Source organism: Actinoplanes sandaracinus (genome assembly GCF_030009775.1).
Lineage (GTDB): Bacteria > Actinomycetota > Actinomycetes > Mycobacteriales > Micromonosporaceae > Actinoplanes > Actinoplanes sandaracinus.
The window spans coordinates 1-57,671 of sequence record NZ_JASCTH010000003.1; the positions used below are offsets into that span (position 1 = coordinate 1).

A 57,671-nucleotide genomic window follows, 5' to 3' on the forward strand; every position below is an offset into this window, starting at 1 on the left:
CCGCCCGCCCGCCGGCCGGCGGGCGGGCGGGCGGGCGGCAGCCGGGCCGGCCGAGTCGGGCCGGCCGGGACCTAGACGGGACGGGACACGCCGGAGGCCGGGCCGGAGGTCTAGGCGGCCGGGTCGAGCCTGCACACAGACCAGGAAGGCGAGCCTGGCAGACGGACCGGGCAGGGCGGCAGACATGCCGGACCGGCAGACATGCCGACATTGTTGAGGTCGCCTTTGGTCCAGCTGCTCAGGGTTGCCTTTGGTCCAGCCGCTCAGGAATGCCTCGACGGAGTCCGCGGCGCAGTCGGCAAACCTGCCCGTGGCGGACTTGCCTCGGTAACCGGGCGGCGCACGCCGAGCAAACAGACGGGCTGCGCTGCCCCGTTCAGGTAGACGGGCTTGAGGGCGGGCGGGACACCCTGGGTAGGCAGGCGAACAGCGCAGGTCGAGCCACGCCACGCCACGCCACGCAGCGCGGTGCGGTGCGGTGCGGGCCGCGCGGCCGACGGCGTCCGGCCGGCATTGGAAACGGCAACGCCCGTGGGGCGCGATCCGAACCGGATCGCGGCCCCACGGGCGTCACTGCTATTCCTTACTTACTGCGGCACTTACCGCTGACTGCGACACCCACCGCGATGCTCACCGCGACCGCCGCGCATCCCACCCCGGGAGCCGGCCGCGACCCGCCTGCGGTCAGGCGACCAGGCGACGCACCACGTAGTTGTTGTTCCAGATCTTGTGCTTGCCGACGCGCTTGCCAGTGCGCGGCGAGTCGTAGACATAGCCGTCGCCGGCGTAGATCCCGACGTGCGAGCCATACGACCCGCTCCGGAAGACGATCAGGTCACCGACCTGCTTCTTGCTCTTCGCGACGGCCTTGCCGTGCCGCTGCTGCAGGTTCGCCTTGTGGGGCAGGCTCTTGCCGGTCGTCTTCTTGTAGACGTACTTGGTGAAGCCCGAGCAGTCGAAACGCTTGGGCCCGGAGGCGCCGTACTTGTACAGCGCGCCCTTGTGCCTCTTCGCCTCGGCGAGGACCTTCGAGCCGCTGGCCTTGACCTTGACCTTGACCTTGGTGGAGACCTTCTCGCTGTAGCCCGCGCCGGTGAAGGCGGTCCGGACCCAGGAGGTGGAGGTGGGCTTCGCGGTGAGCGTGACCGCGCTGCCGTTGACCGTCTTGGTGTCGAGGGTGCGCCAGGCGCCCTTGTCCCAGGCCTGCAGACGGACCGTGCCCTTGGCGACCTGACCGGTGGACGGGTCGATCACTTTCGCGGTGACCTTGAGGGTGGAGCCCCAGGGAAGGTTTCGCGTGCTGGTCGACGCGCCCAGCTGTGGCGTGATCGTCGGGGCCGCGACGGCGGCCGTGGTCGCTGCTGCCACCGGGGTGGCGTTGATGGGCGCTGCGGCCGCTGCGGGGGAAGCTGCGACCAGCTGCCCGGCACAGAGGCAGAGGCCCAGGGACAGTGCGACGGTTCCGGTGCCGACAGAGTTACGGCGGCGACGGCTCGAACTGTTTTCGTGCACGGTGAAGGGATCCCTCCGGCACGCCTGCGAGGTTAGCTGTCGGGTTCGGGCGGGAAGGTATGCCCGGCCGCGGGTGGGCGGCTTCACCCCAAGGTCCTCCCGGGTCTGTCACGTGGGCCGAAGCCCGGTGACGCGGGAGAGACCGGTTCTGGGTCCCCCGTCCCTGCCCCCGAATGCCTGGTCGTGGTCTGGCTCAACTGCGGTGTCGCACCATCAGGCCCGGGGCAGGGCTCGGCGTGAACCGATCCGGTGCGGCCGGCGAGCGGTTGCCGCCGACGGGTTCCTTGGTACCCGAATCGCCCCATGATCGTCAGCGTGGGCGCAATCACTCTCCGTGATTGGCACACGTACTTGTGTCCAGTTTGCTAGCTCCAAGGGACAAATGCCAGTACCGAAAGTGATCAGATGACCACGCGCCGTAGAAGGTTACGGGTGAACCAGAACACACAAAAAGTAGTGTGATCAGCTCGTCGCTTGACCGAAAAGCCCGGACCGGGGAAAACGCCGGATGCACCGTGATCTTGACGGTCTGGCAACTCGACGTAACGTTCGCTTCCGGTACCCTCGCTGGCGTGACGGACGGGAAGATGCCACTCATCGCCAAGGTCGCGACCTCGGTTTCGAAGACCGCCGCGGCGCTCTCCAGGGCCGCGGGACGCGGCGACGGCTCGGTGATCGGCGGCTGGATCGGTCTCAAGATCGACCCCGATCTGCTGGCCCACCTCGCGTCCGGCCGCGCGGTCGCTCTGGTCTCCGGCACCAACGGGAAGACCACCACCACCCGGCTGACCGCGGCCGCGGTCGGGGTCCTCGGCCGGGTCGCCACCAACTCGTTCGGCGCCAACATGCCGACCGGGCACACCTCGGCCCTGGCGAAGGAGGGGCACACCCCGTTCGCCGTCCTCGAGGTCGACGAGCACTATCTGGCCCAGGTCATCGACGCCACCCGGCCCCGCGTGGTCGCGCTGCTCAACCTCTCCCGCGACCAGCTCGACCGGGCTAAGGAGGTGGCGATGATGGCGCAGTTGTGGAAGACCGCGCTCGCCGGCCACCCCGAGATCAAGGTGGTCGCCAACGCCGACGACCCGATGGTGGTGTGGGCGGCCGGCAACAGCCCGCAGACCACCTGGTTCAGTGCCGGCCAGCGCTGGCACGACGACTCTTTCGTGTGCCCGGAGAGCGGCCACCCGATCGAGCGCGCCGACGGCGACTGGTGGTGCACCGGCTGCCCGCTGCGCCGGCCCCGCCCGCACTGGGCCGTCGAGGACGAGGGTGTGATCGATCCCCGCGGCGACTGGCACCTGGTGAAACTCCAGCTTCCCGGCAAGGTCAACATCGGCAACGCGGCCACCGCGCTGGCCGTCGCCGGCGAGTTCGGGGTCCGCCCGATCGAGGCGCTGCCCCGGCTCGCCCGGGTCGCGTCGATCGCCGGCCGGTACGCCCAGGTCGACCGGGACGGCCGCAACATCCGGCTGCTGCTCGCGAAGAACCCGGCCAGCTGGCTGGAGGCCTTCGACATGGCCGACCAGGCGCCCACGCTGCTGTCGATCAACGCCCGCGACCCCGACGGCCTGGACACGTCGTGGCTCTACGACGTCGACTTCTCGCCGCTGCGCGACCGGCCGGTGCTGATCACCGGCGACCGGGCGTACGACCTGGCCGTCCGTCTTCAGGTGAACCAGGTGCCGTTCCGGCACGTAAAGACTTTCGACGAGGCATTGCGGTCCGTCCCACCCGGCCGCCTCGAAGTGATCGCCAACTACACGGCGTTCCAGGACATCCGAGCGGAGTTGGACCGTGTCAACTGAGGCCCTGCGGATCGTGTGGATCTACCCGGATCTGCTCTCGACCTACGGCGACCGCGGCAACATGCTGATCCTGGCCCGCCGGGCGGCCGACCGCGGTATCCCGGTGGAGACCTATGAGGTCCGCTCCGACCAGCCGATGCCGCACACCGCCGACATCTATCTGATCGGCGGCGGCGAGGACGGCCCACAGGCTCTCGCCGCGCAGCGCCTGATCACCGACGGCGGCCTGCACCAGGCCGTCGCACAGGGCGCCGCGGTCCTCGCCATCTGCGCCGGTTACCAGCTCTTCGGTCACTCGTTCTATGCCAAGGGAGCGAAGTGTGCCGGGCTGGGACTGCTGGACATCACCTCGGACCGAGGTGAGACCCGGGCGGTCGGCGAGTTGCGCGGCGACATCGACCCCCGGCTCGGCCTGCCCCCGCTGACCGGGTTCGAGAACCACGGCGGACGTACCCATCTGGGTGCGAGCGCCGCGCCGCTGGCCCGGGTGACCGCCGGGATCGGCAACGACGGCCAGACCGAGGGCGCTTGGGCGGGGAAGATCCTGGGCACCTACTCACACGGCCCGGCGCTCGCCCGCAACCCAGCGCTCGCCGATCTGCTACTGCGTTGGGCCACCGGCGCGGATAGGCTTGCCCCGCTCGACGACACCTGGGCCGACCGGCTCAGAGGCGAACGACTCGCCGCACCGACCCCGGCGTAACCAGCACGACCTTGTCCTTGACCGACGACAGTTGGGGCGGTAGGCCTGCATGACCGACATCCTGATCGCCCCGCGGGGCGCCAATCCCGCGGACCCTCAGGCAGTTGAGCACGCCGACCCCGCAGCTCCCGGCTGGAAGCGCCGTCTCGTCCGGTTCGGCCTGCTCGGCGCCGGTGTCGCCGCGCTCGGCGGGGTCGCGGCGATGCTCCCGCTCCGTGACATCGCCGACACCCTCTCCACCATGGGCCCCAGCGCCGCCCTCGCGGTCGCCGTCCTCGGCGGCATGCTGCTCTCGGTGCTGGTCCCCCGCACCCTGATCACCATGACCTGCGGCGCGCTGCTCGGCGTCGTCAACGGTTCCGCCGCCGCGCTGGCCGCCGCGGTGATGGCCGCGGTCGCCACCTACTACGCGGGCCGCTGGGCCGGCCGCGGCGCTCTCCAGGCCCGCGCCGGCAGTCGCCTGGCCCGCCTCGACGGCTGGCTCAACCGCCGGGGCCTGGCCGCGGTGCTGCTGGTCCGCTTCCTCCCGCTGGCCCCGTTCGGCCTGATCGGCTACGCCTACGGCACCACCAGCGTCTGCCGCAAGCGCTACCTGCTCGGCACCACGATCGCCGCCATCCCGTCGACGATCACCTACGCCGTGATCGGCGCGGCGGTCGTCGCCCCCGGCGAGATGAACCTCCTCACCCTGATCCCCGCGGTGATCAGCTTCGTCCTCTCCACCGCGATCGTCCTGCGCTGGCGTCATACCTCCCGCCGCGCCGCCGCCGCGAACGCCACAACCGCCCCCGCCCCCGCCTGACCCACAAGGCCGCGCCGCGCCCCATCTGACACCCCGACGGCCTCTGACCCACAAGGCCGTGCCGCACCCCCAAACGGCCTCCGCCCCACCTGACCCACAAGGCCACGTCGCGCCCCAGGACGGCCCCGCCCCACCTCACCCAGAAGGCCACGTCGCGCCCCAGACGGCGCCGCCCCGCCGGATCCCACATGGCCATATCCCGCCACCGCGTGACCCCCACGGCCGCGGGCTCGCCCCGTCGGCGCCACCGCGCCACCGCGTATGGGCCGCCCCGGCTGGCTCACAGAGCTCACGCCGTCACGGCGCCAGCGAGACACCACGTCGCCCGCCATTTTCGGTCCCGTGTGATCGGCTCCGCATCTCCGGAACGATCCGCACAGATCGCTGAGGCGATGACGAGCGATGCGGTGATCGACAACCATTCGATTTCGTACGGCCAGGCACTCCCCCAATCGCAACCACGGGTGACGGGCCTCCGACGCGGCCGCCCCCGGCGCGCGGCCGCAGCGCGACCGCCGGGATGAGTCCGCGGTCACCGGCAATCCCGCGACCTTGATGCGCCAACCACCCGAAACGGTGGGCAACGCTCCGAGATCACAGGAGCAGCGATCACACGAAACAGCGGCGCATAGCACGTCACACGTAGCCCAGCCCTGCCGACACTAGAGCGCTCAGCCAGCCCCTACCCGGCACATCAGGACGCTCGGCCAGCCCCTGCCCCGGCCATCAGGACGCTCGGCCGGTGCTGACGGGACGGCGATCAGAACCACCGTTCGCAGTCAACGTGACCTGAAGGCGGACATCGCCCCGAGAACCCCCGCACAGCGCCAAGCCCGGTGATCGGGGAACGGGAGACGTGCGGCCAACCGTCGCACAGCCACGTTACGAGCCAGCAGTGACACGCCTCAGCGACGGCTGACCGCGCCGGGCCGCGCCGCGCCTGGCACGATCGATAGCTGCTGGCACACCCCCGCCGGCGACTGCTGACAGTGGCGTCGACTCGGATGTCCGGCGGCTGATGCTCCTGGTTGCGGCCCGGTGGAGGGGATGTCACGTCGCGTTCGGTGGCCGTATGACATGGGTTGAAATAAGGGTGAGTTGATCGCTGCCGCGCCCACAGCGGAGCGGGTGAGTTGATCGCCCACCGCACCCATAGCGGAGCGGGTGTGCAGCGGCCGTGGCCGCGCGGACGCCCGGCGAGTCAGGTGAGGGTGGCGAGGTCGGTGAAGTAGGCGGGGTAGGTCTTCGCGACGCACCCGGGGTCAGCGATCTCGATGCCCGGCGCGCGCAGCCCGATCAGCGACAGGCTCATCGCCATCCGGTGGTCGTCGTAGGTGGCGAACCTGGTGGGCCGCGGCGCACCCGGGTGGATGGTGAACCCGTCGGCGTCCTCGACCGCGTCGATGCCGGCCCGGCGCAGTTCGGTGACGACGGCGGCGAGCCGGTCGGTCTCCTTCTTGCGGATGAAGCCGATGCCGGTGACGCGGGTGGGCGAGTCGGCGAAGACCGCGACCGCGGCGAGCGTCTGCGCGGTGTCCGAGATGTCGGCCATGTCGACGTCGATGCCCTGCAGGCGGCCGCCGCCTCGGACGGTCAGTGAGTCGGCGGTTCGGGTCACCGACGCGCCCATCCGTTCGAGCAGGTCCGCGAACCGCACATCGCCCTGCAGGCTGCCGGCGCCGAGGCCGGAGACCGTGACCCGCCCGCCGGTGATCGCCGCCGCGCCGAGGAAGTACGAGGCCGCGCTGGCGTCCGGCTCGATCGCGTAGTCCGCGGGCCGGTAGCCGCCCGGTTCGACGGTGAGTCCGTTCACGACCGCGCCGAAGGACGCCATCACCGACTGGGTCATCTCGACGTAGGGCACCGACACCAGCGGCGATGTCAGCGAGACGGCGAGGCCGCGGTCCATCAGCGGCCCGGCCATCAGTAGACCGGACAGGAACTGGCTGGAGATGTGCCCGCTGACCTCGACGAAGCCGCCGTGCGCCGGACCATGCACGGCCGCCGGCAGGCAGCCGGGCCGGCCGAGTTCCTCGATGTCGGCCCCGACCTGCCGGAGCGCGTCGAGGACCGGGCCGAACGGGCGGGCCCGCAGCTGTTCGGCGCCGTCGACGACGGTGCGCCCGGCGAACAGCGCGGCCGCGGGCAGGAGGAAGCGGGAGGTGGTCCCGGACTGGCGCGCGTCGACCGAGCCGGGCGCGCCGGCCACCCGGGGGTCGACGCCGGTCACCACGACCGTGCTCCGCTGCTCGTCGGGCTCGACGGTCGCGCCGAGGGCGGCGACCGCGCTCATCATGGCGCGGGTGTCGTCGGCGAAGAGCGCCCCGGTGAGCGTGGACGTGCCGGGCGCGAGGGCGGCGCAGAGCAGGGCCCGGTTGGTGATGCTCTTGGAGCCGGGCGGCCGGACGGTGGCGTCGACGGGCGTGGTCAACGGTTCGACTGCGAGCACGTCAGGCATGGCCTCATCCAAACAGGCGGACGGCCCGCCCCGGCAAGCGGAGGCGGGCCGTTCCGAACACTGGTCAGACGACGACGCTGACCAGGCGTCCCTTCACCACGATGACCTTCTTGGGCTCCTTGCCGCCCAGCGCCTCGGCCACCTCGGCCAGGGCGGCGGCGCGCACCTCGGCCTCACCGGTCTCCGGGGAGACCTCGACCCGGCCACGCACCTTGCCGTTGACCTGCACGGGGTAGGTGATGGCGTCGGCGACCAGCTGGGCGGGGTCGGCGATCGGGAAGTCCGTGTACGCCAGGGAGCCCGCGTGCCCCAGCTTGCCCCACAGTTCCTCGGCCAGGTGCGGCGCGAACGGCGACATCATCAGCACCAGCGGCTCGACCGCCTCACGCGACACCGTGGGCAGCGGGGTCAGCGTGTTCGTCAGCTCGATCAGCTTGGCGATCGCGGTGTTGAACCGCAGCTCCTCCAGGTCCTCGCGAACCCCGGCGATGATCCGGTGCAGGGCCTTGCGGGTCTTCGGGTCCAGCGGCTCGTCGGTGACCCGGGGCAGGCCGGTCTCCTCGTCGACGACCAGGCGCCAGGCGCGCTGCAGGAAGCGCTGCGAGCCGACGACGGCGCGGGTCTCCCAGGGGCGGGAGACGTCCAGCGGGCCCATCGCCATCTCGTACACCCGGAACGTGTCGGCGCCGTACTGCTCGCACATCTCGTCGGGGGTGACGACGTTCTTCAGCGACTTGCCCATCTTGCCGTACTCCCGCGTCACGGGAGCGTCGCCGTGGAACCACTTGCCGTCGCGCTCGACGACCTCCTCGGCGGGCACGATGACGCCGCGGTCGTCGCGGAACGCGTACGCCTGGATCATGCCCTGGTTGAACAGCTTCTTGAACGGCTCGAACGACGAGACGTGGCCCAGGTCGAACAGCACCTTGTGCCAGAAGCGGGCGTACAGCAGGTGCAGCACGGCGTGCTCGACACCGCCGACGTACAGGTCGACGCCACCGGGGTCGCCGTCGGACCGCGGGCCCATCCAGTACGCCTCGTTGGCCGGGTCGACCAGGGCCTTGTCGTTCTTCGGGTCCAGGTAGCGCAGCTCGTACCAGCAGGAACCGGCCCACTGGGGCATGGTGTTGGTCTCGCGGGTGTAGGTCTTCAGCCCGTCGCCCAGGTCCAGTTCGACCTGCACCCAGTCCTTCTTGCGCGACAGCGGGGTCTCCGGCTCGGAGTTCGCGTCGTCGGCGTCGAAGGTGCGCGGCGAGAAGTCGTCCGTCTCGGGCAGCACGACCGGCAGCATCGACTCGGGCAGCGCGACCGGCAGGCCGGTCTCGTCGTAGACGATCGGGAACGGCTCGCCCCAGTACCGCTGGCGGCTGAACAGCCAGTCCCGCAGGCGGTAGGTGGTCGCGCCGGTGCCCTTGCCGTTCTCCTCCAGCCACGTGATCATCGCGGCCTTGGCCTCGGCGACCTCCTTGCCGTCCAGCCAGTCGCTGTTGATCGCCGGGCCGTCGCCCGTGAAAGCGCCTTCACAACCTTCGGGCGCCTTCACCGTACGGATGATCGGCAGTTCGAAGACCTCGGCGAACGCCCAGTCGCGCTCGTCCTGCCCGGGCACCGCCATGATCGCGCCGGTGCCGTAGCCGGCCAGCACGTAGTCGGCGATGAAGACCGGGACGCGTGCCCCGTTGACCGGGTTGGTCGCGTAGGCGCCGGTGAAGACACCCGTCTTGACCTTGCCGTCGGACGTCCGCTCCTCCTCGGTCTTCGCGGCGGCGGCTTTGCGGTACGCGGCGATCGCCTGAGCCGGGCTGTCGTGGCCGCCGGTCCACACCTGCTTCGTGCCGGCCGGCCACTCCGCCGCGGCGATCTTGTCGACCAGCTCGTGCTCGGGGGCCAGCACCATGTAGGTGGCGCCGAACAGCGTGTCGGGGCGGGTGGTGAAGACGCGGATGTTCTCCTCGCCGACGGGGAAGTCGACGTGTGCGCCGCGGGACCGGCCGATCCAGTTGCGCTGCATCAGCTTGACCGGCTCCGGCCAGTCCAGCGCGTCCAGGTCCTCGACCAGGCGGTCGCCGTACGCGGTGATCCGCATCATCCACTGCTTCAGGCTGCGCTGGAAGACCGGGAAGTTGCCGCGCTCGGAGCGGCCGTCCGGGGTGACCTCCTCGTTGGCCAGCACGGTGCCCAGCCCGGGGCACCAGTTGACCGGGGCCTCGCTCACGTAGGCCAGGCGGTGGCCGTCGATCAGCTTGCGCTTCTCGACGGCGGACAGGCCGGCCCACTCGGGGCCCCGCTCGCCCGCCTCGTAGGAGGCGATCAGCTCACTGATCGGGCGAGCCTTGTTCACCGCCGGGTCGAACCACGAGTTGAAGACCTGCAGGAAGATCCACTGGGTCCAGCGGTAGTACTCCGGGTCGGTGGTCGAGAACGAACGCCGGTCGTCGTACGCCAGGCCCAGCCGGCGCAGCTGCAGCCGGTACCGCTCGACGTTCGCCGCGGTGGTGACCGCCGGGTGGGTGCCGGTCTGTACCGCGTACTGCTCGGCGGGCAGGCCGAACGCGTCGAAGCCCATCGGGTGCAGCACGTTGAAGCCGGCCTGCCGCTTGTAGCGGGTGTAGCAGTCGGTGCCGATGTAGCCCAGCGGGTGCCCGACGTGCAGGCCGGCGCCGGACGGGTACGGGAACATGTCCTGGACGTGCAGCTTGGGCGCACCGGCGCGGGGGTGCGCGGGGTCGGACAGCTCGCCGGCCGGGTTTGGCGCGTAGAACGTCCCGTTCGCGTCCCAGAAGTCCTGCCAGCGCTGCTCGATCTCGCCGGCCAGCGCGGCGGTGTAACGGAAGGGCGGGGTCTCGGTGTCGCTCATCTTCACCATCTCGTCTACGTCTTCGGCGTCTTTAAAGGGAGGACCTGCAAAGGGCATAAAAAAGCCCCTCGCACAGGAGGGGTTGCCGTGCCTGGTCCGCGCGGGTCAGCGGATCAGCACGGCCGGCTAAGGAGCAGAACAGACCGAGCCATGCGTTGGATGATACTCCTCCGTCCTTACGGACGGCGACCGGTATGGCGTGCGCGTGACATACTCCCGGCTGTCCACAGGCGACCGGCCTGGGATGGCGGATGGCCCGCGTTCGTCCCGAATACCTCCCGATCAGGCCTTTCGGCGTTGCGCGCCTCCGGGGCTAACCTGTGGGGACGGGCGGCGAGCGCCGGAGGCCCACGGCCGCTGGACGCCCGCTACCTTGCGGTGCCCCTTGACGGTGGGTGATCTCCGTCCTTGCGGGTAGACACGTTATGGAGGAGGCCCGTGACAACGCCGACCTGGGGCGATCCGGCAGGCCCGCTGACCAGCGCGGAGTTCCGCGCCGCGACACAAGCCATCATGGCCAACATCGAGCAGGTCATCGAGGGCAAGAGCGCGACGGTGCGACTGGCGGTCGCGGTCATGCTCGCCGAGGGCCACCTTCTCATCGAGGATGTGCCGGGCGTCGGTAAGACGAAACTGGCCAAAGCGCTCGCCCGATCGATCGACTGCTCGGTGCGACGCATCCAGTTCACCCCCGACCTGCTGCCCAGCGATGTGACCGGGGTCAGCGTCTACAACCAGGAGACGCGCGACTTCGAGTTCAAGCCGGGCGCCGTCTTCGCCAACCTGGTGGTCGGCGACGAGATCAACCGGGCCTCGCCCAAGACGCAGTCCGCTCTCCTGGAGTGCATGGAGGAGCGGCAGGTCACGGTCGACGGCACCACCTACGAGCTGCAGGCGCCGTTCATGGTGGTCGCGACGCAGAACCCGATCGAGATGGAGGGCACCTACCCGCTGCCCGAGGCTCAGCGGGACAGGTTCACCGCCCGGATCGCGATGGGCTACCCCGACCCGCGGGCCGAGCTCGCCATGCTCGCCGGGCAGAACGACCACGACCCGCTGAACGACCTGCGTGCGGTGACCGACGCGGCGACGGTCCGCCGGCTGATCGAGACGGCCCGCGCGGTGCACGCCGCCGACGCCGTCCAGCAGTATGCGATCGCGCTGGTCACCGCGACCCGCGAGGCTCCGGAGATCCGGCTCGGCGCGTCGCCCCGGTGCACGCTGCAGCTGATGCGCACCGCCAAGGCGGTGGCCGCGCTCGAGGGCCGTGACTACGTGCTTCCCGACGACCTGCAGGCGCTCGCCGTGCCGGTGCTCGCGCACCGCATCATCCCGACCGCGGACGCGCAGCTCAACCGGCGGACCACCGACGCGATCGTCGCCGAGATCGTGCACCGGCTGCCGCTGCCGCAGGCACGCACCAATCCCTATGACACCCGGGACGGCCGCGCCCCGTACGAGTCACGGGGGCGATGAGCATGCGGGAGGCGCTGCGGGGACTCACCACGCGCGGCCGCTCGTTCCTGGCCGCGGGGATCGCCGCCGCGATCTCGGCGCTCATCCTCGGCGAGCGTGACCTGCTGCGGGTGGCGGTGCTGCTGGGCGTCCTGCCGCTGCTGGCCGCCTGGTATGTGGGCCGCAGCCGGTACAAGCTGGCCTGCACCCGGTCACTGGAGCCGGGCCGGGCGCCGGTCGGGTCCAGCGCGCGGGTCATCCTGCGCCTGCAGAACCTGTCCCGGCTGCCCACCGGCACCATGCTGCTGGAGGACCGCCTGCCCTACGCCCTGGGCAGCCGTCCCCGGGTCGTGCTGGAGCGGCTCGGGGCGCATCAGGCCAGCTCGGTGGCGTACACGGTGCGGGCCGACGTCCGTGGCCGCTACCCGATCGGCCCGCTGATGGTCCGGCTCACCGACCCGTTCGGGTTGTGCGAGCTGACCCGGTCGTTCCCGAGCGTGGACAAGCTCATCGTGATCCCGCAGGTGGTCCCGCTGCCCCGGGTCCGGCTGGCCGGGGAGTACGCGGGCACCGGGGAGAGCCGGGCCCGCTCGGTGGCGGTGCACGGTGAGGACGACGCGGCCACCCGCGAGTACCGCCGCGGCGACGACCTGCGCCGGGTGCACTGGCGCTCGACCGCGCGGACCGGCGAACTGATGGTCCGCCGCGAGGAGCAGCCCTGGGAGAGCCGGGCCACGGTCGTGCTCGACACCCGGGGCTACGCCCACCGCGGCGAGGGCCCGACAGCCAGCTTCGAGTGGGCGGTCTCGGCCGCCGCCAGCGTCGCGGTGCACCTGCGCGAGTCCGGCTACAAGGTGCGGATGGTGACCGGCTCGGGCACCGACATCGACGCGTCCGAGGGCGGCGGCGAGGGCCTGATCCTGGACACTCTGGCCGACGTGACCACCGACCAGAGTGGCGACATCTCGGTGCTGATCGAGCATGTCCGCCGGCGCAACGACGGAGGCCTCGTGATCGGCCTGTTCGGCGCCCTGACCGTGGCCGAGGCGGAACTCCTGAGCGGGCTGCGCGGCAACGGCGCCACCTGCATCGGTTTCGCGATCGACACGTCCACATGGCTGCCGTCGGCGGCCGCTCCGGAGTCGGCCCGCGAGCACGCGGCCGCCTCCGTCGCCCTGATCCGGGCCGGCTGGCGGTCGGTGCCGGTGAACCACGGCGACACCCTTCCGGCGCTCTGGCCCAGCGTGGCCCGGGGCTCGCAGGGCTTCGCCTACCGTGCCGCGATGGCGGAGACGGTCGGCGGGGTGATCCGATGACCGGGCGGCGCCGTCTCGGCCTGGTGGCCGCGGGAGCCACGCTCCTCGCCGCCGCCCCGTTGTCCGCGATCTTCGGGTCGTGGACCTGGATCATGCTCGCGATGATCACCCTCTTCCTGATCGAGGGCGCGGCGGTGGCCACCCGGACCTTCCGGTTCCCCACCTGGGCGCAGGGACTGAGCATGGGAGCGGCTCTGCTCCTGGCCCTGACCTGGATTTTTCCCAGCGGCAACGAGATCATCATCCCGGACCCGGACACCTTCGCCCACTTCGCCGATCTGATCCGGCAGGCCGGCGAGGACACCCGCGCCTACGGTGTGCCGGTGCCCGACCGGGACGGGCTGCACTTCGTCGCGGTCCTCGGCATCGGTGTGGTCGCGATCGCGGTCGACCTGCTGACCGCGGTGTTCCGCCGCCCGGCCCTGGCCGGGCTGCCGATGCTCGCCATCTACTCGATCCCGGTCGCCGTCTATCCCGAGAGTGTCCCGGCGATCCCGTTCGTCGTCGGTGCGGCCGGCTTCCTGTGGCTGCTGGTCGCCGACAACGTCGACCGGGTGCGGCGCTTCGGCCGCCGGTTCACCGGTGACGGCCGCGACGTCGACGTCTGGGAGCCGTCGCCGCTGGCCGCGGCCGGCCGGCGGATCGGCGTCATCGGCGTGCTCGTGGCCGTGGTGCTGCCGCTGGGTGTGCCGACCGTCAACGGTGGCCTGCTCGCCCGGTGGACCGCGAGCAGCGCCGGGCCCGGCGGTGCCGGAGGCAGTGGCCCGGGCGGGCGGATCAACCTGTTCGCCTCGCTCAGCGGCCAGCTCAACCTGAGCACGACGGTCCCCCTGCTCAAGGTCACCACCACCGAGAAAGAGCCGTTCTACATGCGGTTCGGGGTCGCCGACGTGCTGACCGAGAACGGTTTCGGGCACCAGTCGCCCAAGGGCGGCGCCCTGTCGGACGGCCTGCCCGACCCGCGGCAGCTGCCGGCCAGCGGTAACGCCGCATTCGACGAGTACTCCGCCACGATCGAGGTCACCAAGGACCTCCAGCAGAACATGGCGCCGCTGTACACGTACCCGACCGGGGTGAAGGACCTGAAGGGCGCGTGGTCGTACGACCCCGACCAGCAGGTGCTCTTCTCCGGCCGGAACACCACGCGGGAACAGAAGTACCAGATCACCTACCTGCGCGCCCGGTACACCGCCGCGCAACTGCAGCAGGCCGAACCGCTGGCGGCCAACGACCCACTGCGCGCCTACACCGCCACCCCCGGCGACCCCACGGTCGAGACCGAGGTGGCGCGGTTGACCGCGGGCAAGAACAACGACTACGCCAAGGTCCGGGCGATCTACGACTGGTTCTCCAAGGAGAACGGCTTCAAGTACGACCTGAGCGCCCCGTCGACCGGCAAGGCCTCCGAGATCGCCGACTTCCTGACCAACAGGACCGGCTACTGCCAGCAGTACGCGGCGGCGATGGCCTGGATGGTCCGGGCCGCCGGCATCCCGGCCCGGGTGGCGTTCGGCTTCACCCGCGGCACCCCGGGCGGCAACGGCGTCTTCAACATCAGCAACCGCAACGCGCACGCCTGGACCGAGGTCTACTTCCAGGGCTTCGGCTGGGTGCCGTTCGACGCCACCCCGACGGCCGGAGTGACCGGATCTGCCCGGTCCGCCTGGGCGCCGGACGTCGACCGTCCCGCCCCGGTCGCCTCGTCGTCGACCGGCGCCGCCGTACCCGGCGTCGATTCCTCAGGCGACCCGGGCGCGGCCAACGGCGCCAACCGGCCCGAACCCGGGACGAACACGGGCAGCACGACCGGCCCGGTCGCCGAGGAGACCTCCTGGACCGGCGTGTGGGTGGCCGCCGGGATCGCCCTGCTCATCGCGTTGCTGCTGGTGCCGGCTCTCAGCCGGGTGATGGTGCGCCGCCGCCGGCACGCCGTGACGGCCCCGGCCGCCCCGACGGTCCTGTCGGCCACCGGTGGCGACACCATCACGGACATCACGGTCACCGGTGTGGCCGGCCAGGCCCGGGAGGACGCACACGCCGCCTGGGACGAGCTGATCGACTCGATGGTCGACTTCCGCGTTCCGGTGGACCCGACGGAGACACCACGGATCACCGCCCAGCGCCTGGTCCGCGATCTGTCCCTGGCCGGCGAACCGGCCGAGGCCGCGACCCTGCTCGGCACGGCCGAGGAACGCGCCCGCTACGCCCGGCAGCCTCTCCAGGGCGCCGAGCTGACCGCCGCGCTCCGCCGCATCCGCTCCGGCATGTCCGTGGCGGCGTCCCGCCGGGTTCGTCTCCGGGCCACGCTGCTGCCGCCGTCGGTGCTGCTCAGCTGGCGTCTCGGCCTCGCCGAGTGGTCCACCCGCGCCGCGGAACGCCTCACTCGCCTCCGCGATGCCCTGACCCGCTTCAATCCGCGGCGGCTGCTCACCCGCACCCGCTGACCCACCTCACCCGGAAAGGCGCCGCCTGCTAGGTGGCGCCTTTCCGCATTCCGCACACCATTTCATCAGGTACGGCCACCCCGTCCCGCCGAACCACCCGGTCCCGGGGCTACCAGGCGACGCCCAGCCGCGTCCGGGCCGCCCGGCCGGCACCGGGCTGCTGCCCACCCCGGCGAGCCGTAGCCCACACAGGCCGCCGACACCCCACGACCTGCCTGAGCTACGGCCGACCCCACCAGCCGTAGCCCACATAGGTCACTGGCATCCCATTACCTGCTTGCGCGACGGCCGGGTCCGTCCGGGCCAGCTCAAGCAGGGCAACAGCGGGCCGCGTTCATCAGGGCGGGGCGACGTTCGGGCGGTTGACGGTTACTCGACGGTGGCCAGCGCTCATGATCACGACGGTGCCGACGGTCAGCTCGATCTCAGCGTCGAAGGCCCCCGGAACGGCACGAAAGCGGGCGGCGTCCTGTGAGCTCGCCACCGGAGGCGAATCCCAGCACGGCGGGGGTCGGCTACGCGAAGCGTGAACGGGGACGCGTGACAACCCGGACACGAAAGCCGAACGCAGACGAGAGGCCCGGCAGCCCTACGGGAGCGCGGGCGCGGGCGCTGCCCGGATCCGGGCACGAGCACGGGGCGCGGCCCGGCGTGGGGGCGGCGCGGGCGTGGGTGAGGCGCGGGCGGCGCTTCAGGGAACCGGCCGGGGAGGTTTGCGGTGTGAAGGGCACGAAGCATGACGACGGCGGCCGGAGCCGGCCGCCGTTCGTCGGGAACCGGCTTCGAGCCGGCTCGGCTGGGGTCAGCGATGCCCCTCCGGCCGCTGACGCCACCGGTCCTCGAGTCGTTCGAGGAATCCGCCGCTCTTGCGGCCCTGGCGGGTGCGGCGTGACGCTGTGCCGCCGACCGATTTCAGGTCGGGGGTCTGGATGCGTCGCCTCGACTGCATCGCGAACGCGGCCGAGCCCAGCATCACGACGAAGCCGGCGACGCCGAGCGGCGTGTTCTGGCTGACGGCTCCGTAGACGAGCAGGGCCAGACCAAGGACGATCACGAACGCGGCAACGAGGAGCCGGCGCCGTGCGTGGAAACGCGGGTCGCTGGCCCGCACAGCCGAGGCGAACTTGGGGTCCTCGGCAAGCGACCGCTCGATCTGATCGAACAGCCGCTGCTCGTGCTCCGAGAGCGGCACGGCATTCCTCCCCGGGCGCATGTCCGGCCCCGTGGGTGGGGTCGGGGTGGTGCAGGTGTGGTGATGCGGGGCAGCCGTCGGCTGCCTTAACACGCAAGTCTACGAGCGGGTCGGCGGGTCGGAAAGCGGGACGACCGCCGAGTGCGGGTGATTTTCCGGGACCGGAAGATCGGTTCGTCCCAAAAGACCGATCATCCCGTCGCACAACCCGTCCGTCACCGCAGCCTGTGGCCCTGATCACGGCCTGTGACCTGCCTCAATACATGATCGGGAGAGACACTGCCGGAAGGTAGACAAATCGACTGACGCAAATAGATCTTATCGGATGATCACCAACGGGACGGTCATCTCGGCCGCCGTGACCGAACCGTGGTAGGCCACGAGCTGACCGGCCCGCTCCGGCTCCCAGCCAGGCGCGACGACCACGGTTCTCCCCTGGCACAGCACCACGACGTCACCGATCCGCCCGGCATGGGCGGGCGGCACCGGGCCGTACCAGCCCTCGGCGATCGCCTCGTCCCGGCGCAGCACCCGGGCGCCGTCGCCGAGCACACTCCGCCAGTTGGCCACCACGTCGTCCAGAGCGCCGTCCGCGACGTGCAGATATCGGGCCCGGGGCTCTCCGGCGACACCGGCCACCCCGTCGCTCAGCACTCCGGTGGACAGGTCGTGGCGGCCGTCCGGAGGCACGTTGAGCTGGCCGTGGTCGGCGATCACCAGCAGCGCGGCGCCGGGTGGCAGGCCGTGCGCGAGACGGTCCAGGATCAGGTCGACGCCGCGGGCCGCCTCCCGCCAGGACGGGGAGCCGACGCCCTCCTCATGCCCGGCCTTGTCCAGGTCGGGGTGGTATCCGTAGACCAGGCCGGGCCCGGAGCGCAGCGCCGCCAGCATCCCGTCGGCCACCGCCGGCCCGTCGTCCGCGACGTGGTACCGGCCGCCCCGGTTGGCCGCCGTGCTGAGCCCGGTGCCCCGATAGAGCGATCGACTGACCACGGTGACCGCCACGCCGGCGGCCGCGGCGGTCTCCAGCACGGTCGGCACCGGCTGCCACAGGTACGGGTCCGGGTCGTCCTGCCACTGGATGTGGTTGAGCACCCGCCCGTCCGGCCGCCGCACGGTGAAACCGAGCACCCCGTGTGCGCCCGGCGGCACGCCGGTGCCGACGGTGACCAGGCTGACCGGCGTGGTGGAGGGAACGCCGGTGGTCAGCGTGAGATCACCGGCGAGTTCGGTGAGAACCGGGGCGAACGGCGCGATCAATGGCAGTTGGTACGCCCCCAGTCCGTCCACCAGCAGCACCCCGACGCGGTCCACCCCGTCCAGGCGCCCGCCGAGCCCCAGGACGTCCACCGCCCCCGGCACCCCGAGGACGGCGCACACGCTCGGCAGCAGGTCGGCCAGGCTCCCGGCGCCGTAGGCGGGCCGGACGATCCGGAACGCCTCCGCGGAAAGCCCGTCGCCAGGAAACGGAGGAGCATCCGGATCGGGAGGGAGCACGGGGAGGCTCACGACCGGCCGGGGACGACCCCGCTGAACGCTCCGGTGTGCTCGGCGGCCGGGCGCCGGGCGAACAGGTGCAACTGGGAGGCGACGTCCCGGAACGGCGCCCGGCTGCTGAGCGCCAGTTCCAGCTCCAGGACAGCCTGCGGGTCCTCTTCGAGCACTGTCGCGGGCAGCAGGTCGGCGATCACCCGTACCCCATGGGTCTCCTCGACCGTGAGGCCGGCGTCGGTGAGCAGAGCGGTGGCGCCCACCGCGTCGTAGCGGCGCAGCAGGGTGTCACGCGGGCCGGCACGGCCCGCCGGGTCGGTGACCAGCGCGGACGCCGCTTTCAGGTGGCCGTTGACGGCGCGGCCGAGGATGGCCGCCGCCCGGCTCGCCACCAGCAGGCTGACCGCGCCACCGGGCCGGAGCGCGGCCGCGATGGCGGAGACCACGCCGGTCGGCTCGTCGACGACCTCAAGCACCGAGTGGCAGAGGATCAGGTCGGCGGCGCCCGGTTCGACGAGGGAGGCGAGCGCGTCGCCGTCGCCCTGCACGGCACGGACCCGATCGGCGACGCCGGCGTCGGCGGCGCGGCGGGTGAGCGCGGCGAGGGCGTCGGGGCTGGCGTCGATCACGGTGACGGTGTGGCCGGCCTCGGCGAGCGGCACGGCGAAGCCACCGGTCCCACCGCCGACGTCGAGCACGGTCAGTTCACGGCCGGCCTGGCGGTCGAGTTCACGGCGCAGCACTGCCCAGACCGCGGCGGTGCGGGCCGTGACGTGCGGGCGGCCGGTACGCGCTGAAGTTTCCACGGCAGCAGCCTAACCGTCACGCCAACCACATACCGGGATCGGCGTCCCGGCTGGACGGGCCGGGCTGCCGGGGCCGGTCAGAAGTCGAACAGGACACCGGTGGCGCGGGCCATCTCGCAGCTGTTGCCGTAGGTCTGCTGCCACTTCATCGTCTTCCCCCGCCACGTGCCCTTGAGCCGCGCGGTGACCGGCTTGTAGAGCAGCATGCAGAGCGAGTCGCCGCCCTTGAGCCTCGCCGGGTTGCCGCCGATGCCGCTCAGCGTGGCGCAGGCCTGGCCCGCCTTCGGATGGCCGCCACCCGCCGGGCCGCAGGTCAGCTTGACCGTCTTGGCCTGGTTGGTGAGTGTGAGGCTGGTGTCGGCCGACGCCGACGCAGGGCCTGCCGGGCCTGCCAGCACGGCGAACGCCGTAACAAGACCGATCATCGTACGGATCATGACGCACCCCCCGGATGACTTCGAGTGCACCGTACACCTCTAAGGGTGCGAATCATCGGAAATCGCGGGACGTCGTGGCCACCGGCGGAGACACCGCGTCGAGCCGGTCCGCGACCAGATTGATCACCCCCTCCACTTTCTCCAGCCGGCCGCGCACCAGCAGCGCCGCACTGCTCCGGGCCACCCGCCGGTAGCGCAGCCACAGCCCCGGCGAGCAGGTGACGTTCAGCATCCCGGTCTCGTCCTCCAGGTTCACGAAGGTCACCCCGGCCGCCGTCGCCGGCCGCTGCCGGTGTGTGACGATCCCACCGACCCGCACCCGGGTACCGCCGTCCACCTCGGACAACGCCGCGATCGGCAACGCGCCGGCCCGGTCCAGCTCGGGCCGCAGAAACCTCGCCGGATGCGTCTCGGGCGACAACCCGGTCGCCCACACGTCCGCGACCAGCACGTCCACCTCGCTCATGCCGGGCAGCATCGGCGCCTCGGTGCCGGTCACCGTCCCCGGCAGGCGGTCCGGTTTGTCCTGGGCGGCCGCTCCCGCCGCCCACAGCGCCTCACGGCGCGAAAGCCCGAAACTCGCGAAGGCGTCGGCGGTGGCGAGAGCCTCCAGGTGAGTTCGAGAGCATCCGGTACGCCGTGCGAGATCCGTCATCGACCGATAAGGACCATGGGTGCGCCGTTCCTGCTCGATCCTCTCGGCGAGCTCCGCGCCGATCGTACGAATGCGGGAAAGGCCCTGCCGGACCGCCGGACCACCGATCCCCCAGGCGTGCGGAGGCTCTCCGGGGTCGCTCTTTCGCCGGCTCGCCGACGTGGTCTCGCACGTGGCCGCCGCGTCGCTGAGGTTGATATCCGGCCGCCGCACCTCCACACCGTGCCGGCGCGCGTCGTCGACCAGCGTCTGCGGTGAGTAGAAACCCATCGGCTGGGCGTTGAGCAGCGCCGCGCAGAAAGCCGCCGGGTGGTACCGCTTCAGCCAGGCGCTCGCGTAGACCAGGTAGGCGAAGCTCATCGCGTGGCTCTCCGGGAAGCCGTAATTGGCGAACGCGGACAGCTTGACGAACAGTTCGTCGGCCAGTTCGCCGGCGATCCCGTTGGCGGCCATCCCCTCGTACAGTCGCTTTCTGATCCTCTCCATCTTCTCCATGGACCGTTTCGCGCCCATCGCGCGCCGCAACTGATCGGCCTCGGCGGGGTCGAAGCCGGCCACATCGATCGCGAGCTGCATCAACTGCTCCTGGAAAAGCGGCACCCCCAACGTCTTGGCCAGGGCGTTCTCCATGCTGGGGTGCGGCACGGCGGGTTTCTCCAGGCCGTTCTTCCGGCGGATGTACGGGTGGACCGAACCGCCCTGAATCGGCCCCGGACGGATCAGGGCCACCTCGATGACCAGGTCGTAGAACTCGCGGGGCTTGAGACGGGGCAGCGTGGCCATCTGGGCGCGGCTCTCCACCTGGAACACCCCGACCGAGTCGGCCCGGCAGAGCATCTCGTAGACCTCGGGGTCGTCGAGCGGCATCGTCCCGATGTCCAGCTCGTCGTCGATCATGTCGTAGGCGTAGTGCAGCGCCGACAGCATCCCGAGGCCGAGCAGGTCGAACTTGACCAGGTCGACGGCGGCACAGTCGTCCTTGTCCCACTGCAGGACGCTGCGGCCCGGCATCCGGCCCCACTCCACCGGGCAGACCTCGATGATCGGCCGGTCGCAGATCACCATGCCACCGGAGTGGATGCCCAGGTGGCGCGGGAAGTCCTGCACCTCGTTGGCGAATTCCCGCACCGTCTCCGGCATGTCGGTGTCGCCGGACGCCACGTCGCCCCAGCGGTCGATCTGCTTGCTCCAGGCGTCCTGCTGGCCCGGCGAGAAGCCGAACGCCCGGGCCATGTCCCGCACGGCCGACTTCGGCCGGTACGAGATCACGTTCGCGACCTGGGCGGTGTGCTGCCGGCCGTACTTCCCGTAGACGTGCTGGATCACCTCCTCACGCCGGTCGGACTCGATATCCACGTCGATGTCCGGAGGGCCGTCCCGCTCCGGGGTGAGGAACCGCTCGAAGAGCAGTCGATGCTTCACCGCGTCCACGTTGGTGATCCGCAGCGCGTAACAGACAGCCGAGTTGGCCGCCGAACCCCGCCCCTGGCAGTAGATGTTCTCCCGCCCGCAGAACTCGACGATGTCGTAGACGACCAGGAAGTAGCCGGGGAACCCCAGCTCCTCGATCATCCGCAGCTCGTGCTCCAGCTGCCGGTAGGCCGACGGATCGTCCCCGTACCGCTCCCGGGCGCCCCGCATGGTCAGCTCACGCAGCCAGCTCATCTCGGTGTGGCCCGGAGGGACCGGGTACTCCGGCAGCCGCGGCGCGACCAGATCCAGGCTGAACGCGAGATCCTTGCCGTACATCGCGGCGTTCGCCACCGCCCCCGGATAGTCGGCGAAACGGCGGGCCATCTCCTCGCCGCCGCGCAGATGGGCGGTACCCGCCGCGGGCAGCCAGCCGTCCATCTCGTCCAGGCTCCGGCGGGCGCGGACCGCGGACAGGGCGGTCGCCAGCCGGCGACGCGACGGAACCGCGTAGTGCACGTTGCCGGTGGCCACCACCTCCAGACGACGGCTGCGGGCCAGGTCGAACAGGACATCGTTACGGTCGCCGTCGTAGGGGTCGCCGTGGTCGGTCAGCTCGACGGCCACGTTCGGGGCGCCGAAGTTGCTCACCAGACGGTCCAGTTCGTACGCCGCCCGCTCCGGCCCCTCGGTCGCCAGAGCCAGCGGGACCGTGCCCTTCCGGCAGCCGGTCAGGATCAGGACGTGATCGCGCAGCAGCTCGGCGACCCGCTCCAGACTGCCGTAGTCGGGACGGCCCTTCTCCCCACCGCGCAGCTGCGCCTCGGAGATCACCCGGGCCAGCCGGGCATACCCCTCATGGCCGTGTGCCAGAGCCAGCAGGTGCGGACCTGTTGGATCGGGTTCGCCACTGCGCGGACGGGTCAGGCCCAGCGACAACTCGGCGCCGAAGATCGTCGGCAGGTTCAGCTCGCGGGCCGCCTGCGAGAACCGGACCACACCGTAGAAGCCGTCGTGATCGGTGACCGCCAGCCCGGTCAGACCGAGCCGGGCCGCCTCCTCCGCCAGTTCCTCGGGATGGCTGGCCCCGTCCAGGAAACTGAAGTTGGTGTGGCAGTGCAGTTCCGCGTACTCCGTCGTGGTCTCCGCGCGGACCAGCCCCGGGCCGGGCCGGTAAGGCTCCCGCTTCCTCGTCCAGGCCGGCGAATCGCCGCCGTCGCCGTCCACCGCGAGTGGATCGACCACCAGCCGCCCGGACAGCGTCCCCTCCAACTGTGACCAGGGGATATCCGGATTACTGAACCCCATCGTCCCCCCTCTCAGCCCGTCGCTCAGCCCGTCGCTCAGTCATAGACGGCCTCGATGAGCCAGTGGCCGCCGGTCAGGGACAGCAGCAGCGCCCGGCCGTCCTCCAGCACCATCTGGAAGCGGGCCCGGCGGCGGGCCTCGCCGGACGCCCACCAGCGCTCGTCCACCGGCCACGGTCCGGCCCAGCCGGTGATCGCCACCGGCGGGCGGCGGTCGATCCGGAGAGTCGCCGGCAGCCCGGTCAGCTCCAGACGGGCGCTCACCCCGACCGGCCGGCCGGCCGCGTCCTGCACGGCGGCCGGCAACGGATGTGCCAGCACCACCGCCGGCGAAGGCTTCGGCAGCCGTCCCGGCCACGGCGGCAGCGCGGGCGGGCGGGCCGCCTTGCCACCCGGCCGCCGTCTCCGTCCCGGCCGCACCTCGACCATGGTGAAATCGCCGGTCTCCGGCTCCGCGGGATCCCTCGCCTGATCGCCCGCGCCGGGCTCACCCCACCGTTCTGGAGAGCCGCCGTTGACCAGGACCAGCCCACGGCGCGAGCCGGTCCCCGGCCCGTCGCCCGGCTCGCCGGGGTCCTCGCCCTGATCCACGGTGACCAGCCGCAGTGGTGGGGAGACCGCCCGGTTCAGCACCGGAACCACCTCGATCCCGGGAATCGGATCCACGTGCACCGCGGCCGGCCGCTCCGGCTCCCGTTCGTCGCCCCAGGGCACCAGCCGCACCTGGTCGTCCACCGACCGCCCACCACCGAGCACCGGCGTCACCACCGCCCCCGGCCCCAGCAGGCCCTGCACCCGGCTGAACGCCCGATGCGCCCGCTCCCGCCCGGCCCCGGTCTCACCCCACAAACCGGGTTGCAGCCCGACATGGGCCAGCACGCCGTCCGGCACCAGCCGCAACCGCACCAGTCCCGCGGTGGGCCGCTCCACCCGCCCTCGCCGGGCGCCGGTGAGCCAGCCGTCCAACTGCCAGCGCACCCGCTCGGCGATCGCCGCGGCGGTCAGCATCCCGTCGTGCCGCCACACCCGCAGCAACTCCTGCCCGTCCGCGGTGACCGCCTCGATCCCGAGCCGGGTGCACGCCAGCCCGTGCCCCGCGAGCCGCTCGTGCAGCCGCTCGGCCAGAACCCGCCCGGCGAAGGCCGCCACGTCCACCCGGTCCAGCGTCTCGTCGTAGGTCTCCTCCACCGCCAGATCCGGCGGCGGCTTCCGCAGCGCGAGCGGCCGGCTGTCACCGCCCGAGGCGAGCCGGTGCGCCAGCGCCCCCTCGAACCCGAACCGGGTCAGGACATCCCCCGCCGGCAACGCCGCGAAATCCCCGAGGGTCACCACCCCCAGCCGCTTCAGCAGGTCCGTCAACTCCGGCTCCTCAAGAGCCTCGACGGGTACGGACGACAGGAACTCCCTGCTCTTCCCCGCTTCCACGATCCGCCCGGTCCGTGCCGCGATCCCGGCGGCGAACACCCCGTCGGCGATCCCGATCTGGCACTCCACCGCACAGGCCAGCGCGACCTGTTCGACGATCCGCTCCGCCGCGGCCTCCTCCCCACCGAAATACCGGGCCGGCCCCCGGACCGCGGCCGCACACACTCCCGGCCGCAGCACCTCGACGCCCGCCACGACCTCCTCGATCGCCGCCACCACCGGCTCGAAGGCCCGCGCGTCCCGACCCGCGTCATGCTCGACGACCACCAGATGCGGGCACCGTCCCTGCGCGTCGCGTCGCCGCAGTCCGCGCCGCACCCCCTCCTGGCGGGCCGCCTCCGAACAGGCCAGCACCCGGTTCCCGGAGAACACCGCGACCGGCGCTGCGGAATCCACCCCCGCCACGATCTCCGCCGCAGCGACAGGCCAGTCCGGACACCAGACCAGCAACGTACGAACCGCCGCCTCCACGACTCCCCCCATCTCTCGCTCGTCCTCTCACCTCCCGCTCGCCTCTCCCCCCGGCCCTCTCCACCGCCGTTCCTCTCTCCCCCCCGGCCCTCTCCACCGCCGCTTCCCTGCCACCGCTTCCCCTCGACCGGCCCTCCTCGGGAGGCCGCAGACCGAGCCGGCGCAGGCTCACCCCCGCACGGCCGAGGAGGGGCACACCGTCAGCGCCCGAACCGGTGCGGCCGTTGCGCGGTCGCCGACTTCCGGCGAGGCGGACGGGCTTGCGGGGCTTGCGGGGCTTGCGAACCAGAGGCAGACCACGTCGGCGCTGCCGGGACGGACCCCTCGCGCCCCGGCGAACCGGAACCAGCCGAGCCCGGCGGAACCGGCCCTTCAGATCGCGACGGGGCGGGAGGGATGGTGATGGAAGGGGCGGAGATCCCGGGCATCCACATGGTGATCTCCCGAGGCCGGGCAGCAGCGCCCCGGCCCTGGGCCACGACGGTGACCTCACGACGGCGTAGTCGTCCGCGACCGGAGCCGAGGCCTTCCCAACGGCCCTTGCCGACTCGCAGGGTCACGTCCGCGCCGGACCAGTCACCGAACGGCACCAGCAGACTCCCCCGCTGCCGAGCCCGGGCCGCCAGCCGGCTGACGACGGGCGCCGCCACCGGGCCGGGAACGGCCGCGACCACCACGTCCACCCCGTCGATCAGCGCCGCCACCACGGTGGGCCAGTCCGGACCGGGATCCGGCACCAGGGCGAGCCGCTCCAGCACGATGCCGCTCTCGGCGGCGGCGAGAGCTCCCAACGCCGGCACCCCGACGACCGCGCACCAGGAGCCGCTCCGCGAGGCGGCAGCGAGCAGCGCCAGCATCAGCGATGTGCCGCCGCCGGCCGACGCGCCGCGTCCACCCGCGACGGCGACGGTGCTGCCCCGGCGCAGCCCGCGCCCCGGCAGCAACCCGCTCAGCTCGGCGGCCACCGGCAGCATCCGGTCCACGCCCGGCTCGTCGGTCCCGGTAGCAGTCCGAACCAGTCCCGCGAGGGCGGCCGCACCATTGATCATGCGCCCTGCCACGTCATGCCCCGCTCTGTCGCTCCCCGTCAAACGCCAACCAACGGCGACCCCAGCCACGCGGACAGACTCCTCACCAGCTACACACGGCCGCCTCGGCAACCCGAGCCGCCCGGCAACCCCCGCCGGCCCGGCAGCGCCGGGCCGACCGGTCACACAGCCTGAAGGAGGTGAACCCCATCAATAAGAAGGAGGCGAACGTCGCCTACCGAAGAAATGCGGGCCCCGCCAGCCGAAGGGGGGCGGGCCCCGCCAGCCGGAAGGCGACGCGCACCCCCAGCCGGAAGGCGACGCGCACCGCCCGCTGGAAGGCGACGCGCATCCCCAGCCGAAAGGGGTGGAGGAGGCGCCGGGGCGCCGAGGGTGGTCATGCCGCCAGGGGTGGCTGGTAGGACAAACCCAGGGCGGACTCGGCCACGGCCACGAACTGCTCGGCCGCACGGAGCAGGTCGTCGGCCTCGCGGGCGCTGACCACGTGGGGAATGCCCGCTTCCGCCGCCGCGCGTTTGCTGGCGCCGAGGGCGAAATAACCGGCCCAGTCGCTGAACTCCGGCGCCACCAGAACGAGCAGCGACCAGGCGCTGGTCGCCCTGGTCCGCCGGCCTGGCGCGGAGGGACGGGCCCGAGCGGCGAGCAGAGCGGCGGCCGCGCGCAGGGCGGCCAGGTGCGCCGTCGCGTAGCGCAGCCCGTCGGGAGTGGTGCGTGCCGCCTCGACCAAGCCCTCCCGGGCGATCGCCAGCAGCTGAGTGGGAGTGCGGTGCGGCAGCATGTGAGCCGGGACCGTGGGCGCCTCCGCCCGGGAGGCCGCGCCGGCCTGCACCGGGCTGGGGTCTGGGCCGGGAGGCGGACCAGCATGCGTCGAACCGGAAGCCGGGCCGGTGTGCACCGGACCGGAAGCCGCCTTGAGGCCCGGGGCAGTGGTGCTCGCCATCGTCGTTTCTCCTCGCCTGTTCCGCATCCGACGTTGGTGGGTCGAACCGATCGCTGCGGAGGAAGACGCAGCCTGCCGCACCGGCCGAAGCCGGAGCCCGGGGCTCCAACGGGCGGCCGGAGCCCCGGGTGGACGACCACTCGGGCCGCCCGACGGCAAGCCGGCCAGGTGTGAAGCTTCCCCACACCACACCCGGCCGGCACCGCCGGCGGGTCCGTCGCCCGCCACCGGGGGTCGGGGGCAGCGAGCGACGGCCTGCCTTGAATCGAGGCCCGGACCCGCGAATGCCCGGACCACGCGTGCGGCACTTCGCGGGCGCCGCACCCGGGAGGCGAGCCGCGAAACACGCTCCCGGAGCCGAACGAACACCCTTTCGAACATCCGTTCTAACTACCGCAGAGACTAACACCCCCCTACGACAAAAATGCAACCTCCGGCGCGCCACGCCACCAGCTTTTTCGAACGGATGATCGACAAACCGACCGGCGTCGAGGCATGCGCCACCCTTCCACTCAGATACCCCCAGGGGGTATGGTCGACGCGACGCAAGACACGACCCGAAGACCCGACGTGAAAAGGGAGGCGTCATCCATGGATCACCACACCGGCCACGCCGGACATGGGCGGGCTTCATGGCGAGTGGCCGTCCAGGCGACCCTGCACTGCCTCACCGGCTGCGCCATCGGCGAGGTGCTCGGCATGGTGATCGGCACCGCTCTGGGCTGGTCCGCCACCCCCACCGTGGTCCTCGCGGTAGCGCTGGCGTTCGTCTTCGGTTACGCGCTGACGATGCGGCCGCTGCTGCGCGGGGGCGTCGACGTGCGTACCGCGTTGAAGCTCGCGCTCGCCGCCGACACCGTGTCGATCACCGTCATGGAGATCATCGACAACGCGGTCATGCTCGCCGTGCCCGGAGCGATGGAGGCCGGCCTGGCCCATCCACTGTTCTGGGCGTCGCTCGCTTTCGCTCTGGCGGTGGCGTTCGTGCTCACCGTGCCGGTCAACCGGTGGCTGATCACCCGGGGCAAGGGCCACGCCGCAGTCCACCAGCACCACCACTGACACCCACGACCCACCGACACCGCCGAAACCCCACGGCCCCGCACCGCCGACACCGCACCGCCGGTACCCCACGGCCCCGCACCCAGACCCACCGCCAACGCCGCCACGCCTGCCGGCCGGGATGCCCGGCCGCAGGCGTGGCGGCGGCGCTTCGCGCGGCTCATGACGACCCGCGCGGCCGGCTAGCTAGCGCATGGCCTTCATCGTGGCGATCTCCGCCCGCTGGTCGGTGACGATCTTCGCGGCCAGGGCCTTGGCCTCAGGGCTGGCACCACGAGTGGCCTCCTCCCCGGCCATCGTGATGGCGCCCTCGTGGTGGGCGATCATCATGGTGAGGAACAGTTCGTCGAACGCCGCCCCACGGGCCGCGGCCAGCTTCTTCATGTCGGCGGCCGACATCATGCCGGGCATCGACTCGTGGCCGGTGCCGTGTCCGCCGCCACCCGGGGCGGCGACGGGCTGCCCCCAGGTGGAGAGCCAGCCGGTCATGGTGGCGATCTCCGGGCCCTGTGCGGCCTCGATCGCGGTGGCGAGTTCCTTCAAGCGCGGGGTGGCGGCACGTTCACCGGCCAGCGTGGACATCTCGACGGCCTGCTGGTGGTGCACGATCATGTGCTGGGCGAACGCCACATCGGCATCGTTGAACCCGGCGCCGGGCCGGGCACTGCCACCCGGCGCCGCGGACGGGACGCCCGACGCCGCGGACGGAGCGGTCGTGTGGCCGGAGTCTCCGGAGTGTCCGCCGGAGCGGTCTCCGCAGGCGGCGACGGCGAGAACGAGAGTCACGGCGCCGCCCAGCAGGGCGCGGCGCGAGAGCGTACGCGTCATTCGAAAAATCGGCCTTTCACTGAAAAACGGAACGGCGGGAAGGTCACGCCCGGCACAGTCATCAACGCCTCGATCCCGGCGCAGGCGGTTCGCTCCCGGATAATTCCTTCCTTTCCGTACGGCTACGAAGGGCACCGTGGCATCCACGCGATGCCCTGCCCGGCCAGGCCGCGACGCGGCCGACGGGCATGGCGGGCGGTCCCGGCCCGGCCGTCCCGCCCAGCGTCTGGTCATCGCTCACTTCCCGTTCAGCGGCCGGAGTTCTTCCGACCCACCGTGAGATACGTGAACCACGGCCCGACCGATCGAACCCACACCCAGCCGTCCCCCAAACCCGCCACCCCACCGCCATCACACACACGCACGACGGCCCGACCGTCGGACCCACGCCCAGCCGTCGCCCGGACGTGCTTGCCGACCGCCATGAGGCACGCGTACTACGGCTGGAGTGGTCGGACGTCGGTCAGCCGGTGGAGGCCGGGCTTGGCGGCCACCGTGCACCCGTGGACGGCCACTCCCAGCCGTCGCCCAAGCCCGTACACGGACCGCCGTGAGGCGCGGAGGCTACGGCTGGTGCTCCGGGACGACGGGGAAGGGACGAGAGGAGGGGAGACGCCCATGAGGGTGAATACGATGGGCGTATGGCGACGATCGTGGTGACCGGTGGCAGTTCGGGTGTGGGCTTGGCGGCCGCGAAGCAGTTCGCCGCCCGCGGCGACGAGGTGGTCTTGGTCGGCCGGGACCCGCGGCGTCTCGCCGCCGCGGTGGCTCAGGTGAAGGCTGCCGGCGGCGGCGAGCCGGCCCATTTCCGCGCTGACTTCGAGCGGCTGGACGAGGTCCGCGCCCTGGCCGACGGGCTGCTGGCCGCCTTCCCACGGATCGACGTGCTGGCTAACAACGCGGGCGGCATGGTGGGCGATTTCCGCCGCACCGTTGACGGCTTCGAGGCCACGGTGCAGGGCAATCATCTGGCCCCGTTCCTGCTGACCAGCCTGCTGCGGGAGCGGCTCCGGGGTGCCCGGGTGGTGAACACCGCGTCCCGCGCGCATGCGCAGGGCCGTCCCGATCCGGGCGACCTGACCGGTGACGCCAGGACGTACAACGCCTGGCGGGCCTATGGGGCGAGCAAGGCGGCGAACATCCTCTTCACGGCGGAGGCCGCCCGCCGCTGGCCGGATGTGTTCAGCGTGTCGTTCCATCCGGGTGTGGTGCGCACCAACTTCGGCACCGGCAGGGTCACCCGGCTGTTCTACAAGTACGCACCTTTCCTGGTGACTCCGGAGAAGGCCGGTGAGCTGCTGGTCTGGCTGGCCACCGCGCCGGAGGCGGATGTGGTGAACGGCGGCTACTACATGGGTCACAAGCTGACCGCGCCGGCCCCGCACGCCCGGGACGCCGCACTCGCCGCCACGTTGTGGGACGCCAGCGCCAAGGCGGTCGGCCGGTAGAGGCCGGGCAGGGGGTGCAGGCTGGACAGGCAGACCGGACAGGCCGATACAGGGTGTGCCGGGCGGGCTGGACGGCGGAGCGGCGGCGGCAGAATGAGCGGATGCACAACCACCCCAACGTGATCGCGGTGCGGGACGCGCTGAAGGAAGCCGGCGCGGACGTCGCCGAGATCGTCATCCTCGACGAGGCGGTGCACACCGCGGCCCTGGCCGCGGCCGCCCTGGAGGTCGAGGTCGGCCAGATCGCCAACTCGCTGGTCTTCGACGCCGACGGTGAGCCGCTGCTGGTCCTCACCTCCGGGGCGCACCGGGTCGACACCGCCAAGGTCGCCGTGTCGCTGGGCGTCGGCAAGCTGCGCCGGGCCACCCCCGAGTTCGTCCGGCAGCACACCGGCCAGGCGATCGGCGGAGTCGCCCCGCTGGGCCATCCCCGGCCGGTGCGCACTCTCGTCGATGTCGCTCTGGAACGGTTCCCGGTGGTCTGGGCGGCCGCCGGCGTACCCCAGTCGATCTTCCCGATCACCTATGCGGACCTGGTCCGCGTGACCGCCGGAACCCCGGCGGAGGTGGCGTGACGATCGGCGGGCGGTAACGCATGACGGACGGCGGGCGGTAACGTGGCGCGATGACCGAAGATCAGGTCAGTCTGCACGTCTGGCGGGTGCCGCGCCGCGTCGTCGGCGCCGCCATGCTGCGCATGGCGTTCGGCCGCCGTCACGTCCCCGGAGTCCGTTTCGGCAAGTTTCTGGGTACGGGCACCGGCACCACCTTCGGGCCGAACGACACGGATCTGACCCGCTGGGCGGCTCTGACCGTGAGTGACCGTCCAGTGCGGTTCCCGGCCTGGGACGCGATCGCCGCGAGTCAGGTCCGCGTCGACCTGGAGCCGCTGGTCAGCCGGGGCGCGTGGTCGGGCCGCAGCCCGTTCCGGCCGACCGGCCGCAAGGTCACCGGACCGATTCTGGCGCTCACCCGGGCACGGCTGCGCCCGTCCCGCGCGCTGCGGTTCTGGACGGCGATCCCACCGGTGGCCCGGGAGCTGGCGTCCGCGCCGGGACTGCTCGCCCGGTTCGGGGTGGGTGAGGCGCCGATCGGCTGGCAGGGGACGGTCAGCGTGTGGCGCAGCACCGCGGATCTCACCGCGTTCGCGTACCGTCAGCCGGAGCATCGGGCGGCGATCGCGCGTACCCCCGCCGACCGCTGGTATGCCGAGGAGCTGTTCGCCCGTTTCGCGGTGCTCGGCCTCAGCGGCGACCGCATGGTGCTGGGCTGGACCGACGAGAACCAGGCCGAGGAGATTCGGTCGGACGACGCGGCTGAGGACTCGCCGAACGACAAGGAGCTGACGGAGCGATGAGGCTCGTAGCTTGGCAACCGGACGATCTGCTGCGCCGGCTCGACGACGTGGTGACCGTCTACGGCGAGGCGATGGGCTACCGCAAGGAGCTGTTGCAGACCCGTCGCGGCTACATCGGCTCCCACGTGCGACGGCCCGGTTTCCGTGCGGTGGCGACCCTCACGGCGGAGGGCGCGCTCGCCGGTTTCGGGTACGGCTACACGTCCGCCGCCGGCCAGTGGTGGCACGACCAGGTGCGCTCCGCCCTGGACGAGACGTCCCGCCGGCAGTGGCTGGCGGACTGTTTCGAGGTCGTCGAGCTGCATGTCAGCCCGGTCGCCCAGGGTCACGGGGTCGGCGCCCGGCAGTTGCGGGCGCTGCTGGCCATGGCCGAGGGGAAGACGGTGCTGCTGTCCACTCCGGAGGCTGACGAGCAGGCGTCCCGGGCCTGGCGGCTGTACCGGCGTTTCGGTTTCGCCGACGTGCTGCGGGACTTCCTGTTCCCCGGTGACGAGCGGGCGTTCGCGATCCTCGGCCGGGAGATCCCGCTGGCCGCCGAGAGCACACCCGGAACGGTCGGCGGCTGACGGTCTTGCGCAGGCTTCCCTGGATCGTGCTCGGCGGGCTGGTCCTGGCCCAGATCTGCTATCCGCTGACCGATGGCGAGGCGCGTGCCGGTCTCACGGTGGCGACCGTCCTGATCGGTGTCGCGCTGTCGGTCGGTCATGCGCTGCTCGACCGGGGGTCGCGGGCGGCGGCCGCGCTGGTCGGGACGGCGATGCTGGGTGGTTTCGCGGTCGAGGCGATCGGGGTGGCGACCGGTTTCCCGTTCGGCGTCTACCACTATTCGGGGCAGCTCGGGCCGAAGCTTCTCGGCGTACCGCTCATCATCCCGTTGGCCTGGACGTGGATGGCCTGGCCGGCGTGGCTGGCGGCGCTGCGGGTGGCGCGTGGCCGTTTCGCCCGCGTCGCCGTCGCCGCCTGTGGTCTCGCCGCGTGGGATCTGTTTCTCGATCCGCAGATGGTCGCCGAGGGTTACTGGCTGTGGCGGGACCCGGTGCCGGCCCTGCCCGGGGTGCCCGGCATCCCGATCGGCAACTACCTGGGCTGGCTCGGTTTCGCTCTCCTGCTGATGGCGGCTCTCTCCGCCGCCGCGGGTCGTGCCGCCCGCGCTCCGGGGCCCGGTGACGCGCCGATGCTGGCGCTCTGGCTGTGGACGTACGCCTCGTCGGTGCTCGCGCACGCCGTCTTCCTCGGCCTGCCCGCCTCCGCGGCCTGGGGTGGCGTCCTGATGGGCGCCGCGGTCCTGCCGTTGCTGCCCCGCCTGCGCCGCGCCCGCCACCAGCGTGTCCCGGCATGATCGCCTGGTCGGTGCTGGCGCCGTTGCTGGTGCTCACCGCACACACCGTGGTCAACGCGCTGTTGCTGCGCCGCCCGCGCCGCGACGTCTCGACGGCCGAGCGGGTCGCCGTGCTGCTGCCGCTGCGTAACGAGGCCGGCCGGGTCACCCCGTGCCTGCGCTCGCTGCTGGCTCAGCGCGGCGTCCCGGACATGACGATCCACGTCCTCGACGACGCTTCCACCGACGACACGGCGGCCGTCGTCCGCGCCCTCGCGGCGGAGCCCGGCGGGGAACGGGCGCGGCTGCTCTCCGGCACACCACCGGAACAGGGCTGGCTGGGCAAGCCGAACGCCTGCCGGCAGCTCGCCGACGACGCCGGTGACGCGGACGTGCTGGTCTTCGTCGACGCCGACGTGGTCCTGGAACCGGACGCGATCGCCGGGGCGGTCACGCTGCTGCGGGAGGCCGGGGTGACGCTGCTGTCCCCGTACCCGAAGATCGTCGGCGCCGGGCGGCTGGTCCAGCCGCTGCTGCAGTGGTCTTGGCTGACGTTCCTGCCGATGCGCGGCATGGAACGCTCCGCACGGCCGTCGCTGGCGGCCGCCGGCGGGCAGTGGCTGGTCCTGGACCGGGCCGGTTACCGGCGGGCCGGCGGCCACGCCGCGGTCCGCGCCGACGTCCTGGAGGACATCGGCCTGGCCCGCGCGGTGAAACGCTCGGGCGGCCGCATCGCTCTCGCCGACGGTTCCCGCCTGGCCACCTGTCACATGTACGCCTCCTGGCCCGAGTTGGCGAACGGCTACGGCAAGTCGCTGTGGGCGTCCTTCGGGTCCGCTGCCGGCGCGGCCGCCGTCGTGGGCCTTCTCCTTCTTTTGTACGCCGTGCCCGTCCTGTTCCTGGTGAGCCCGTGGCCGGCCGTGGCCCTCGTCGCCTATCTGCTCGGCGTGACCGGTCGCCTGGTCAGCGCGGCGGCGACCGGCGGCCGTGCCGTCCCGGACGCCTTCGCCCACCCGGTTTCGGTCATCTTGTTCGCCTGGCTGGTGGCGCGCTCGTTCCACATGCGACGCCACCACCGCCTCACGTGGCGTGGCCGTCCCGTGTGACCGCGTCACCACGATCGGGGCCGGTGTCGCGGCCTCTTCCGACCGTCGTGACGGTCCCGCCGGTGGCCGGCGGCTTCAGCCCGTGAGACGCGCCGCGGCCCGGAACCGGGAGATGCTCGCGCGGGAGGCACGGGACGGTCCGGCTTCGGCGGGGCGGGCTTTGCGCGTACAAATGCGGGAGGTTTCGATGGGTTTGGGCGATCATGGCGGAGACGCCGGCCGGGAGGGATGCGCGTGAGTGACATCGTGGTGATCGGCGCCGGGGTGGGCGGCCTGGCCGCCGCCGTGCGCCTGGCCGCCGCCGGGCACCGGGTGACGGTGCACGAGCGCGCCGCGGAGGCGGGCGGGAAGCTGGCGGTGTACGAGCGGGACGGCTACCGCTTCGACACCGGCCCGAGCCTGCTCACGCTGCCGCAGGTGTTCGAGGAGCTGGACCTGGGGTTGACGCCGGAGCCGCTGGACCCGGTGGTGCGGCACGTCTTCCCGGACGGGGTGGTGCTCGACTCGTCGTCCGATCATCGCGTGTTCGTGGAGCGGATCTGGTCGGTGCTGGGCGGGGACGCGGCCCGCGACTGGGACCGATTCTGGAGGCGGGCGGCGCGGATCTGGCACGCCTCGTGGGAGTCGGTGCTGCAACGGCCGGTGACGGCGGCCTCTCTGGCCCGGCTCGCCTGGCGGGTGGGTGATCTGGCGGCGATCGCACCGGGTCTGTCGTTGCGCGGGCTGGGCCGCCGCTATCTGCGCGATCCGCGGTTGCGGATGCTGCTGGACCGCTACGCCACCTACACCGGCGCCGATCCGCGTCGCGCGCCGGCGGCGCTCGCGGCGATCCCCTACGCGGAACTCGCGCACGGTGGCTGGTATCTGCCGGGCGGTCTCGGCACGATCGCCGCGGCGCTGCGCGCGCGATGCGAGGATCTCGGGGTACGGGTGGAGCTGAATTCCGAGGTCGCGGCGATCGAGGCCGACCAGAAGGTCCGCGGGGTACGGCTGGCGTCGGGCCGTTTCGTGCCGGCCGACATCGTCGTGTCGAATGTGGACGCCCTCACGCTGTACCGGGATCTGCTGCCGGCTCCCGGTCGGCTGGCCGGGCTGACCGACCGCAGTCTGGCCGGGTTTGTCCTGCTGTTGGGGGTGCGCGGCGACACCGCGGAGCTGGCCCATCACACGGTCTTCTTCCCGCGCCACTACGACGCCGAGTTCGACGCGATCTTCCCGGCGGCGGGCCGGCGGGCGCGGCCGGTGGACGACCCGGCGGTGTTCGTCACCCGGGCCGCCGATCCGGCGGTGCACCCGCAGGGACACGAGGCGTGGTTCGTGCTGGTGAACGCCCCCCGGCACGGCACCGGCCGGTCCGCTGTGGACTGGCGGCGGCCGGGTCTGGCCGGCGCGTACGCCGATCATGTGCTGGACGTGCTGGCCCGGCGCGGGCTGGACGTACGGGACCGTCTGGAGTTCACCGAGACGCGGACGCCGGCGGACCTGGCCGAGGCCGCGGGCGCGCCGGGCGGGGCGATCTACGGCACGGCAGGTGGCCTGCTGCGGCCCGGCAACCGGGGGCCGGTCGACGGATTGTTCCTGGTCGGCGGGTCGGTTCATCCGGGCGGCGGGTTGCCGATGGTGACCCTGTCGGCCCGGATCGTGGCCGACCAGATCGGCGCCGCCTGAGGCGAAGCCCGGACGGCGCCGCGCCTCAGGTCGCGGAGCGGGCGGCGAGGAACGCCTTGGCCATCGCGGAGGCGAGGTCGGCCGGGTTACGGGCGGCGATGGCCTGGCCGCCGGTGGCCTTGGCCATGTCCTGGAGCGCGTTCATGTTGGCGTCGGGTCCGTAACCGACCGCGATGACCGGAACCGGCCGTGCCGGGTCCTGGGCGGCGCCGAGCCGTTTCAGGAAGTCCTGATGGGACATCGCGAACCGGGTCCCGCCGTCGGTGCCGTCGGTGAGCACGACCACCACGGCCGGCCGGCCCGCCTGCACCTTCGGGCGCATGACGGCGATGCCGTCGAGCACGCTCTGGTAGAGCGGTGTGCCCGCGCTCGCCTGCGGGCCGTAGGCGCCGATCTTCTCGGCCAGGGCCTCTCGCCGGGACTTGCCGCCGACGTCGGCGGCGATCGGGCCGATCGAGACGACCTCGGTGTGTGCGGGGTCGCTCACCGAGCCGGCGCCGAAATACCACATGCCGATCGTGGTCTGTTCGTTGAACAGTTCGGCCGCGCTGGCGCCGGACTCGCGCAGCAGCGACGCCTTGGTGGCCGTCCCGGCGCCGATCTTCTCGTTCATCGAGCCGGAGTTGTCGATCAGCAGCAGCACCTGGAACGCCAGGCTCTGGAACTGCGCCCACTGCTTGACCGGGGCGAGCATCTCCGCCGCCGAGTCGGGCAGCCGGGCGCCGCCGGCGGTGGGCTGGGTGCGGAAGCCGGCCGCGGTGACGGCCGATTTGCTGATAGCGTCACGCAACTGCTCGGCCAGGCCCGCCTTGACACCCTTGCGGACGGCGAACGGATAGTCGGCCTCGATCTGCCCGTCGACCGGCACCGACGCGATCAGCGGGATCCGGTACCCGCCTTTCTGATAGATGGTGACCTGCTGCTCGACCACCGGGAAGACACCGACCTGGAAGGACGCGGTGACGGCGTCGGTCTGCCTGCTCATCTGGGCGATCAGGGCGGACGGGTCGGCGGCGGCCTCGGTGAGCCGGCTGCGCAGAGTGAGCGCCCGGAGCTGGGCGATGCCGGGATCCTTCGTGGTCAGCGCGGTCGCCGCGTGCACCCCGTGGACGCTGAGCAGGCCGGTGGTGGTGATCAGCGGGTCGGGCATGGTGATGACCGGGACGCGGTCCTCGGTGACGGCCTGGATGAGCCCGGCCCAGGCGGTCTTGCCGTCCTTCGCGTACTGGGCGGTGAGCGCCGCCGGCGAAGCCAGCACGATCGGTGACCAGCCGAGCGTGGCGCCCGAGGTCTGGTAGACGTGCTTGCGGTCCGCGGCGATCCTCAGCCAGGCGCTGGAAGACGGCACCCAGACGTCCGGCTGGTCCTCGGCGTCGACGGTGACGCCCGGCTCCTCGGCCCGCACCTGGATCGCCGAGCAGCGCTGCCCGGCCGGTTTGAGGGTGGCGGCGGCCTGGCTGATCACCGGCTCCATCTCGGGCGCCACGGCAACGGTGAGCTCGGGATCGGGGCAGGGGGTGACGCTGGGCTGGGTCGCCGACGCCACGGGCGCGGCGCTGGGCTGGGTGACGGGCTGGGAGGAGCCGTTGCTCATCAGCTGCCAGGCGACGCCACCGGCGACCAGGAGAACCGTGATGACCAGGCCGGCGGCCAGCAGGACACGCCCACGGGCCTGTGGCGGATCGTGCCACTCGCCGTGGTCCGGCGCGGGCAACTGCCTTGGCCACTCGTTGTCGGACATGCCACCCAGCCCGTCGTTGAGGTTGGTATCGATGCCTGCCGGATAGTAGTCCGGGTTTCATGTCCCGCAATGGTTCAGTAAACGAAGTGCCACATCACGGCACATTTGTCGGGTGTTCACGATGCCATCCGGGGCTCGGCGACAGCGATCACTATCAGTTCCCCGTCGCCGCTGAGGCCGGCCGGCTCCCGGCTCCAGCCGCCGTAGAGCTCGTCCACCCGGAACCCGGCGGCACGCAGCGACTCGCGCAGCTGGTCCTCGTCGCGGAACCGGTGCACGGCCGTGCTGGTCAGCTCCAGACCCTCGGGGAACAGGTAGTGATGGACGACGGAGTACGTCTCGCCGGGCCCGGCCTTGGCGCTCTCGGTCCACGCCTGGACCGCCGAGCCGTCGGCGAGCACGATCGACCGCTCGGTCGACTCCCTGGTCCACCGCTCCCACGGCTGGGCCGCCGGGTCCCGGCTGTCGAGGATCAGCCGCCCGTCGGTGACCAGGCACTCACGCAGGGCGCGTAGCGCGCCGGCCCACTCCTCGTCGGTCACCAGCAGCTCCGAGACGTGCCCGGTCATCAGGGCCGCGTCGAACGAGCGTGGCGGCAGGGTCTCGAACGAGCCCTCGATCCACCGGACCCGCGCGGCGCCGGGCCTGCGGCGGGCGGCGTCGAGGCTGGCGCGGGCCGGGTCGACCGCGGTCACCTCGTGACCGGCCTCGGCCACGGCGATCGCCAGGCGGCCGGTGCCGCAGCCGAGATCGAGGACCCGGGGCGCCGTGCGGTCGGCGAGGACCCTCATGAAGAAGTCGTCTTCCCAGCCCCAGATGTGTTCAGCGTCGTAGACCTCGACCAGCCGGGGATCGCGGTACTCGCCATGCCACACATCCGGAGCCTAGACGCGGCACACCCGCTTCACCACCCTATGTGGACGGTGGAATCGCGGCGCGCGGACGCCGCCTCCGGCCGGACGGCGCGTCCCCGGGCGGAGAACAAGGGCGCACGTTCACAACGCGCGGACGCCGAAGGGCAGCCGTCCCGAGGCGATGTGCTCGATCACCACCTCGCGCAGGGCGGCGGCCGCGTGCGGCAGCACCGCGCCCCGGCGATGGGCCAGCGCGATGGTGCGCCGCATGCCGGGCGGCGCCAGGGGCGTCGCCCGCAGCAGGGGCCGGTTGGCCAGCACCATGCTCGGCACCAGCGCCACCCCGAGACCGGCCTCGACGAAGGCGAGCACGGCGTCCATCTCGCCGCCCTCGACGGCGAACTTGGGCGTGAAACCGGCCCGCTCACAGGCGTGCAGGGTGACGTCGCGAATGTCGTAACCGTCGCGGAACATCACCATCGGGGTGTGCCGCAGCTCGATCAGGTCGAGCTGACGGGCCACGGTCGGCGGCGGGCCGGAGGCGACCGAGGCCACCACGAGACTCTCCCGGAGCACCTCGGTGATCTCCAGGGCCGGGTCGACGCCCTGCTCGGGGTGGACGATGAGGGCCAGGTCGAGGGCGTGGGCGAGCAGGCCGTCGATCAGGTCCTGGGAGCTGCCCTCGCTGATGTGCAGCTGGATCTCGGGATGCTCGTCGCGGTAATCGCGGAGCACCGCCGGAACCAGGGAGGAGCACAGGCTCGGGGTGGCGCCCAGGCGGACCTCGCCACGGCGCAGGCCGACGATGTCGGCGACCGCGTCCCGGGCCGCGTCCGCGTCCGCGATCATGCGCTGAGCCAGCGGGAGGAGTATCTCCCCAGCTACCGTCAGGGTGACCCCACCGCGGATGCGCTCGAAGAGCGGCGCGCCGAGCGAGGCTTCCAGGGTGTGAATCTGCTTACTCAAGGTCGGCTGCGAAACGCCCGTTTCGTCAGCCGCTTGGGTGAAATGTCGGGTCTCAGCCACCGCTACGAAGTATCGGAGTTGTTGCAGCTGCACCGTAATAGCTTATCGCTATGGAGACCGGCCTCATCATGCATTAGACGAATCGCCAGAGGCTTTCTACCTTTCAGGTTGTGGCGGTAGACACGACTTCATCCAAGGCTTCCAAGCCGGCGGGCGCGGCAACGCCCGCTCCGGCGGCAAAGAAGCAGCGACCCTCATCAGTCGCCCTTAAATTGATCATGGCGGCCAGCGGCACGCTGCTGGTCCTCTTCCTCTTCGCGCACGCGGCGGGCAACCTCAAGATCTTCGTCGGTGAGGCCGACTTCGATCACTACGCGCACTGGCTGCGCGAGATCGGCGTCCCGCTCCTGCCGTCCGGCTGGTTCCTCTGGATCCAGCGGTTCGGCATGCTGCTCGCGATCGGTCTGCACATCTGGGCGGCCACCGTGCTGACCATCCGCGCCAAGAAGGCCCGGCCGGTCAAGTACTCGCACCGACCGAAGATCCAGGGCAGTTACGCGGCGCGCACCATGCGCTGGGGCGGCGTGATCATCGCGCTCTTCGTGATCTACCACATCCTCGACCTGACCACCGGGCACCTGAACCCGGTCGGTGGCGACACGGAGCCTTCCGCCCGGGTGATCGCGGACTTCGCGCCGTCGCACTGGTACGTGACCCTCTTCTACGTCGTCGCCGTGGTGGCCGTCGGCTTCCATCTGCGGCACGGCATCTGGAGCGCGGTCCGCACGATGGGCCAGCAGACGTCGAAGGGTGAGCGCCGTGCCAAGGCGATCGCGCTGGCGCTCTCGGTGATCCTGGTCGCGATGTACCTCTCGGTGCCGTTCGCGGTCACGCTCGGATTGGTGGGTTGATCATGACTACTGACTTCTGGACCGAGGGCGAACCGGTCGTCGACAAGGCCGCTCCGGACGGGCCGGTCGAGACCCGCTGGGAACGCCGCAAGTTCAACGCCAAGCTGGTCAACCCGGCGAACCGCCGGAAGCTGACCGTGATCATCGTCGGCACCGGCCTGGCCGGCGGCTCGGCCGCGGCGACCCTGGCCGAGGCCGGTTACCAGGTCAAGTCGTACTGCTACCAGGACAGCCCCCGGCGGGCGCACTCGATCGCCGCGCAGGGTGGCATCAACGCCGCGAAGAACTACCGCAACGACGGCGACTCCGTCTACCGGCTGTTCTACGACACGGTCAAGGGCGGCGACTTCCGCGCCCGCGAGTCCAACGTCTACCGGCTCGCCCAGGTGTCGGTGAACATCATCGACCAGTGTGTGGCGCAGGGCGTCCCGTTCGCCCGCGAGTACGGCGGCCTGCTCGACAACCGCTCGTTCGGTGGCACCCAGGTGTCCCGGACGTTCTACGCCCGCGGCCAGACGGGCCAGCAGCTGCTGCTCGGCGCGTACCAGGCGCTGGAGCGGCAGATCGGCCTCGGCAACGTCGAGATGAACGCCCGGCACGAGATGCTCGAGCTGATCATCGTGGACGGCAAGGCCCGCGGCATCGTCGTGCGGGACATGGTCACCGGCGAGATCAGCACCGAGTTCGCCGACGCCGTGGTGCTCGCCTCCGGTGGCTACGGCAACGTCTTCTTCCTGTCGACCAACGCCAAGGGCTGCAACGTCACGGCGTCGTGGCGGGCGCACCGCAAGGGCGCGCTGTTCGCGAACCCCTGCTACACGCAGATCCACCCGACCTGCATCCCGGAGTCCGGCTCGCACCAGTCGAAGCTGACCCTGATGTCGGAGTCGCTGCGTAACGACGGCCGGGTCTGGGTGCCGAAGGCGCAGAAGGACACCCGCCGCGCCGCCGACATCCCCGAGGACGAGCGCGACTACTACCTGGAGCGCATCTACCCCTCGTTCGGCAACCTGGTTCCCCGTGACATCGCGTCGCGTGCCGCCAAGAACGTCTGCGACGAGGGCCGCGGTGTCGGCCCCGGTGGCCTGGGCGTCTACCTGGACTTCGCGGACGCGATCAACCGGCTGGGCCGCAAGGCGGTCGAGGCCAAGTACGGCAACCTCTTCGAGATGTACGAGCGGATCACCGGCGAGGACCCGTACGAGACGCCGATGCGCATCTACCCCGCCGTGCACTACACGATGGGCGGCCTCTGGGTCGACTACGACCTGCAGTCGACGATCCCCGGCCTGTTCGTGGTCGGCGAGGCGAACTTCTCCGACCACGGCGCCAACCGGCTCGGCGCGTCCGCGCTGATGCAGGGTCTGGCCGACGGTTACTTCGTGCTGCCGAACACGATCAGCAACTACCTCGCGGCCGGCCCCTTCCCCAAGGTCACCGCGTCGGACGCGCCGGTCGTCGAGGCCCGCAAGCAGGTCGAGGACCGGATCGAGAAGTTCCTGTCGATCAACGGCGACCGGACGGTGGACTCGTTCCACCGCGAGCTCGGCCAGATCATGTGGGAATACTGCGGCATGGAGCGCTCCGAAGAGGGCCTGACCAAGGCGATCGGCCTGATCCGGGCTCTCAAGGAGGAGTTCTGGACCCGGGTGAAGGTGCCGGGCAAGGGCGAGGAGCTCAACCAGAACCTGGAGAAGGCTGGCCGGGTCGCCGACTTCATCGAGCTCGGCGAGCTGATGTGCATCGACGCGCTGCACCGCCGCGAGTCCTGCGGCGGCCACTTCCGGGCTGAATCGCAGACCCCGGACGGTGAGGCGCTGCGTCACGACGACGAGTTCAGCTACGCCGCGGCGTGGGAGTACTTCGGCGCCGACGGCCGGCCCACCCTGCACAAGGAAGACCTCAACTTCGAGTACGTCCACCCGAGCACGCGGAGCTACAAGTAATGGACATCAAGGTCAGGGTGTGGCGTCAATCCGGCCCCTCGGCCGGCGGGAAGATGGTCACCTACGACGTGAAGGGGATCTCCCCCGACGCGTCGTTCCTCGAGATGATCGACGTCCTCAACGAGACGCTGATCCTCAATGGTGACGACCCGATCGCGTTCGACCACGACTGCCGCGAGGGCATCTGCGGCGCGTGCAGCATGGTCATCAACGGTGTGGCGCACGGCCCGGAGAAGGCCACCACCACCTGCCAGCTGCACATGCGCAAGTTCTCCGACGGCGACGTGATCGACGTCGAGCCGTGGCGCGCCGCCGCCTTCCCGGTCATCAAGGACCTGGTCGTCGACCGCTCCGCCTTCGACAAGATCATCCAGGCCGGTGGCTACATCACCGTGCCGACCGGCACCGCCCCGGACGCCCACGCCACGCCGGTGCCGAAGAAGGATGCCGACGCCGCGTTCGAAGCGGCCACCTGCATCGGCTGCGGCGCCTGCGTGGCGGCCTGCCCGAACGGCTCGTCGATGCTGTTCACCGCCGCGAAGATCACTCACCTCGGCCTGATGCCCCAGGGCCAGCCCGAGCGCGACAGCCGCGTCATCGACATGCTGCAGGCGCAGGACGACGCCGGCTTCGGCGGCTGCACCAACGCCGGCGAGTGCACCACGGTCTGCCCGAAGGGCATCCCGCTGAGCCTCATCGGCCGCCTCAACAGCGACTACCGCAAGGCGATCACCAAGCGCTGACCCTTCACTTCCGGCGGTGGGCCACAGCGTGGTGGCCCACCACCGGGACAGCTCCAGATGCCCGGCACAATGGCGTGCCGGGCATCCGGCTTTCCCGTGTCTTTTCTCTGGTACGCCGTGGGCCGCGCCCCACCGGCCCCACCGGGCCGTCGCCCCGGGGTGAGCGGTCAGGCGGACAGGACCTGGGCGATCGCGAGGGTGTGCTGGTACTCGCGCCAGTGAGCGAGCTTGCCGTCGCGGGTGCGAAGCACGCCGATGAACGGCGCCGCGGCGGTCACCCCGGTGTGGACGTGGGTGCCGACGAGTTCGTACTCGACGACGATCACGTCCGGGTCGGCGGTCACGTGGACGGTCACGTGGCGGCAGTCGCCGAACCGGACCGGGAACGACGCGTGGCCGGCCTCCGTATAGGCGATGACCTGCTCCTTCCCCTCGGTGCGGACCGGTTGCCCGGGCGCGGCGAACGGCGCCTCGAGCACCACGTCGCCGGCGAGCACGGCGGGGTCGAAAGTGCTCTGGTCCGCCAGCCATCGAGCACGCATCAGGGCGAAGATCTCGGTCGGTGTCACGGCGATACCTCCTCGGCTAAGCTGAGTCGGCACTCAACTTCAACCGACAATAGTGAGTGGAGACTCAACTTGCCAGTGGATCCGCCGCTGCGCGCCGACGCCCAGCGCAACCGGGCACGCATCCTGGACGCCGCGGAGGCGGTCTTCTCCGAGCTCGGGGCGGGCGCGTCGACCGAGGAGGTGGCACGCCGGGCGGGCGTCGCCATCGGCACGGTGTTCCGCCACTTCCCCACCAAGGACGACCTGCTGGCCGCGATCATGAAACGGCTGCTGGCCCGGCTGGCCGCATCGGCCGGGCGGCTCGGCGGCCCGGACGGGCTGTTCGAGTTCTTCACCGGCATGGTCGCCGAGGCCGCCGGCATCCGGGCCGTCGTCGATCTGCTGGCCCGGGGCGGCACGGACATCCGGCTGCCGGACGCGGTCGGGCCGCTCACCGCGGCGGTGGGCGAGCTGCTCGGTCAGGCACAGGAGGCCGGCACGGTCTCTGACGGCGTCCGGCTGCCCGAGGTGATGGCGTTGCTGGTCAGCGTCAGCCAGGGGGCGCTGTACGGCGGATGGGACGCGGAGCTGCGCACCCGTACCCTCGCGGTGGTCTTCGCGGGCTTGAAACAGCGTTCCTGAGCCGCCGCGCCCTCAGGGCCGCCTCAACGCGCGCGAAGCCGCCCGGAGAACCAGCCGGGGTCGACCTTCAGCCGCCGAGGCCGGCGTACAGGAACGTGGTGAGGGTTTCGATCATCTCGTCCTCGCCGGAGGCGGGGATGGCGCCGGTGAACCAGGCGGCGGCGACGGCCGAGATCGTGGTGGTGAAGAGCGACGCCGCGACCAGGGGATCACCGTGCAGATCGAGGCCGGCGAGATGGCCGGCGATGTGGCGCAGGTCGGGCTCCAGCATCTCCCGGGAGCGCCGCGCGAACTCCTCGTCGACGATGGCGGCCTGGTGGAGCGCGGACATGACCGCCCGGTGCCCCCGGTAGAAGTTCCAGTAGACGGCGACATGCCAGCGGACCGCCTCACGGTCGCGGAAGTCGTCGAGATGACCGGCCAGCTCCGCGCTCGCGTCACCCTCGGCGAGCAGGTCGGCGAGCAGCGCCTCGAGCAGTTTCTCCTTGCTCGTGAAGTGCTTGTAGAACGAGCCGGTGGCGCGCCCCGCCTCCGCCGTGATGTCGGTGATCTTGGTGTTCAGATAGCCCACCCGCTCGAACACCCGGATCGCGGCCGCCTTCAGCTCCGCCTCGGTCTGTGCAGCCTGCTGCCTACGTGCGCCGACGACCACCGCTCATCCCCCTCCCGCCTTGACGGAGGTTATCAGCGACCCTATGGTGAATTCATGTTCACTGAATCTGGATTCACCGTAATTGCCGGCGCCGGGCCCACCGGCCTCACCCTCGCCCGCCAGCTCGGCCGGCACGGGGTGCCCTACCGGATCGTGGAGAGATCGCCGCGGCCGTTCGACGGATCTCGCGGCAAAGGACTCCAGCCGCGCACCCTCGAGGTCCTCGACGACCTCGGGCTGATCTCGCGGTTCCTCGACGCCGGCGGCGAATACCCCGCGCTGCGGGCGCACCTGCCCGGCGGCGGCACACACGACTTCCGGCTCGACGAGCCGCGTGAGGCGACGCCCGCGGTGCCGTACCCGAACATGCTGATGGTTCCGCAGTGGCGCACCTCCGCCCTGCTGGCCGAGGGCGTCCCGGTGGAGTTCGGCGTGGGCCTCACCGGCCTCACCCCGACAGACGACGGCGTACGGGTCACGCTGGACACCGGCGAGACCGTCGACGCGCGTTACGTGGTCGGCGCGGACGGCGGCGGCAGCACGGTCCGCAAGCTGCTCGGGATCGGCTTCGAGGGCGAGACCCACGAGGAGGAGCGGATGCTCATCGCCGACGTCAGACTCCGCGGCCTCGACCGGGGCCACTGGCACGTGTGGCCGTCCGGGGAGCGGTCGTTCCGGCTCGGGCTGTGCCCGCTGCCCGGCACCGACTGGTTCCAGCTCACCGCGCCACCGTCCACGATGTCCGCCGCCGAACTCGTCGCATCGGTGGATCCGTCGATCACGGTCACCGAGGTGGGTTGGACATCGGAGTTCCGGGCCAACATCCGGATGGCGTCCCGGTTCCGGGCCGGCGACGTCTTCCTCGCCGGCGACGCCGCCCATGTGCACCCACCGGCCGGCGGGCAAGGACTGAACACCGGTATCCAGGACGCCTACAACCTGGGCTGGAAGATCGCCACCGGGAACTCCGCCGTTCTCGACACCTACGAGGAGGAACGCCTGCCGGTCGCGGCATCGGTCCTGGGCGTCAGCAGCCACCTGCACCGGCGCCACGTCGAAGGCGCCGAGGACGCCATGCGCCGCGACGACCCCGTCCTGCGGCAGCTCTCCCTGAACTATCGGGGCGCCGCCCTGGCTCGCGACCACCGCCCACGGCCGGGTCTGGTCCAGGCCGGTGACCGGGCGCCCGACGCGCCGCTCTCCGCCGGGCGGGCCGGTGATGTGCCGCTCTCCGCCGGGCGGGTCTTCGATCTGCTGCGCGGGGCGCACGCCACCCTGCTCGCCTTCCACTGGTCCGAGACGCTGCCCGAACTCCCGGTCCCCGTCCATCACGTCTCCGAGGCGGCCTCGGCCTATGACGTGACCGGACCGGCCCTGTTCCTGATCCGGCCGGACAACTACATCGGCTGCGTCACGCACGAACCGGCCGACGTCCTCGACTACCTCAAGCAGATCACTCCCTGACCCCGGTCTCCTTCGACGGAGGCGAGGACCTGCCCGGGAGGCGCCGGCGGGAGGCCACGGCAACGAGAAGGACGACAGCCGCACCGGCCAGCAGCGGAACCCGGTCGCCGAGGGCGACGAGGGCCGCGCCGAGCGGGATGGTCAGCGCCAGCGGGCCGAACATCGCCGTGTTGCCGGTGGCCGCGACCCGGCCCAACCGGTGCTCCGGGGTGCCGGTCTGGATCGCGGTTACCGCCGCGACCAGCGCCCACGGCAGCCCGGCCCCGGCCAGCACGCTCCCGGCGACCATCATCGGCCACCAGGGCAGGGACCAGGCCACGCATGCGGCCGCGAAGACCACCGCGCCCAGCCCCGCCACCCGGGCGGCCGGCATCCGGGCCAGCAACCGGCCCACCAGCAGCCCGGCGACGATCGAGCCGGCGCCCTGTGCGCTGGAGAGGAAACCCAGATGGGTGGCGGGCAGGCGCAGACCGTCGACCAGCCGGGACAGGACGGCGGCGTTGGTGAGGCCGGACACGGCGATCGCCACCGTCGCGAGCAGCACCGGCGTGCGCAGCGGCTCCCGGGCCAGCGCGACCAGCCCGGTGCGCACGCCGGCCCATCCCAGGCTCACCCGCTCGCTCCCGTCTGCCGCACGCGCCTCGCCCACGCCGTCCCCGCCCACGCCGTCCCCGCCCACGCCGTCGCTGCTCAGGCCCTCGCCGCCCAGGCGGAGCAGCGCGTACAGGACGCCGCTCGCCAGTGGCAGGGCGGCGCAGAGCAGGACCACCGGCACCGGGCCGGACCACGCGTAGAGGGCCGCCCCGGCGAGCGGCGCCAGCAGTTTCATGCCCTCCTGCGCGCTCGACCGCCACCCGTTGACGTCACCGAGCAGGCGGGCCGGCAGGGCGGCGGGCAACAGCGCCGTCTCCCCGGCGTCCACGAGCACATAGCCGACGCCCCGCACCAGCAGCACCACGTAGATCAGCCAGGCGTCCTCCGGCGCGTCGACCGTGAGCAGGCTGAGCAGCGCCAGCCCGAGGGAGAGTTCGGCGGTGATCAACAGGGCGCGGCGGGGGAAGCGGTCGACCAGGGCGCCCAGCCAGGGCGCGGCCAGGCTGGGCGCATAGATGCCGAGGGCGGCGAGCGCCGCCAGACCGGCGTTGCCGGTCAGATCGAGGATCCAGATGCCGGCGGCGAGGGTCATGGCGGTGCCACCGAAACCGGACAGGACCGAGATGAGTACGAACAGGGCAGCGTTCCACCCTGTGCCGCGTCTGGCCGGCGCCCTGACCGCCGCAGAGTTCTGTCGCATGTCGCACCCCTATCGCCCGACTAAAGACTTGAGTGATGAGGACTCATATCTTGGATGTCGGCACGGCCCGCGTCAACTGATGACGAACGCCTCCCGCAACCGCTCCACGGCCGTTCGCAGCTCCGCGGGCAGGGACGGCGCCTCCGGCCCGGCCAGATCGCCGAGGACGGCGGCGACCAGGTCGTAGAGAGCGCCGGCCGGAGCATCGCCGGCGGCGGCGAGCGTTTCCCGGACCAGGGCGGCGCGGGTGAAGCGACCGTCCCAGCGCCGGTCCGCGCCGATCCTGCGGTGCAGGTCGATCGACCTCTTGCGCAGTTCGGGGACGCCGGGACCGTACCCCCGATCGAGTTCTCGCCGATGCGGCAGCGAGGCGCGCTCGGACGCCTGGGCCAGCCGTGCGCGGCGCTGCTCCGCCGCCTGGCGGCTCGCGAGGCCGAGTGCGGCGGCGATCTCCGTCCAGGTCGCGCCGCCGCGCCGGGCGCGGTCGATCAGTTCCAGTTCCTCCGCGTCGAGCCGGGCCCGGCGAACCCGGATCGCGCGCAGTTCTTCCCACTCAGGCACGGTCACTACTCTAGTAGTTGTCAACCATACGTTGACAACCGAAGCTCGATGCCGTCGAGCAAGCGAGCCAGGCCTTCCACGGCGACGAGGGCCTGCTGCCTGGGTCGCCTCCGCCGCGAGCGCCTGGCTCGGCTGGACTGTCCCGCTGCTGCTCGCCGAGTGGTGGTGGGAACGTGACCGCGCCCGCCGGCCCGCGGCCCGGCCGCGCCCGGCCACCACCGGCGACCGCGACCCGGTCACCGTCGCCTGATCACATCCGGCCATGGCGGACGATCCGCCGTGAGGCACGCCCCGTCCTGAGATCACCTCCCGATCGGCGTGACAGGGCCGCCGCCGGCGAAACCGGCCGCCTCCGGGGAAAGCAAGAGGCGGCCGGCGGGTCCCCGTGAAACCCGCCGACCGCCCGTTCAGGGAAGCCCTGCTGCCGTGTCCCCAGCCGTCGGCGGGATCGGAAAGTGTCAACCGGAGGGACCTCAGGCGAGGGAGGCCGTCCAGACCGGGGCGAACGGCTTCACGCGCAGCGGCATGCGGGCCTCGGCCGGGGTGCGGTCGCGCTTGCGGTTGTTGCAGCGCCCGCAGGCCGCGACGGTGTTCAGCCATTCGTTGCGGCCGCCGCGCGAGCGGGGCAGCACGTGGTCGATGGTCGAGGCGGCCTCGCCGCAGTAGGCGCACCTCCGCCCGTCGCGCACCAGCACCCCGGCCCGCGACCACGCCGGACCGCGGCCCCGCCGCCACCGCGTCACCACGTAGGACACCAGTCGCACCACGGTCGGCACCGGGTAGACCCCGATCCGGTTGTCCTGCTGGGCCTCGTGCACCACGGCGACCTGACGGAACAGCATCCGGATCGCGTGCCGGAGGCTGACCCGGTGCAGCGGTCCGCAGTCGGCATTGAGAACCAGAACCGCACTCATTTCGTCACCCCCCGGAAAATCATTTGCACAAGACGAATCCACAGCTCAGGGACGTTCCTGACCCGGCGGATCCGCTGAAGAAAAAATAGGCCCGACATCGATCACCGACAACCGAATAAACCGTCACCGAAACGCCGGGCACGCGGCGGCAGCGCCGACAGGGCGAAGAAGCGCCGACCGGTCAGCGGAGGGCGGCGCGGACCGCGGCGGCCAACTGGATCAGGCCGATGACCTGCAGGATCAGCCAGATCGCGACGGCGACGGTGAGCACCGGAACCGTCCAGCCGGGCGAGACGAAAGCCGCGAGCGGCGCGAGGATCAGCCCGGTGACGGTCACCGCGACCCTGGCCGGGCGCTCACCGACGGTGACTGTCCCGATGTCGGGCATTCCCGCGACCGCCGCACGGGCCCGGAGGTACTCGTGCAGCCAACTCGCCGCTCCCGCGATGACCACCAGCCAGCCGGGCACCCCGGCCAGCCAGAAGGCGGCCAGCCAGGCGGCCTCTCCGATGCGGTCGGCGACCGAGTCGTAGACGAACCCGCCGCGGGTGACGCGGCCGGTGATCACCGCGACGGCGCCGTCGAGGCCGTCGGCGGCGGCGGCGAGGAGCACCAGCACGGCGCCGCCCGCGAGGCCGGGCACGCCGGCCGGCGCCGCGAGCGGCACGGCCAGGCACAACAGCAGCCCGGCGAGGGTCACCGCGACCGGTGCGACACCCTTACGGCCGAGCCAGGACCCGATCTCGTACGCGCCACGCACCCATCCCCGGACCAGCGGCGAGGCCCGGCGCGGATCGAAGCCGCCGTGCAGCCCGGACCACGCGGTGGCGTACTCGTCCCAGGTCACGGCGCCACCCGGAGTATGATGCCGGGCCGGCGGGGTGCGCGGGCGGGCCGGGTCGCCATCGACTGCGGAAGATCTGCGCGAGACCGGTCAGGCCACGGCCGCGATCTCGGCGGGGGCCAGGTGCTGCCAGACCTCGCGGGTCGCGGTGGAGCGGTTGAGGGTGATGAAGTGGATGCCGGGGATCCCCTCGGCGAGCAGGCGGGCGCACATCTCGGCGCACGTCTCGATGCCGAGGGCGCGGACCGCCTCCTCGTCGCCGGCGAGCTGTTCGAAGCGGCTCAGCAGGGCGGGCGGGAAGGGCGCCCCGGAGAGCTGCACCGAGCGTTCGATCGTCGCCATCCGGGTGACGGGCATGACACCGGGCAGGATCGGGGTGTCGCACCCGGCCGCGGCGACCCGGTCACGCAGGCGCAGGTAGTCGTCGGCGTCGAAGAACATCTGGGTGATCGCGAAGTCGGCGCCGGCCCGGCACTTGCGCACGAAAGCCTGGGTGTCGCTCTCGACGTCCGCGGAGCGGGGGTGCTTGTAGGGGAAGGCGGCCACGCCGACGCTGAAATCCCCGGACTCGCGGATCAGCCGCACCAGGTCCTCGGCGTAGAGGACGCCGTCGGGGTGCCGGACCCACGCGCCGGTGGGGTCGCCGGGCGGGTCGCCGCGGACGGCGAGAATGTTGCTGATGCCCGCGCCTGCGAGGCGCCCGATGACGTTGCGGAGCTCGGCGACCGAGTGGTCGACCGCGGTCAGGTGGGCCATCGGCAGCAGGGTGGTCTCGCCCGCGACCCGCTCGGTGACGGCGACGGTGGTGTCCCGGGTGGTGCCGCCCGCGCCGTAGGTGATCGAGACGAAGCTGGGGCGCAGCGACTCCAGCTCGCGGATCGCCTGCCAGAGCAGCTGTTCCCCGGCCGGAGTCTTGGGCGGGAAGAACTCGAACGAGAACGTCGGCGCCGGACCGCGGACCAGATCACCGACGGACGGGGTGCCGGGAAGCCGGGAGGGAAGACCAAGAGCCACACCGGAACTCTACCGGCCCGGCAGCCCCGATTGATCCGGCCGGACGGCCGGGACCCGGCCGTCGGTCAGTGCTGTTTCCGCGTCACTGATACAGCACTGACCGCCGGCTGGAGGGCCACCGGGGGACGGGACCGGCTGAACCGGGTGATCTGGCCGGGCGAGGCCGCCCGGCACCGGATAGCGTCTTCCGCGTGACGATTCCTCCGCTCGAGCGGGCCGGTCTGCGGCCGCGTGTCGACAAGGCGCTCTCCGGTTTCCTCGCCACCGCGCGCGAGCACCTGCTGGAGATCGACTCGGCGCTGGCCGGTGTGGCCGACACGGTGTCGGCGTTCGTGCTCGGCGGTGGCAAGCGACTGCGGCCGGCGTTCGCCTACTGGGGTTTCCGGGGAGCGGGCGGCCCGGATTCGGACGAGGTGGTGGCGGCCGTCTCGGCGCTGGAACTGGTGCAGGCGAGCGCGCTGATCCATGACGACCTGATGGACCGGTCGGACACGCGGCGCGGCGAACCGTCGGTGCACCGCCGGTTCGAGGTGCTGCACACCGCCGAGGGGTGGCGCGGTGGCGCGGCCGGGTTCGGTGACTCGGCGGCGGTGCTCCTCGGCGACCTGGCCATGGTCTGGTCGGACGAGCTGCTGCACACGTCGGGGATGGGCCTGGCCGAGCTGGCACGGGCGCGGCCGGTCTTCGACCGGATGCGGACCGAGGTGACGGTCGGGCAGTACCTGGACGTGCTGACCCAGGCGACCGGTGACACGTCGCTGGAGCGGGCCGGCAAGGTGGCACGGTTCAAGTCCGCGAAGTACACGGTGGAGCGGCCCCTGCTGCTGGGTGCGGCGCTCGCCGGCGCCGGGCCGGAGATCCTCGCCTCGTACACGGCGTTCGGCCTGCCTCTCGGTGAGGCGTTCCAGATGCGCGACGACGTACTGGGCGTCTTCGGGGATCCGGTGCAAACCGGTAAGCCGGCCGGCGACGACCTGCGCGAGGGAAAGCGGACCTATCTGGTGGCGGCCGCGTTCGGAGCGCTGGGCGAGGCCGGGCGGGCGGAGTTGGACGCCGCACTCGGCGATCCGGGGCTCGACGACGCGGGGGTGGAGCGGCTGCGGGCGATCATCCGGGACTCCGGAGCGCTGGCCGCCACCGAGGCCCGGATCGACACGCTGAACACCGAGGCGCTGACCGCTCTGGCGGAGGCGCCGATCGACGACGAGGCGCGCGCGGTGCTGCGGGCGCTCGCCGACGCGGCGACCCGCCGGACGGTCTGACCAGCCGATGTGTGCGTGAGATCCGGGCGTGGAGCGCGCCCGGATCCCACCCGCGCGTCAGAAGCCGAGCGCCTGCGCGCGCCGTTTCGCCTCGCGGGCCCGGTCGCCGCCGAGGGCGATCGCGGCGTTGCCGCCGAGGCTCTCGTCCGGTTCGTAGAGCCACCGGAGGGCTTCTTCGTCGTTGTACCCGGCGTCATGAAGCAGGTTGAGCACACCGGGTAGGTGCTTGAGCACGGTCTCGTTGGCCACCAGTTCGGCGGGCACCACGCGGACGCCGTCCCTGCGCACCGCGAGGAGCGAGCCGTCGCGGATGTACTGGTGCACCTTGCTGATCGGCACGCCGAGCATTTCGGACACATCCGGCAGGTTGATCCAGCCGGAGGGGCCGGTGGTTACGGGTTCGGTCACCGGTACAGGGTGCCAGACCAGAGCGGAGAACAGTTGATGAGCCTGTGGCGCAACGTCCGAGGCGAGATGGCCGGCGCATGGCGGTCGATCTGTTACGACCTGGGCCGCCGCCCGGCCGAGCGGGATCCGGGGCCGGACGTCACTTCGACGGGATTGAACACGTTCCCGGGGTCACTGGTCGACCTGCCGGCCGGGCCACCGGAGACGGACGCCCGGCCTCCACGGCGATTTGTCGCTGTTACCGCCTTCTGCGCACTCGCCGCGTGCGGCGCGGCCGGTTCGTACATCGTGGCGACCACGGCCTTCGCCGGGCGGATGAGCGACACCACGGTCGCCGCGGCGGCGCCGCCGGGAGGGCACGAGGCGCAGGACGAGGCGATCCGCGGCGGAATGGCGGGCATGGGCCGGGTGCCGCAGACGCCGGGGAGGCAGCGCGCCGTCCCCACGCCCACGGTGACGGCGACGAGCGGGGCCGTCGGTGTGGCGGTCCCGCCGCAGGCCACGGCGACCCGGTCCGCCGCCAGAGCCGGCACGGGCCGCACCGCGGGCGGCACCACCAAACCGGTCACGGTCGATCCCGAATGCCACTGCGAGACGCCGCCGGTGCCGACGCCCACCGCACCGTCCGACCCGTCCGCCTCGGCGTCCGTTTCCGCCTCCCCGGCGGCGAGCGACTCACCCTCGCCGAGCACGAGCGAGTCGCTCTCCCCCGCCCCGGACGGCATCGCCCCGAGCGCGGACAGTGACCGACATCACCGCAGGCACCGTCGCTGACAAAAGCGTAATATCCGTTTTGCGGATCCGTATGACGTCAATCGGCGCTGGTCACACGCGTTTGCGTACCCGTTTGGACTCAGCTGTGACATCCTGGGTCGCCCTCACTGGAAAGACACATACACTTCACGCCGATGGACACCACAGTCGCCGATACGTTGATCGGCACAACGATTGACGGGCGCTACCGGATCACCGGTCGCGTCGCCCGTGGTGGCATGGCGACCGTCTACCGGGCCACCGACGAGCGGCTGGAGCGCACCGTCGCTCTGAAGATCATCCACCCGTCGCAGGCCACCAACGTCCACTTCGTCGATCGGTTCACCGACGAGGCCAAGACGATCGCCCGCCTGACCCACCCGAACGTCGTGGCGGTCTACGACCAGGGCCGCCACCAGGGTCTCCCCTACCTGGTGATGGAGTTCGTGCAGGGCCGCACCCTGCGTGACCTGCTGGCCCAGCGCACCCGGCTGAGCCCGGTCGAGGCCTTGGCGATCCTGGAGCAGATGCTCGCCGCGATCGCCGCCGCGCACCGCGCCGGCCTGGTGCACCGCGACGTCAAGCCGGAGAACGTGCTGGTCGCCGAGGCGCCCAGCGGCGGCACGGCCGATCTGGTCGACGCGGTGGTCAAGGTGGCCGATTTCGGTCTGGCCCGGGCCATCGAGGCCAGCACGGTCGACGACACCGGCCAGCTGATGGCGACGGTGGCCTACGTGGCTCCCGAGCTTGTGCAGAACGGGCAGGCCGACGCCCGCACCGACGTCTACTCGGCCGGCATCGTGCTCTTCGAGATGCTCACCGGCCGGGTGCCCTACGACGGCGCCGAGCCGATCGAGGTGGCCTGGCAGCACGTCGACAACGACGTCCCGGTGCCCTCGTCGATCGTCCCCGGCCTGCCCGCGATCCTGGACCGGCTCGTCGCCCGGGCCACCCGGCGTGATCCGGGTTCCCGTCCGACCGACGCCGGCGGGCTGCTGACCGAGGTGCAGACCGCCCGCGACGGCCTCGGCGTCGCGCACGCGGAGGCCGCGACCGCGATGATGCGCCCGGTCCCCGGTGTGCCCGGCAGCACCGACGCGACGAGGATCGTCCCGGCCATCCCGTCGGCCGACGCCACCGCGCTGGTGCCGGCGGTCCCGGCCGGCACCTACCAGTCGTCACATCGGCCGTCCTGGGCCCGGCTGCCGGAGCAGGGCAACAGCCGTAACGCTCCGTACCGCCAGGTCGCCGCCCCGCCCGTGGGCGGGGGCGGCTTCTTCTCCGACCGTCGCCGTCTCGTGCTGACGTCTCTGGTCGCCGTGATGGCCGTGGTCGTCCTCGGCAGCGCCTGGTGGGTGACGATGGGCCGCTACACCGAGGCGCCCACGCTGCTCACGATGAGCCAGGATCAGGCCACCCAGCTCGCCAAGCAGCAGGGCTTCGACATCCTCGTCGGCGAGAGCAAGTTCGATCTCAACGAGCCCATCGTGCCCAAGGGCTCGGTCCTCGAACAGAGCCCCGGCCCGCAGGAGAAGATCGTCAAGGGTGACAAGATCACCGTCATCCTGTCGCTCGGCCCCGAGGTGCACGCGGTTCCTGAGCTGGAGGGTCAGGAGCTGACCTTCGCCAAGGCCCAGCTGGAGTCGCTCAAGCTCGTGGTGAAACAGGGCAAGGGCTTGTACAGCGACACCGCCCCCGAGGGCGTGGTCCTCTCCACCGATCCCAAGGCCGGCACCGAGCTGAAGCCCGGTGACACCGTGACGCTCGTGCTGAGCAAGGGCAAGGCCCCGATCACCATCCCCGACCTGGTCGGCGAGAACGTCAACAACGCCCGCACGATCCTCGCTCAGCGTGGCCTGAAAGCCGCCGAACAGTCCCAGGAGAGCAACGAGCCGGCCGACACCGTGCTGGCCCAGTCGCCCAAGGCGGGCACCGGCGTGGAGAAGAACGCCCAGGTCACCCTCACGGTGAGCAAGGGTCCCGCACAGATCACCCTGCCCGACGTGACCAACCAGCCGTGCACCCAGGCGGCGGCGGCGCTCCAGCAACTGGGAGTCCAGGTCCAGACGAACGGTGACCCGAACCAGACAACCCGGCAGATGAACCCGGGCCCGGGAAGCCAGGTCGCCCCGCAGAGCGTGGTCCAGTTGGTGTGTTTCTTTTGATCAGGCGGATCGGCTCACACACGAAGACGTCGGGCGGGCTGGCCAAGGCCGCCCTCCCCTACGTCGACGCCGCGGGTTCGGAGACCCTCCAGGTGTACGTCTCCAACTCCCGCGGCTGGGCTCTGCCCGCCGGTGACCCGAAACAGGACACCCTGTTCCGGGACGGCATCGGTGAGCGCGGCCTGCCCGCCTACATCCACGCGTCGCTGCTGGTCAACCTCGGCTCACCGACCGAACTGACGGTCGAGCGGTCGGTGGCCACGCTGGAGCACGCCCTTCAGCGCGGTAAGGCGATCGGCGCGACCGCCGTCGTCTATCACGCCGGCAGCGCGGTCGACGAGGAGCACGGCGAGAAGGCGCTGCACCAGCTCCGCGAGGCGCTGCTGCCGCTGCTGGACCGGGCGGCCGCCGAGGGACTGCCGAGACTGCTGGTCGAGCCGAGCGCCGGTGGCGGCCGCAGCCTGGCGTCGAAGGTGCAGGACCTGGCGCCCTACCTCGCGGCCGTCGAAGGCCACCCCTGGCTGGGCGTCTGCTTCGACACCTGCCACGCCTGGGCGGCCGGGCACGACCTGGCCACTCCCGGTGGCATGACGGAGACGCTGGACGCCCTGGTCGCGGCGGCCGGGCCGGGCCGGCTCCAGCTGATCCACGCGAACGACTCGAAGGACGAGTGCGGCTCCACCAGGGACCGGCACGAGACGATCGGCAAGGGCCTGATCGGCGCGAAACCGTTCGCCGAGCTGTTCGCCCATCCGGCCACCGCCGGGGTGCCGGTGATCGTGGAGACGCCGACGGTCGGGCACGAGGGCCACGCCGCCGACATCGAGCTGCTCAAGAGCCTGCGAGAGGGCTTGCCGGAGGGCTTGCCAGAAGCTCCCGGAGCCGAAGCGCGGGCTCCTCGCTGATCGGGGTGCGCAACACCTCGACCCGGTGAACCAGCCGGGGCGCCGTGATCGGCACCCCGGCCAGGCCGGGTTGGCGGGCCACGATCGCGGCAGGCAGCACCGCCAGCCCGTGCCCGGCCGCGATCAAGCCGGTCAGCACCGTGACCTCGGCGCCGTCGTAACGCAGGCCGGTCCGCAGCCCGTCGACGGGGAGCCGGGTGTACGGCGCGACCGCGGGCGCGTCGATCCAGTAGGCGTCCGCCAGATCGCCCAGATCGAGGCCGCCGCGCCGGGCGAGCGGGTGACCCGCCGGGACCGCCACCACGGCCGGGCTCACGGCCACGGAGACCGCGCCGGCCTCGGGCAGCGGCAGCGGGTCGCTGGGCGCCACGAAGCCGTCGACCAGCCCGAGGTCGATCTCTCCGGCGGCCGCGGCGGCGACGATCCGGTCCCGGTCGGCGACCAGGACGCGGCAGTCCAGCCGGGCCGCATCGGCGCGGAGCCGGGTCAGCGCCGTGGCCACCGGGGACGACCAAGCGAGTGGGGTGAGCCCGAGGATCAGACGGCCGGGCGGCGAGTCGGCGCGGGCCACGTCGGCCCGGGCCGCGGCGAGCCGGGCCAGGATCAGCGTGGCGTGCCGGCGCAGGCGCTCGCCGGCCGAGGTGAGGGCGACCGGGCGGCGGGTCAGCAGGACGGTGCCGAGGTCGGCCTCCAGGACGGCGATCTGCTGGGAGACGGCCGACTGGGTGTAGCTGAGCCGCTGCGCGGCGGCGGAGAACGAGCCGGTCTCGGCGACCGCGATGAAGGTACGTAGCAGGTGCGGGTCCACATCAGCAATGCTAATGCCGTGGTCACTTCTGATCGTTGGACGTGATGTCCGCCAGCCGAAAGGATGGTCGCATGAAGACGATCGCCCTGGTCGGAGACCGCTCACCGGCCGTCCGCGCGCACACCCGCATCCCGGTCCTGCTCGACGTCCTCCGGGACGACGAGGACCTGGACGTCTACTGGATCCCGACTCCGGACGCCGAGGACCCGGCGGCCCTGGACGGGTTCGACGGAATCTGGCTGGTGCCGGGCAGCCCGTACCGCAGCATCGAAGGAGCCGTGACGGCCGCGCGGACCGCCCGCACCGGCGGTGTGCCGTTCCTCGGCACCTGCGGTGGCTTCCAGCACGCCATGCTGGAGTTCGCCCGCAACGTGTGCGGTTTCAGCGGCGCCCGGCACGCCGAGTACGGGCCGGCCGGCGACGACGAGCTGATCGTGCCGCTGGCCTGCTCACTGGCCGGGCACGAGGCCGCGGTCGATCTGGCCCCCGGCTCGCTCGCCGAACGACTGCTCGGCGCCGCCCGGACCGTCGAGCGTTACCACTGCAGTTACGGTCTCGACACCGCCCACCTCGGTCTGCTGGCCGAGCACGGGATGCGGTTCACCGGCCACGACGACACCGGCGCGGTGCGGGCGGCCGAACTCCCCGGCCACCCGTTCTTCCTGGCCACCCTCTTCCAGCCGGAACTCGCCGGCGACGGCACGGACCCGCACCCGCTGATCCGCGGCTTCGTCCACGCCGCCGCCCGCCGGGCCGCCGGTCACCTCGCGGTGTAGCCGGACGCGGCGGCCGTGGCGGAAGACCGCTGCCGCCGGCCGGCGACGGTCAGGTCAGCAGTTCGGAGAGCACGTCGATGGCCTGGTCCATGGCGGCGTCGTCGAGGTCCAGGTGGGTGACGAGCCGCGCGACGCGCGGCAGCATCGCCGCGATCAGCACACCCCGCTCGGCGGC

Annotated in this window: 49 protein-coding genes, 1 pseudogene and 1 riboswitch (1 of these 51 running past the window's edge); of the genes and pseudogenes, 25 read left to right on the plus strand and 25 right to left on the minus strand. The window is 71.8% G+C overall.

Annotation, left to right across the window (positions count from 1 at the left end):
• Positions 1-684 precede the first annotated feature (684 nt).
• Entirely contained in the window at positions 685-1,368 is a 684-nt protein-coding gene (locus tag QLQ12_RS04800; RefSeq protein WP_282757363.1) for a C40 family peptidase, read from the minus strand.
• Between the two features lie 150 nt (positions 1,369-1,518).
• Positions 1,519-1,716: riboswitch (cyclic di-AMP (ydaO/yuaA leader) on the minus strand.
• Positions 1,717-2,099: 383 nt separating this feature from the next.
• On the opposite strand from QLQ12_RS04800, the gene QLQ12_RS04805 reads away from it, so the two are divergent.
• The 3 genes from QLQ12_RS04805 to QLQ12_RS04815 are packed head-to-tail and all read left to right on the plus strand — an operon-like array spanning position 2,100 to position 4,825.
• On the plus strand, positions 2,100-3,320 hold the full coding sequence (locus tag QLQ12_RS04805) for a Mur ligase family protein (protein ID WP_282757873.1): 1,221 nt from the start codon (positions 2,100-2,102) through the stop codon (positions 3,318-3,320).
• Positions 3,310-4,023, plus strand: a complete 714-nt coding sequence (locus QLQ12_RS04810) for a type 1 glutamine amidotransferase (protein WP_282757365.1) — start codon at positions 3,310-3,312, stop codon at positions 4,021-4,023. Before QLQ12_RS04805 ends, QLQ12_RS04810 begins: the two co-directional genes overlap by 11 nt.
• A 49-nt stretch (positions 4,024-4,072) precedes the next feature.
• Positions 4,073-4,825 (plus strand): TVP38/TMEM64 family protein, encoded by a 753-nt coding sequence (locus QLQ12_RS04815; RefSeq protein ID WP_282757366.1) that lies wholly within the window; start codon positions 4,073-4,075, stop codon positions 4,823-4,825.
• Between the two features lie 1,201 nt (positions 4,826-6,026).
• Here the strand turns inward: QLQ12_RS04815 and aroA are convergent.
• Entirely contained in the window at positions 6,027-7,283 is a 1,257-nt protein-coding gene (aroA, locus tag QLQ12_RS04820; protein ID WP_282757367.1) for a 3-phosphoshikimate 1-carboxyvinyltransferase, read from the minus strand.
• 64 nt (positions 7,284-7,347) lie between these two features.
• Positions 7,348-10,149: a leucine--tRNA ligase gene (leuS, locus tag QLQ12_RS04825; RefSeq protein ID WP_407651411.1), complete on the minus strand. Its 2,802-nt coding sequence runs from the start codon at positions 10,147-10,149 to the stop codon at positions 7,348-7,350.
• Positions 10,150-10,653: 504 nt separating this feature from the next.
• Here leuS and QLQ12_RS04830 point away from each other — a divergent pair.
• From QLQ12_RS04830 to QLQ12_RS04840, 3 genes are read left to right on the plus strand one after another with little or no spacing between them, the layout of a single operon-like run.
• Positions 10,654-11,616, plus strand: a complete 963-nt coding sequence (locus QLQ12_RS04830) for an AAA family ATPase (protein ID WP_282757874.1) — start codon at positions 10,654-10,656, stop codon at positions 11,614-11,616.
• Between the two features lie 2 nt (positions 11,617-11,618).
• Positions 11,619-12,911, plus strand: coding sequence for a DUF58 domain-containing protein (locus QLQ12_RS04835; RefSeq protein WP_282757876.1), 1,293 nt, complete (start codon positions 11,619-11,621; stop codon positions 12,909-12,911).
• Positions 12,908-15,355, plus strand: coding sequence for a transglutaminase TgpA family protein (locus QLQ12_RS04840; RefSeq protein ID WP_282757370.1), 2,448 nt, complete (start codon positions 12,908-12,910; stop codon positions 15,353-15,355). The genes QLQ12_RS04835 and QLQ12_RS04840 overlap by 4 nt, the downstream gene beginning before the upstream one ends.
• 802 nt (positions 15,356-16,157) lie before the next feature.
• On the opposite strand, the gene QLQ12_RS04845 is transcribed toward QLQ12_RS04840, so the two are convergent.
• The 8 genes and pseudogenes from QLQ12_RS04845 to QLQ12_RS04880 form a co-directional block, all read right to left on the minus strand.
• Positions 16,158-16,547, minus strand: coding sequence for a DUF3040 domain-containing protein (locus tag QLQ12_RS04845; RefSeq protein WP_282757372.1), 390 nt, complete (start codon positions 16,545-16,547; stop codon positions 16,158-16,160).
• 318 nt (positions 16,548-16,865) lie between these two features.
• A complete protein-coding gene (locus QLQ12_RS04850) occupies positions 16,866-18,044 on the minus strand; it encodes an alkaline phosphatase family protein (protein WP_282757374.1) in 1,179 nt (392 codons plus the stop codon).
• A gap of 8 nt (positions 18,045-18,052) precedes the next feature.
• Positions 18,053-18,844, minus strand: coding sequence for a methyltransferase domain-containing protein (locus QLQ12_RS04855; RefSeq protein ID WP_282757376.1), 792 nt, complete (start codon positions 18,842-18,844; stop codon positions 18,053-18,055).
• Between the two features lie 77 nt (positions 18,845-18,921).
• Positions 18,922-19,269: an SSI family serine proteinase inhibitor gene (locus QLQ12_RS04860; protein ID WP_282757377.1), complete on the minus strand. Its 348-nt coding sequence runs from the start codon at positions 19,267-19,269 to the stop codon at positions 18,922-18,924.
• A gap of 64 nt (positions 19,270-19,333) precedes the next feature.
• Positions 19,334-22,654, minus strand: coding sequence for an error-prone DNA polymerase (locus tag QLQ12_RS04865; protein ID WP_282757379.1), 3,321 nt, complete (start codon positions 22,652-22,654; stop codon positions 19,334-19,336).
• A gap of 35 nt (positions 22,655-22,689) precedes the next feature.
• Complete coding sequence (locus QLQ12_RS04870) at positions 22,690-24,561, minus strand: DNA polymerase Y family protein (protein ID WP_282757381.1); 1,872 nt, start codon at positions 24,559-24,561, stop codon at positions 22,690-22,692.
• Between the two features lie 299 nt (positions 24,562-24,860).
• Positions 24,861-25,610: pseudogene (locus QLQ12_RS04875) on the minus strand (hypothetical protein); the annotation flags it as partial.
• 364 nt (positions 25,611-25,974) lie between these two features.
• Complete coding sequence (locus tag QLQ12_RS04880; RefSeq protein ID WP_407651412.1) at positions 25,975-26,538, minus strand: SAV_6107 family HEPN domain-containing protein; 564 nt, start codon at positions 26,536-26,538, stop codon at positions 25,975-25,977.
• A 591-nt stretch (positions 26,539-27,129) separates the two neighbouring features.
• Here QLQ12_RS04880 and QLQ12_RS04885 point away from each other — a divergent pair.
• Entirely contained in the window at positions 27,130-27,600 is a 471-nt protein-coding gene (locus QLQ12_RS04885; RefSeq protein ID WP_282757382.1) for a DUF4396 domain-containing protein, read from the plus strand.
• Between the two features lie 186 nt (positions 27,601-27,786).
• Here QLQ12_RS04885 and QLQ12_RS04890 read toward each other — a convergent pair whose 3' ends face one another.
• Complete coding sequence (locus QLQ12_RS04890; protein WP_282757383.1) at positions 27,787-28,428, minus strand: DUF305 domain-containing protein; 642 nt, start codon at positions 28,426-28,428, stop codon at positions 27,787-27,789.
• Between the two features lie 641 nt (positions 28,429-29,069).
• On the opposite strand from QLQ12_RS04890, the gene QLQ12_RS04895 reads away from it, so the two are divergent.
• The 7 genes from QLQ12_RS04895 (at position 29,070) to QLQ12_RS04925 (ending at position 35,325) form a co-directional block, all read left to right on the plus strand.
• A complete protein-coding gene (locus tag QLQ12_RS04895; RefSeq protein ID WP_282757384.1) occupies positions 29,070-29,876 on the plus strand; it encodes an SDR family NAD(P)-dependent oxidoreductase in 807 nt (268 codons plus the stop codon).
• Between the two features lie 101 nt (positions 29,877-29,977).
• On the plus strand, positions 29,978-30,451 hold the full coding sequence (locus QLQ12_RS04900) for a YbaK/EbsC family protein (protein ID WP_282757385.1): 474 nt from the start codon (positions 29,978-29,980) through the stop codon (positions 30,449-30,451).
• Between the two features lie 50 nt (positions 30,452-30,501).
• Positions 30,502-31,233 carry a monooxygenase gene (locus tag QLQ12_RS04905; protein WP_282757386.1) on the plus strand — a complete coding sequence of 244 codons (732 nt, stop codon included), beginning with the start codon at positions 30,502-30,504 and terminating at the stop codon, positions 31,231-31,233.
• Positions 31,230-31,799, plus strand: a complete 570-nt coding sequence (locus QLQ12_RS04910; protein WP_282757388.1) for a GNAT family N-acetyltransferase — start codon at positions 31,230-31,232, stop codon at positions 31,797-31,799. Before QLQ12_RS04905 ends, QLQ12_RS04910 begins: the two co-directional genes overlap by 4 nt.
• Before the next feature lie 5 nt (positions 31,800-31,804).
• On the plus strand, positions 31,805-32,572 hold the full coding sequence (locus QLQ12_RS04915) for a carotenoid biosynthesis protein (RefSeq protein WP_407651413.1): 768 nt from the start codon (positions 31,805-31,807) through the stop codon (positions 32,570-32,572).
• Positions 32,569-33,657: a glycosyltransferase gene (locus QLQ12_RS04920; protein ID WP_282757389.1), complete on the plus strand. Its 1,089-nt coding sequence runs from the start codon at positions 32,569-32,571 to the stop codon at positions 33,655-33,657. The genes QLQ12_RS04915 and QLQ12_RS04920 overlap by 4 nt, the downstream gene beginning before the upstream one ends.
• A gap of 234 nt (positions 33,658-33,891) precedes the next feature.
• Positions 33,892-35,325 (plus strand): phytoene desaturase family protein, encoded by a 1,434-nt coding sequence (locus QLQ12_RS04925; protein WP_282757390.1) that lies wholly within the window; start codon positions 33,892-33,894, stop codon positions 35,323-35,325.
• A gap of 25 nt (positions 35,326-35,350) precedes the next feature.
• On the opposite strand, the gene QLQ12_RS04930 is transcribed toward QLQ12_RS04925, so the two are convergent.
• The 3 genes from QLQ12_RS04930 to QLQ12_RS04940 form a co-directional block, all read right to left on the minus strand.
• On the minus strand, positions 35,351-37,066 hold the full coding sequence (locus QLQ12_RS04930; protein WP_282757392.1) for a substrate-binding domain-containing protein: 1,716 nt from the start codon (positions 37,064-37,066) through the stop codon (positions 35,351-35,353).
• A 116-nt stretch (positions 37,067-37,182) separates the two neighbouring features.
• The gene (locus QLQ12_RS04935) at positions 37,183-37,941 is read right to left on the minus strand and encodes a class I SAM-dependent methyltransferase (RefSeq protein WP_282757394.1); all 759 of its coding nucleotides are present in this window, start codon (positions 37,939-37,941) and stop codon (positions 37,183-37,185) included.
• A gap of 120 nt (positions 37,942-38,061) precedes the next feature.
• A complete protein-coding gene (locus QLQ12_RS04940; protein WP_282757880.1) occupies positions 38,062-38,985 on the minus strand; it encodes a LysR family transcriptional regulator in 924 nt (307 codons plus the stop codon).
• A 71-nt stretch (positions 38,986-39,056) separates the two neighbouring features.
• Between QLQ12_RS04940 and QLQ12_RS04945 the strand changes: the two genes are divergently transcribed.
• From QLQ12_RS04945 to QLQ12_RS04955, 3 genes are read left to right on the plus strand one after another with little or no spacing between them, the layout of a single operon-like run.
• Positions 39,057-39,797 carry a succinate dehydrogenase cytochrome b subunit gene (locus QLQ12_RS04945; RefSeq protein WP_282757396.1) on the plus strand — a complete coding sequence of 247 codons (741 nt, stop codon included), beginning with the start codon at positions 39,057-39,059 and terminating at the stop codon, positions 39,795-39,797.
• A 2-nt stretch (positions 39,798-39,799) separates the two neighbouring features.
• Entirely contained in the window at positions 39,800-41,743 is a 1,944-nt protein-coding gene (locus tag QLQ12_RS04950) for a fumarate reductase/succinate dehydrogenase flavoprotein subunit (RefSeq protein WP_282757398.1), read from the plus strand.
• Entirely contained in the window at positions 41,743-42,486 is a 744-nt protein-coding gene (locus tag QLQ12_RS04955) for a succinate dehydrogenase/fumarate reductase iron-sulfur subunit (RefSeq protein ID WP_282757400.1), read from the plus strand. Before QLQ12_RS04950 ends, QLQ12_RS04955 begins: the two co-directional genes overlap by 1 nt.
• Positions 42,487-42,653: 167 nt before the next feature.
• Here QLQ12_RS04955 and QLQ12_RS04960 read toward each other — a convergent pair whose 3' ends face one another.
• Positions 42,654-43,055, minus strand: a complete 402-nt coding sequence (locus tag QLQ12_RS04960) for a nuclear transport factor 2 family protein (protein ID WP_282757401.1) — start codon at positions 43,053-43,055, stop codon at positions 42,654-42,656.
• A 75-nt stretch (positions 43,056-43,130) separates the two neighbouring features.
• On the opposite strand from QLQ12_RS04960, the gene QLQ12_RS04965 reads away from it, so the two are divergent.
• Complete coding sequence (locus QLQ12_RS04965) at positions 43,131-43,676, plus strand: TetR/AcrR family transcriptional regulator (protein ID WP_282757882.1); 546 nt, start codon at positions 43,131-43,133, stop codon at positions 43,674-43,676.
• Between the two features lie 67 nt (positions 43,677-43,743).
• On the opposite strand, the gene QLQ12_RS04970 is transcribed toward QLQ12_RS04965, so the two are convergent.
• Complete coding sequence (locus QLQ12_RS04970; RefSeq protein WP_282757402.1) at positions 43,744-44,328, minus strand: TetR/AcrR family transcriptional regulator; 585 nt, start codon at positions 44,326-44,328, stop codon at positions 43,744-43,746.
• 54 nt (positions 44,329-44,382) lie between these two features.
• Between QLQ12_RS04970 and QLQ12_RS04975 the strand changes: the two genes are divergently transcribed.
• Positions 44,383-45,792, plus strand: coding sequence for an FAD-dependent monooxygenase (locus QLQ12_RS04975; RefSeq protein WP_282757403.1), 1,410 nt, complete (start codon positions 44,383-44,385; stop codon positions 45,790-45,792).
• On the opposite strand, the gene QLQ12_RS04980 is transcribed toward QLQ12_RS04975, so the two are convergent.
• The gene (locus QLQ12_RS04980) at positions 45,782-47,086 is read right to left on the minus strand and encodes an MFS transporter (RefSeq protein ID WP_282757404.1); all 1,305 of its coding nucleotides are present in this window, start codon (positions 47,084-47,086) and stop codon (positions 45,782-45,784) included. The two genes, QLQ12_RS04975 and QLQ12_RS04980, sit on opposite strands and share 11 nt — an antisense overlap.
• A gap of 72 nt (positions 47,087-47,158) precedes the next feature.
• Positions 47,159-47,647 carry a hypothetical protein gene (locus QLQ12_RS04985; protein WP_282757406.1) on the minus strand — a complete coding sequence of 163 codons (489 nt, stop codon included), beginning with the start codon at positions 47,645-47,647 and terminating at the stop codon, positions 47,159-47,161.
• Positions 47,648-47,678: 31 nt separating this feature from the next.
• Here QLQ12_RS04985 and QLQ12_RS04990 point away from each other — a divergent pair, with 31 nt between their 5' ends.
• Entirely contained in the window at positions 47,679-47,897 is a 219-nt protein-coding gene (locus QLQ12_RS04990; RefSeq protein WP_282757408.1) for a hypothetical protein, read from the plus strand.
• Between the two features lie 223 nt (positions 47,898-48,120).
• Here the strand turns inward: QLQ12_RS04990 and QLQ12_RS04995 are convergent, their stop codons facing one another.
• The 3 genes from QLQ12_RS04995 to metF all read right to left on the minus strand — a co-directional run bounded on the left by QLQ12_RS04995 (position 48,121) and on the right by metF (position 50,419).
• Positions 48,121-48,561: an HNH endonuclease gene (locus tag QLQ12_RS04995; protein ID WP_282757409.1), complete on the minus strand. Its 441-nt coding sequence runs from the start codon at positions 48,559-48,561 to the stop codon at positions 48,121-48,123.
• Between the two features lie 181 nt (positions 48,562-48,742).
• The gene (locus QLQ12_RS05000) at positions 48,743-49,408 is read right to left on the minus strand and encodes a CDP-alcohol phosphatidyltransferase family protein (RefSeq protein WP_282757410.1); all 666 of its coding nucleotides are present in this window, start codon (positions 49,406-49,408) and stop codon (positions 48,743-48,745) included.
• An 87-nt stretch (positions 49,409-49,495) separates the two neighbouring features.
• The gene (metF, locus tag QLQ12_RS05005; RefSeq protein ID WP_282757412.1) at positions 49,496-50,419 is read right to left on the minus strand and encodes a methylenetetrahydrofolate reductase [NAD(P)H]; all 924 of its coding nucleotides are present in this window, start codon (positions 50,417-50,419) and stop codon (positions 49,496-49,498) included.
• A gap of 191 nt (positions 50,420-50,610) precedes the next feature.
• Between metF and QLQ12_RS05010 the strand changes: the two genes are divergently transcribed.
• Positions 50,611-51,681, plus strand: a complete 1,071-nt coding sequence (locus QLQ12_RS05010) for a polyprenyl synthetase family protein (protein WP_282757413.1) — start codon at positions 50,611-50,613, stop codon at positions 51,679-51,681.
• Between the two features lie 57 nt (positions 51,682-51,738).
• Here QLQ12_RS05010 and QLQ12_RS05015 read toward each other — a convergent pair whose 3' ends face one another.
• The gene (locus QLQ12_RS05015; protein WP_282757414.1) at positions 51,739-52,089 is read right to left on the minus strand and encodes an Rv2175c family DNA-binding protein; all 351 of its coding nucleotides are present in this window, start codon (positions 52,087-52,089) and stop codon (positions 51,739-51,741) included.
• A 36-nt stretch (positions 52,090-52,125) separates the two neighbouring features.
• Here QLQ12_RS05015 and QLQ12_RS05020 point away from each other — a divergent pair, with 36 nt between their 5' ends.
• From QLQ12_RS05020 to QLQ12_RS05030, 3 genes are all read left to right on the plus strand, one after another.
• The gene (locus QLQ12_RS05020) at positions 52,126-52,863 is read left to right on the plus strand and encodes a hypothetical protein (protein ID WP_282757416.1); all 738 of its coding nucleotides are present in this window, start codon (positions 52,126-52,128) and stop codon (positions 52,861-52,863) included.
• A 134-nt stretch (positions 52,864-52,997) separates the two neighbouring features.
• Positions 52,998-55,007, plus strand: coding sequence for a Stk1 family PASTA domain-containing Ser/Thr kinase (gene pknB, locus QLQ12_RS05025; RefSeq protein WP_282757418.1), 2,010 nt, complete (start codon positions 52,998-53,000; stop codon positions 55,005-55,007).
• Positions 54,995-55,912 carry a deoxyribonuclease IV gene (locus QLQ12_RS05030; RefSeq protein ID WP_282757420.1) on the plus strand — a complete coding sequence of 306 codons (918 nt, stop codon included), beginning with the start codon at positions 54,995-54,997 and terminating at the stop codon, positions 55,910-55,912. Before pknB ends, QLQ12_RS05030 begins: the two co-directional genes overlap by 13 nt.
• Here the strand turns inward: QLQ12_RS05030 and QLQ12_RS05035 are convergent.
• Positions 55,839-56,720: a LysR family transcriptional regulator gene (locus tag QLQ12_RS05035; RefSeq protein WP_282757421.1), complete on the minus strand. Its 882-nt coding sequence runs from the start codon at positions 56,718-56,720 to the stop codon at positions 55,839-55,841. The genes QLQ12_RS05030 and QLQ12_RS05035 overlap by 74 nt on opposite strands.
• A 71-nt stretch (positions 56,721-56,791) precedes the next feature.
• Between QLQ12_RS05035 and QLQ12_RS05040 the strand changes: the two genes are divergently transcribed.
• The gene (locus QLQ12_RS05040) at positions 56,792-57,496 is read left to right on the plus strand and encodes a CTP synthase C-terminal region-related (seleno)protein (protein ID WP_282757422.1); all 705 of its coding nucleotides are present in this window, start codon (positions 56,792-56,794) and stop codon (positions 57,494-57,496) included.
• Positions 57,497-57,545: 49 nt separating this feature from the next.
• Here QLQ12_RS05040 and QLQ12_RS05045 read toward each other — a convergent pair whose 3' ends face one another.
• Positions 57,546-57,671, minus strand: partial view of a threonine aldolase family protein gene (locus QLQ12_RS05045; protein WP_282757424.1) — the end only. The gene runs 894 nt beyond the window's last position; 126 of the gene's 1,020 nt are visible here — the last part of the coding sequence; the start codon falls outside the window, past its right edge — the gene reads right to left on this strand; its stop codon occupies positions 57,546-57,548.

Coding starts and splice junctions, on each gene's coding strand:
- QLQ12_RS04805 (WP_282757873.1), top strand. CDS start 2,100: ATGCCACTCATCGCCAAGGTCGCGACCTCGGTTTCGAAGACCGCCGCG.
- QLQ12_RS04815 (WP_282757366.1), top strand. CDS start 4,073: ATGACCGACATCCTGATCGCCCCGCGGGGCGCCAATCCCGCGGACCCT.
- aroA (WP_282757367.1), bottom strand. CDS start 7,283: ATGCCTGACGTGCTCGCAGTCGAACCGTTGACCACGCCCGTCGACGCC.
- leuS (WP_407651411.1), bottom strand. CDS start 10,149: ATGGTGAAGATGAGCGACACCGAGACCCCGCCCTTCCGTTACACCGCC.
- QLQ12_RS04830 (WP_282757874.1), top strand. CDS start 10,654: ATGGCCAACATCGAGCAGGTCATCGAGGGCAAGAGCGCGACGGTGCGA.
- QLQ12_RS04835 (WP_282757876.1), top strand. CDS start 11,619: ATGCGGGAGGCGCTGCGGGGACTCACCACGCGCGGCCGCTCGTTCCTG.
- QLQ12_RS04840 (WP_282757370.1), top strand. CDS start 12,908: ATGACCGGGCGGCGCCGTCTCGGCCTGGTGGCCGCGGGAGCCACGCTC.
- QLQ12_RS04860 (WP_282757377.1), bottom strand. CDS start 19,269: ATGATCGGTCTTGTTACGGCGTTCGCCGTGCTGGCAGGCCCGGCAGGC.
- QLQ12_RS04865 (WP_282757379.1), bottom strand. CDS start 22,654: ATGGGGTTCAGTAATCCGGATATCCCCTGGTCACAGTTGGAGGGGACG.
- QLQ12_RS04870 (WP_282757381.1), bottom strand. CDS start 24,561: ATGGGGGGAGTCGTGGAGGCGGCGGTTCGTACGTTGCTGGTCTGGTGT.
- QLQ12_RS04880 (WP_407651412.1), bottom strand. CDS start 26,538: ATGGCGAGCACCACTGCCCCGGGCCTCAAGGCGGCTTCCGGTCCGGTG.
- QLQ12_RS04885 (WP_282757382.1), top strand. CDS start 27,130: ATGGATCACCACACCGGCCACGCCGGACATGGGCGGGCTTCATGGCGA.
- QLQ12_RS04890 (WP_282757383.1), bottom strand. CDS start 28,428: ATGACGCGTACGCTCTCGCGCCGCGCCCTGCTGGGCGGCGCCGTGACT.
- QLQ12_RS04895 (WP_282757384.1), top strand. CDS start 29,070: ATGGCGACGATCGTGGTGACCGGTGGCAGTTCGGGTGTGGGCTTGGCG.
- QLQ12_RS04900 (WP_282757385.1), top strand. CDS start 29,978: ATGCACAACCACCCCAACGTGATCGCGGTGCGGGACGCGCTGAAGGAA.
- QLQ12_RS04905 (WP_282757386.1), top strand. CDS start 30,502: ATGACCGAAGATCAGGTCAGTCTGCACGTCTGGCGGGTGCCGCGCCGC.
- QLQ12_RS04910 (WP_282757388.1), top strand. CDS start 31,230: ATGAGGCTCGTAGCTTGGCAACCGGACGATCTGCTGCGCCGGCTCGAC.
- QLQ12_RS04920 (WP_282757389.1), top strand. CDS start 32,569: ATGATCGCCTGGTCGGTGCTGGCGCCGTTGCTGGTGCTCACCGCACAC.
- QLQ12_RS04930 (WP_282757392.1), bottom strand. CDS start 37,066: ATGTCCGACAACGAGTGGCCAAGGCAGTTGCCCGCGCCGGACCACGGC.
- QLQ12_RS04950 (WP_282757398.1), top strand. CDS start 39,800: ATGACTACTGACTTCTGGACCGAGGGCGAACCGGTCGTCGACAAGGCC.
- QLQ12_RS04955 (WP_282757400.1), top strand. CDS start 41,743: ATGGACATCAAGGTCAGGGTGTGGCGTCAATCCGGCCCCTCGGCCGGC.
- QLQ12_RS04975 (WP_282757403.1), top strand. CDS start 44,383: ATGTTCACTGAATCTGGATTCACCGTAATTGCCGGCGCCGGGCCCACC.
- QLQ12_RS04980 (WP_282757404.1), bottom strand. CDS start 47,086: ATGCGACAGAACTCTGCGGCGGTCAGGGCGCCGGCCAGACGCGGCACA.
- QLQ12_RS04995 (WP_282757409.1), bottom strand. CDS start 48,561: ATGAGTGCGGTTCTGGTTCTCAATGCCGACTGCGGACCGCTGCACCGG.
- QLQ12_RS05020 (WP_282757416.1), top strand. CDS start 52,126: ATGAGCCTGTGGCGCAACGTCCGAGGCGAGATGGCCGGCGCATGGCGG.
- pknB (WP_282757418.1), top strand. CDS start 52,998: ATGGACACCACAGTCGCCGATACGTTGATCGGCACAACGATTGACGGG.
- QLQ12_RS05040 (WP_282757422.1), top strand. CDS start 56,792: ATGAAGACGATCGCCCTGGTCGGAGACCGCTCACCGGCCGTCCGCGCG.